We start from the raw sequence: 56,241 nt of genomic DNA, 5'->3' as shown, positions 1-56,241 counted from the left end.
CGGATTAAATCCTTGAACGAGCGTTAACTTTAAATCCTTCGTAAATTTTGTCATACAAAAAACTGCACCTCCAATTGTTAGACTGTGTCTAACAATTGGGGTGCAGTTCATTGCAGAATGGCTTTTTTGTTCATATTCCGTTCATAAACTTTGCGTAAAATGATTGCAGCGAATATGGAAAGTTTACAGCAGGAGGAATATAATGAAGAAATTCTATAATGCGGCATGTAGTTACTTATTGGTTTATGATTTTGCTAAAAAAGTCATTTAAATAGATAGGAGTGGAAAGTATGATAGCACTTTTATCAAGTGTCGTAGCAGTTTGTATGGCTGTTGGGGTAATGTTTCTACGTTTTAAAGCAGCGAAAAAGCCGGTAACGAAAAAGAAAATTATATTACCACCAATTTTTATGAGTACAGGCGCGATGATGTACTTTTTACCAGAGTTTCGATTAACATCGTTAGAAATAGTTGAGGCAATTAGTATAGGGCTTATCTTTTCTATTTTTCTTATTAAAACAACTAAGTTCGAAATAAAAGGCGAACATATATTTATGAAACCGTCAAAAGCATTCATATTTATTTTAGTAGGCTTATTAGCTGTACGCGTGGCATTAAAGTCATATTTAAGCCAATCAATTGATTTGGCAGAGTTAAGCGGAATGTTTTTCTTACTTGCATTTGCGATGATTGTGTCGTGGAGAATTGCGATGTATCGCTCGTTTACTAAATTAGAAAAGACAATAAACAGAGCTGGAATTTCTATATAGGAAATCCAGCTCTGTTTATGTTTTATTAAAATTCTTTAGCGCGGAACTCATTTGCTTAATTTTAAACGTATTTGAGCATCTTGTAATGCGGCTGGTGTAACGTTAAGACCATTTTGATCAACAATTTTTGTGTTTAATAAAATGGAATCTAAGCTTCCACGAAATGTTTCTGTATAGTTTTGACGTAACATTTGTTGTTCTTGTTTTTCATCAACTGTTAATCCAGATGTTCTTTCTTTTTTTGATAATTCATTAATACGGAATAAAATGTTTTTCATTTGATTCACCTCTAGTTAGATTTAATTATATTAGTTACTTACTAATATATAGTTATTGTAACGCTTAATTTTTATTATGTCAACACCATCTAAAAGGTTAAAAATTGACGAAAAATTATAACAATAATAAAATGAATAACAGAGGACAATTAGCTTTACAAGCATACATAGAACACTAGGGGGATTATTATGAAATCAACATTTTTTGCTCAAAATAGAGAAAGACTAACGAAAACATTACCTGATGAATCCGTTACGATTTTATTTGCGGGACAAGCACCGCATATGTCAGCTGATGCACATTATAAATTTGTACCGAATCGTAATTTTTACTACTTAACGGGAATCGATGAACCAAATGTTATTTTAATGCTGAAAAAGTTTGGGAATAGTGTAGAAGAGACACTTTTCATTGAAAAATCAGATCCAGTAATGGAAAAATGGGTTGGGAAGACAGTTTCTAGCGAAGAAGCAGAGGGAATTTCAGGTATAAAGAAAGTTTTATATTTAGATAGCTTTGAAAAAGCAGTATCAAATATACTCTTTACAGAAAATGCGAAGCATCTATATTTAGATATAGAACGTCGCGAGTGGAATGGTACGGAGACAAAAACATTAGCATTTGCTAAACATGTAAGAGAAAAATACCCACACGTAACAATTGGTAATGTATATCCGAACATTTGTGAATTACGAGTATTTAAAACAGAGGAAGAAATTGAAATTATTAAAGAAGCGATTGCTGTAACGAAAGATGGTATTTACAATGTGTTAAAAAATGCAAAAGCAGGCATGATGGAGTATGAATTAGAAGCTCAATTTGATTTTACACTGAAATCATCTGGCATTAAGCACCATGCGTTCAATACAATTTTGGCGAGTGGGAAAAATGCTACAGTTCTTCATTATGAAGATAATGATGCACAAATTCAAAATGGTGACTTAGTATTACTAGATTTAGGTGCTCAAAAAGACTACTATAACGCTGATATTAGTTATACATTCCCGGCAAATGGAACATTCTCTAGTCGTCAAAAACAAATTTATAATATTGTATTAAAAGCATTAAAAGAAACAACAGCGCTTATTAAGCCAGGATTAAAGTTCGCTGCATTAAATGAGCATACAAAAAAGGTACTGGCAGAAGAGTGTAAAGCAATTGGTTTAATTCAAGAAGATGAAGAGTTATCAAAATACTATTATCATGGTGTCAGCCATTTCCTTGGTTTAGATACACATGATGTAGGAACATATAAAGATAGAATGTTAGAAGAAGGTATGGTTATAACAATTGAACCTGGTCTTTATATTGAAGGAGAATCAATTGGAATTCGTATTGAAGATGACATTCTTGTAACGAAAGACGGGTATGAAAACTTGTCAAAAGATATCATTAGGGAAGTTGAAGAAATTGAAGAATTTATGAGTGTAAATAATGAACATGTAAAAGGAAACCAAGCTGTAGTTAAATAATAAAAGAGTCATCACTAATTTATTTGAACTTTATCTCGAATCGTGGACAATTAAAAAATCCATGATTCGGGATAGGGTTCTTTTCTTCGAAATACTAATCTTTAATTATTAATCCTAATAAAGTAGCAAACTGAACAGCTTGATATGTTGATACTTTACATCCTCTTAAATCGTTCACTGAAACTGTAAGTGTATCAAAGGTAGAAGAACTAATATCTATCCCCTTCAGTGATGTCTGATCAAAATTAGCTTCATCAAGACTACATAATTGGAATTCAACTTTTTTAAGTTTACAGTCAAAAAAATCTGCATTATTTAATGAAGTTTCATTAAATATAATTTTTTCTAGTTTGGAATTTCCAAATGCTGCTAAATTCAAAATTGAATTCTCAAATTTAACATTTCCTAGGCTAGATTCTGTGAAATTTACTCCGATTAATTTACTATTTTTAAATTCGACTCTGTGAACAGAAGAATTGCTTAAATTAACATTTGATAAATCACAGTTTTCAAAACAAACATCTGTAATATCAATATTGCTAAAGTCTGTATTAGTGAATTTACAATTCTTTATCACTGCATCATACAATCGCACTCTATCTACACATTCATTTTCGAAAGTGGAGTCTATAATTTCACAGACTTCTAATGTTGGATCTTCTTCATAAAAAATATCTTGAAAATTCTTTGAAGATAACTCTGGTGAAATTTTTGGTCTATCAATTTTCATCGTATATCAATCCTCTTCTATTTGATATATTTGTGTAATTTGAGTCCATTGTCTGTAAAGAACATTAGTTCTTATTATACAAAAATCTAAGTTCTTTTGTGAAGAGCATTTTAGCTACATTTTTCTTATTTAATAATAGCAGTGTTATTGTTTCTTAAGAAATAACGTCAAAACAAATACGAGAACGGCTAATATAGTCGCTACAAGGAAAGCATTATGTATTTCTAAAATATTCGCCTCTTGTAATGTCTCCGCTTTTAGTAATCTTCCAATTAGCTTACGTAAGATCTAATTACATCTCCTTATTTTCTTGAAAATCAACTTCTATAATGATTTTGAAAAAGAAAAAGGGGGGATTTTCCATGAAGCGATTTGTATTAGCAGTCATTACAGTCTCTGCAATATTTTTAATTGCTGCCTGTTCTGTGACGACAAATACAACAAATGATCATAAAAATATGAATGATAAAAAAACACTACAGACTGAAACAGCTATAACACCATTGAAGGTTGAAAAAGGACCAGAAGTTACTTTAATAGCGAAAGAAGAAAAGCAAAAATTAAGTAACGGTGTTGTTGTTCCAGTCTGGACATTTAATGGCTCATCTCCTGGTCCAGAAATTCGGGTGAAAAAAGGTGAAAAGGTGAAAGTGACATTAAAAAATGAATTATCTGCACCAGTATCTATTCATTGGCATGGATATCCTGTCCCAAATAACATGGATGGAATTCCAGGTGTGACACAAGATGCAGTTGAACCAGGAAAAAGTTTCACTTACGAATTTGAAGCGAACGTACCAGGAACGTACTGGTATCACTCGCATCAAGATTCTGTAAATCAATTAGATAGAGGTTTGTATGGAGCGCTCATTGTAGAAGATACAAAGGAAAAATATGATAAAGATTACACATTAATGTTGGATGAATGGGTTACAGATAAAGAAGAAATGAATAAGCAGTTAAAAGAAATGACAAAAGGGCAAATAGGTAATAAATCTAAAGGTAATGAAAATGGGGAAAAGAATGATGATAAGAACGGCATGGATCATTCTGATATGAACATGGGCAGTGATCAAAAAGACTCTAGTAATATGGAAGGAATGGACCATGGAAATATGAAGATGGAAGGTCATGATATGAGTATGTACGATTTATTCACAATCAATGGAAAAAGCGGTGATTTAGTAGCGCCATTAAAAGTGAATAAGGGAGATAACGTTCGTCTTAGACTCGTCAATGCTGGTTATCTATCACATGATATACATGTTCATGGCCATGATATAAAAGTAATTGCGACAGATGGTCAACCAATAAACGATCCAAAAGTTATAGGGGATAAAGTAATTTCAATTGCACCGGGTGAACGTTATGATGTTGAATTTACTGCTAACAATTCGGGGAAATGGTATGTTGAAGACCATTCAGAAAATAAAGGTGCAAAAGGAATGAAAGCTGTTATTGAATATGATGGCAGCAAAGAGATGAAAGATAAAGCAGATGAAAAAGAAAAATTACCGAAATTAGATATGACGAAATATGGTGCTAAAAAATTAGGTAGTTTCACGTTAAATCAGCAGTATACTGCCACATATAATATGGACTTAAATACGCAAATGAATGGAAATGAAATGGTATATACAATTAACGGAAAGGTATTTCCAGATATTGACCCAATTCAAGTAAAAAAGGGTGATTTAGTAAAAGTAGAATTAGTAAATGGTTCTAAAATGGACGATCATCCAATGCATTTACATGGTCACTTCTTCCAGTTATTGAGTAAAGATGGAAAACCGATAGAAGGTTCTCCAATTGTGAAAGATACATTGAACTTAAAACCGGGAGAAGAATATGAAGTAGCCTTTGTAGCAGATAATCCGGGCGATTGGATGTTCCACTGTCATGATTTACACCATGCTTCAGCTGGGATGGTAACAGAAGTAAAATATACAGATTACAAATCGGATTATGTTCCAAACCGAAACATTCCTAATAAGCCAGAGTAATATTAAGCAGTTATCCTATGGATAGCTGCTTATTCATTTTTGTTGCAAGTACTAATGTATATGTTGATTATGCTCAGGTGAAGGTGAAGGAGTATGATCTGGGAATGTCGCGAATACGGCAACGATAATTACTACACTAATTGAAAGGAATAACAAAAAACGACGTTGGATAAAAGTAGAAAAGTTCTCCGATAACAATTGAATCACACAGGACATAGTAATCGTTATAGTAAGTAAAAGGCTAATGAACAATATACTATGAGCTTGTTGAGCGTTTAACATTTCTGTAATCATTGCTCCCATCATACTTGCCATTAATCCAGAGAACATTCCTTCTAAAGCAGTATATAGGTGAAAACGTAGACCCACTAAAAAACCGATAAAACCACTAATTAAAATAGCAAGTAAAGTAGAATATAGTAATTCCCCCTTAAAGAGAATGCCTAAATAAAAACCAATACTTAAACCGATACTCATACTAAAAGACATAATAAATACCATATACTCCATTAGGGTACCCTTACGTTTAGAAATATTGGATGTAATAAGAATTGAGGTACAGCAAAGTGTTAAGGTAGTTAACGTATAAGCAAACATTATGATACCTCCTTGTCCTATCGTTCATTTCATCATATGTGTACTTATGATAATTTATATCTGCATATTATCTGCACAATTTCATAGATGTAAGCAAAGGAACGCTTGATTTTTTAGGGCGTCTTTTTTAATTGTAAGCATGTGAAAGAAATTGTTATATTATGAGTTTCTATTGTGAAGCCATAAAGAATAAGCGTATAATATTATAGGTCTCCCATTTGCGAGACAAACCGCGAATGATAAATAAGATTGTTGTTTTATCATCGCTTCTAAACATATAGACAATGAAAGTAACACTGGAATACAGATAGGGAGTTATAAAATGAAATTAATTATTGCCGAGAAACCAGATCAAGGGTTGGCTCTTGTTTCACAGTTTAAATATCGCCGGAAAGATGGATATTTAGAGGTAGAAGCGAATGAGTTATTTCCAAATGGAGCGTACTGTACATGGGCAATTGGTCATTTGACGCAGTTATGTAATCCAGAGCATTATCACGCAGAGTGGAAAAAATGGTCACTTAATACATTACCGATGATTCCAGAGCGTTTTCAATTTGAAGTAACAAAGTCAAAGTATAAGCAATTTAACGTTGTGAAACAGCTGTTACATAATCCACAGGTAACAGAAATTATTCACGCAGGCGATGCTGGGCGTGAAGGGGAACTAATCGTACGAAATATTATTAATCTTTGTAACGTGCAAAAGCCTATGAAGCGTCTATGGATTTCGTCTTTAACGAAGCAAGCTATTTATCAAGGGTTTAAAAATTTACTTGATGAATCAGATACAATTAATACGTATTACGAAGCATACACGAGATCTTGTGCTGACTGGGTTGTTGGCATGAATGCATCACGTGTGTTTAGTATTTTGTTAAAGAAAAAAGGAATGAATGATGTATTTTCTGCTGGTCGTGTCCAAACACCAACGTTAGCATTGATTGTAAAGCGTGAGAAAGAAATTGAAAACTTTAAGTCAGAGCCTTTCTGGGAAGTGTTTGCAACCTTTAATATAGAAGGAAAGAAATATGACGGGAAATGGGAGAAGGATAATGAATCCCGCTTAAAAGACCCTGATATGGCGAATAAAATTGCGTCATTTTGCCAAGGGAAACCGGCTGTTGTGAAGGAAATGAAAACGGAGCGTAAAGAGTTTCAGCCGCCGCTTTTATTCAACTTATCATCACTGCAAGCAACGGCAAATAAAGCCTTTAAGTTTTCACCGAAAAAGACGCTTGATATAACGCAAGCACTCTATCAAAAAGGGATTGTTTCTTATCCACGTTCAGATTCTAACTATGTTACTCAAGGAGAAGCAGCGACTTTCCCTGATATTTTACAGAAGTTAAGTCAGTTTGATGAATATAAAGGTTTATTACCGGCTCCGGTTGAATCCATTATGAACAATAAGCGTTATGTAAATGAAAAGAAAGTAACAGATCACTACGCGATTATTCCGACAGAGCAAGTTACAAACCCAAGCAGACTATCAGGTGATGAAAAGAAAATATACGATATGATCGTAAGAAGGCTTATTGCAGCTCATTATGAAGTTGCAATCTTTGACTATACAACGATTGTAACGCTTGTAGATGAACGTGCTGAATTCATTTCAAAAGGAAAACAGCAAATTCAAGAAGGTTGGCGTAAAGTTATTTTCCAAGACGATAAAGATGACGAAACCATTCTTCCAATTGTAGCTGAAGGTGAAGAAGGAAAAGTTGTAAAGGTGAAAGTGAAAGAAGGGAAAACACAGCCACCGAAGCGTTATACAGAAGGACAACTTATTACGTTAATGAAAACAGCCGGTAAGTATTTAGAGAATGAAGAGCTAGAGAAGGTATTGAAGAAAACAGAAGGTTTAGGTACGGAAGCGACCCGCGCGGGTATTATTACGATGCTGAAAGACCGTAAATATATAGATGTAAAGAAAAACCAAGTGTATGCGACTGATAAAGGAAAAGTATTAATTACCGCAATTGGTGACAAAATACTAGCTTCACCGGAAATGACTGCGAAATGGGAACAACGTCTTGCGGAAATTGGTGAAGGTACAGCTTCACCAGCTACATTTATGGAACAGACGAAAAAGCTATCAGCTAAAATTATTGAAGACGCAGTGGAAATGTCTGAGAAGTGGGATTTCACGGGACTACATGTTGAATCGATTGAACGAAAAGGATCGAAATTTACAACGGGTAAAAAGGTTGGTAGCTGTAAAAAATGTGATGGCGATGTAATTGATAAGTCAACGTTTTACGGTTGTTCTAACTATAATACAACGCAATGTGATTTCACCATTTCAAAGAAGATATTAAGTAAAACAATTTCGCAAAAGAATATGACAAAGCTCTTAAAAGGTGAAAAGACTGATTTAATTAAAGGCTTTAAAAAGGGCGAGAAAACGTTTGATGCGAAATTAGAGTGGAAAGATAATAAGATTAATTTTGTATTTGAGAATTAATTTGTTAAAAGAGCATGACATAAAACTGTCATGCTCTTTTGTTTTTTCTTTTATATAAAATTTAACAATAAAAAAAATCCTTTAAATAATAATTTTTTATTGTAAAACGATAAATTTTGTATTAAAATCATAATAAATGAGTGACGTGCTTTTGTTAAAAGGTAACAACCTTATTTTTAAAATTAGAGGAGGTATAACTATGAATATTAACAATTTGATTGTTAAACATATGGATAACCCCCATGAGTTGGAGAAGATGTATAGAAAAGATCCGAAAGCTTTTAAAAAAGCATTCTCACAAGCATGGGCCCAAAACCCTGATTCTCAAATTCTAGGTGCTTGGTATGAAAGGTTGCATTTCAAGGAGAAAGTAAATAAAGAAAAAACATCTTTGTTTCAAAAAGGTTTCTTATTCATGGGCCTTTTAGCTATTTTGGCCGGCATAAGCACCAGGATCATTTTCCACTTTGTTGAGCAGGAAGCAATTGCTCCAATAAACTTGGCTTTTGGTGTAATTCCCTTTATTGCTGCTTATTTTGTTTACAATAATAAGCCGAAAAAAAGTATTATTTATTCCCTTATAGCGTTATTCCTAGTTTCCGGGGTGTATCTTAATACATTGCCAATAAATTATAAAGACAGTACCATACTTGCTTATTTACATCTTCCTATATTTTTATGGGTCTTAGTAGGGCTTGCATTTACAGGAAATGAATATTCAAAAGGCAGTACAAGATTAGCCTATATTAAATTTAATTTAGAATATTGTCTTCTCTACGGGAGCATGGCAGTGAGCGGAATGATACTAGCAATATTCACCATGCGTTTATTTAGCTTTGTTGACTTAGATATAGGAGAATTCTATTTTAGTAATGTTGTTTTATTTGGAGCAGCGGCTCTCGCTATTGTGGCTACATACTTAGTATCAATGAATCTTAGGCTTGCTAAAAATATTACACCATACATATCTAAAATTTTTAGTCCTCTCGTCCTGATCACGTTGCTTATCTATCTTATAACGGTAATTTGGGTCGGGAAAAATCCGTTCTTGGATCGCAATTTCCTAATGGCCTTCAACGGAATCCTCCTTGTTGTATTGGCTGTTACCATATTTTCTATCGTTGAAAGTGACTCGGACGAGAAAAAGAATATTTCAGATTATATAAATTTTTCCTTAATTGTTCTGGCGCTTATTATTGACACTGTCGCATTGTCAGCCATAGTATTTAGACTTTCTTCTTACGGGATTACGCCTAATAGACTTGCTGTTTTAGGAGTAAACATACTGATTTGGGCAAATCTCATTTGGATTATGTTTGCCTATATGCGTTTCTTGCAAAATAAATCAGGACTAAAAGCTATCCAAGATGCCGTTACGAAGTATTTGCCAATATACGGACTTTGGGCAGCTTTCGTTATATTTACGTTTCCTATCATTTTTAATTAGAAAGGATCTGTTAATGCGGGAGTGGTGAGGGCTAATAATCATTGGGGGATGAACAAAACCCCCAATGATTAAAGTTTCACTTTATTACAATTGGTATTATTACGTTTGTAGTTTCGGTAATTTCATTTGTATTGATAAATAAGAAGCAAGTGTTGTATGTAATCTTTCCATAATAAAAACCGTCCCAAAATGGGACGGTTTTTATTATGCGTATTGCCGTTTTTTCTTAATAAGCAACAAAACTTGTGAAACAAAAGCTAGTACCGGTAACTCAATCAACGGTCCAATAACGAGTGCAAGTGCGATAAGAGGCTCGTCTGGAAAAGCTGTTACAGCGATAGCGAGTGCAACAGGTGAGTTTCTTGCTAACGTTGTTAAGCTTAGACTTACTGTATCTTTGTAAGATAAATGCATGATGCGCCCGATAAATTGTCCTAGTAAGAAATTAATGATGAAGAACAATAGAACAGGAACGAGTAATAATAAAACGACATTCATATTTTGCAGTAAATATTTACCTTGTGATGCAAACATCGCTACTATTGCTAAACTTAAAAATACAATTTGAGCAGAGCTGAAAAACGGAATGAGTTTATTCTCGAGAGTTTCAGCTTTTTTCATTTTATTCATAATGAACTTTGTAGCGTGTGCAAGTATAAATGGTAAGACGATTACGATAACAATACTTTCTACTAAAACAGAAATCGCTACAGCTTTCATGACACCAGCAAATAAAAATAAATAAATGGGAAGGAGCAGTACTTGCAAAATTAAATTTACAGGTAAAATTGCAGTAGAAAGTGCTACATTACCTTTCGCTATTTCAGTAAAGATTAAGTACCAATCTGTACATGGAGTAACCATTAACATTATAAATCCAACCCAAAGTGCTGGATGATCGGAAAGAAATAGTGCTCCTAACCCCCAAGCGAGTAAAGGTGTCCATAAGAAGTTAATAGTAAGACTTGTTCCAGCAAATTTTAAATTGCGAAATCCGTTTTTTATTTCTTTTAATGGAATGCTGAGGAATAATCCATATAGCATGAAAAATAAGAAGGGGACAATAAATTTGTCTGAATACGTATGTATCATATTAAATTGTCCGAGTACGATGCCGCATGTAACAGCAAAAAGAATAATAAAAGTTTGAATCTTTTCTATAGTGCTCATGAATAAATCCTTTCTATATATGAATTTTCCTCTCAAAGTTTATTATACAAGTAATAAAGATGTATTTGGTGTTCAATTGTATTTTAGTTAATATTTTTAAATTGAGATTTTATTTTTTATTAAAAGTTACTTGACTAAAGTAAGTGACTATATTACAATCACTTACATAAGGTAATTAAATAACAAAAAGTTGTGATAGCGTAACTTAAGGTATCTATTGGAACTTTTTCTTAGAATAAGAATTTTTATGATGATGAATAATGAATATGAAAAGAAAGATTAGGTGAAGAAAATGGGACTATTTAGCTCATTATTTGGTAAAAAAGAAGAAAATACGAATGTAGAGGGGAATAAAAAAATGTCAAAAGTATTATTTGTAAAAGCAAACGATCGTCCAGCGGAGCAAGCAGTTAGTTCAAAAATGTATGAAACATTTGTAAGTACTTATAAAGAAGCAAATCCAAATACAGAAATTACGGAATTAGATTTATTTGCATTAGATCTTCCTTATTACGGAAATATCGCGATTTCAGGTGGATATAAACGTAGCCAAGGCATGGAGTTAACTGCTGAAGAAGAGAAGGCAGTTGCTACAGTAGATCAATATTTAAATCAGTTTTTAGAAGCTGATAAGGTTGTATTTGCATTCCCATTATGGAACTTTACAGTACCAGCGCCATTAATCACATATATTTCATACTTATCTCAAGCTGGAAAAACGTTTAAATATACAGCAAATGGCCCAGAAGGTTTAGTTGGTGGTAAAAAAGTAGTTGTGTTAGGTGCTCGTGGTTCAGATTACTCTTCAGAGCAAATGGCTCCTATGGAAATGGCAGTTAATTACGTAACAACGGTACTTGGATTCTGGGGAATTACAAATCCAGAGACAGTTGTAATTGAAGGACACAATCAATATCCAGATCGTTCACAACAAATTGTTGAAGAAGGTCTAGAAAACGTTAAAAAAGTAGCAGCAAAATTTTAATTCATGATAGTAAATGGAAAAACCAACATGGATGACCATGTTGGTTTTTTAGTCTATTTTTCATGTTAAAAAATGTATATTTATAAAATAAAAGAAAAGTTCGAAAATAGTATTGCAAAATATTATATAGCAAACTATAATGAGTTCAAGAATAGTTGATACTTAAATTAAATATTCAGAAAATTCAATTAGTTAAAATTGGAAAATGAGATAAGGAAACTTGAATGGGGGTTATATTATGGCGAATAAAGTACCGTTTTCGTTCATAGTAGTTATTGGATTAATGTTATTTGCACTATTTTTTGGAGCGGGAAATTTAATTTTCCCAGCGATGCTTGGTCAATCAGCAGGAGAGAATGTATGGATTGCTAACGCTGGATTTTTAGTAACTGGTGTTGGATTACCATTACTAGGTGTGCTAGCATTTGGTTTTTCAGGTAAAGATGATTTGCAGTCGTTAGCTAGTCGTGCTCACCCAGTGTTTGGGATTGTGTTTACAACAGTTTTATACTTAGCGATTGGTCCGTTATTTGCAATACCGAGAACAGGAAATGTTTCTTATGAAATTGGTCTTAAACCGTTTATGCCAGAAGGAGTAGGTTCTACACCTTTAATTCTTTTCACAATTATATTCTTTAGTATCACTTGTTTTTTTTCGCTAAATCCCGCGAAAATTGTCGATATTGTTGGAAAAATCTTAACACCAATTAAGTTGACTTTCATCGGTATTTTAGTAATCGTTGCTTTTATACATCCGATTGGAGATATGCAAGCACCAGTGGAAGCTTATACATCACATGCATTCTTTAAAGGATTCCAAGAAGGATACTTAACGATGGATACGCTTGCATCATTCGTATTCGGGATTATCATTATCAATGCTATTAAAGAAAAAGGTGCGAAAACGAAAACACAAATTATGGTCGTTTGTGCAAAAGCGACAATTATTGCAGCATCTATTTTAGCAATTATCTATACAGCACTTTCTTATATGGGTGCTTCAAGTGTTGCAAAGCTTGGACATTTAGAGAACGGCGGAGAAGTATTAGCGAAAGTTTCTAACTATTATTTCGGATCATATGGCGGAGTATTATTAGGATTAATGATTACAGTAGCTTGTTTAACAACTAGTGTGGGACTTGTATCAGCATGTTCTTCATTCTTCCATAAGTTATTCCCAAATGTTCCTTACAAAGCAATTGCAATCACGCTATGTGTATTTAGTGCAATTGTTGCAAACGTAGGATTAACACAATTGATCGCAGTTTCTGTTCCAGTATTAACAGCAATTTATCCACTAGCAATCGTATTGATTTTCTTAACATTCTTCCATTCATTATTTAAAGGAAGAGCTGAGGTTTATCAAGTGAGCTTAATCGTAACATTTATCATCAGCTTATTCGATGGATTAAGTGCAGCTGGAGTTAACATTGAAGTAGTAAGCCAAGTGTTCACTAAATTCCTTCCGATGCAGGAAGTAGGATTAGGCTGGATCTTCCCAGCCATTATCGGTGGATTTATCGGATATGGACTTAGCATTTTAAAAGTGAAAAACCAAGTTCAACCAGCAACTAGAGCGGATAAGAAAATAGGTTAAATAAAAAAAGTTATAGAACTTTAAAATGTACCCTATAGAATAGACACTTGAAAAAGTCTATCCTATAGGGGATTTCTTGTATAATAAAAGGAAAATTGGGATCGGAGAATGTTAAAAATGACAAAAAAGCTATTTACAGAAAGAGAAATTCAAATTCTATCAAATAACCTATACGTAAAATCTGTAAGTCAGAAAGGTATCACTTATACAGAGGAATTTATGGGAAAAAGCATAACTTTACGTTATGCTTTTTTGCAATTTCAAAAATGGAATTTAAGGGGATTTTGAAGAATTAGTAAAGGTTAGAGTTCTATGGTTACAGAATGATTTTTAATTATTAGGTTAAATATTAAATGGAAATTTGAAGGAGAGTACCAGTTACTAATTTAAGATTTCTTTATTAGATCTTTATATAGAAAATAAAAAAAGAGCCTGTCCCTGAAACAAGCTCTAGCTACAAGAAATAGCGTAATTGAGATGTCTATATATTACCATTTACTGAATGGAAATTCTAGGTGTATTATGTTGAGAAATAAATTATATGTATCTTAATGAAAACTTCATTTGAGATTAAATAAAGTCCCTAAATATAGGGCGTTAAAGTTTTAATTAACTACGTGTGAAGGGAAGTTTTAAAATATTTTTTTATGAGGAAAAACAATGAGGAAAACTATAAACCAGCATCTTTTATGAAAATTAAGTATGTAATTAGTTCATGATAGAAGAAATGGTTCAGTTTATAAAAAATTAATTTAAGTGTATTTTACTTTGCAGCAAATATACTTCTTGGAAAAATAGAGACAAATGTTATATGATAAATTTAAGAGATTGGGGGAATGAAAATTTGAACGAGTCATATACAGCAGAAGAAGCTGCAAAGAAGTTGAAAATATCTAAATTAACTGTTTATGAACTTATCAAAAGAGGAGAACTGCCATCTTATCGAATAGGTAGGCAAGTTCGAATTGATGTAGAAGATCTACAGAAATACATAGAGCAAAGTAAAACAGGGAGCCTAAAAAATTCCGCTCAATTATCTAAAAAACATAATTTAACGAATGTAATTGTAATTAGTGGGCAAGATATGGCATTGGACATACTAGGGAAATATATGGAGAGTAGTATGGGAGAAAGAATGCTAAGAGCTTATGATGGAAGTCTTACAAGTTTAATTCGTTTGTATAAAGGTGAAGGAAGTATAGTCAGTCTACATCTATTTGATGGTGATACTAAAGAATATAACATCCCCTACACTAAAAGAATTTTAACAAATTCTCAGTATATAATTTTTAATTTACTTTTAAGAAATGTAGGGTTTTATGTACAAAAAGGTAATCCAAAGAATATCAAAACTTGGGAAGATTTATGTAGAGAAGATGTAAAGATAGTGAATAGAGAAGTTGGAGCGGGTATACGCGTTTTATTAGATGAACAGTTACGTATTCATAATATACATAGAACAAATATTAAAGGTTATGATTACGAAGAAAATAGCCATTTTAGTATTGCAACTAGCGTAGCTATGAATAAAGCGGATGTGGGAATAGGGATTGAAAATGTAGCCAATATAACAAAGGTTGAATTCGTTCCATTAATAAAGGAACAGTATGATCTTATTATTTTAAAAAATGAAAATAATGTTAAAATTATTAATGAAATTAAAGAAATACTGCAGTCAACAGATTTTAAACAGGAACTAGAGTCTATTGGAGGATACGATTTAACATTGACAGGAAACACGATATATGAATCTTTTTAGGTAGATTTAATAACTTGTTTTTATTTATAATAATAAGATATTAAAAACTTGTTAACTGTTTATAGATGGGCTTTACACACAAAAAAACTGCTTTATAAAGCAGTTTTTTTGTGTTAATAATTACCATTTAATAAGATAGTAGGTAGTTTAATAAGAATAATAGGCCGATAACACAAATGGTTTTGTTTAATTCTTTTCTTTTTCCAGTTAGAAGTTTTATTATTGGATAAAATATAAAACCAAAAGCTATACCGTCAGCTATATTGTAAGTTAATGGGATCATAATAATTGTTAGAAAAGCAGGGAAATATTCAGAGAAATCTTCAAAATCAATCTCTTTTATGCTTTTTAACATTAAACTTCCAATAATAATTAGTATAGGTGCAACGGCTCCATCTGGAATCATTTTTATAAAAGGCATAAAGAAAAATGAGATGAGAAATAATAAGCCAACAAAAATAGAGGATAAACCAGTTTTTGCACCAGCCGCTATTCCCACAGCACTTTCTAAACCAGCTACAGTAGAACTAGTACCAAAAACCCCAGCAAAAATGTTAGACATCCCGGTTGCCTGATAAGCTCGATTGAAACGTTTATTGTCATTTTCAAAACTTTGTATGGTTCCTAGATTTTGAAATAATAGAATCATTGTTAAAGAAAAGGTAGCTGTCCAAAAGGAGGCGTTTTTTACTTGTGCAAAAGAAAAAGCATTAAACACAGCTGGGTAATGCTCATATAAAGACCCCATATTATAGGAAGGATCTAATTTTGTTATGCCACAAAGGGCTGCAACCAATGTGCTAATTCCTATAACGATTAAAAATCCACCTCTGATATTATAAATAAAAAGGATTACAGCTAATGCCAGAGTAAAAATTGTAAGTAATGTATTTGCTTTAAATAGGTTATCCAATCCTATTATTGTTACAGAAGAATCTGTAATAAGTCCACCTTTCTGAAGTCCGATAAAGGTCAAAAATAGTCCAATTCCTACAGTAATAGCATTTTTTAAGGAGTGTGGAATAGAGTTGATTAAAAGTCTAGAAAAAGGTGTAAATGTAATCAGTGTGAAAATAATGCCTGATACTAATACGACGCCTAAAGCTTCCTGCCAATTTAGTCCTAAAGATTGAACAATTGTATAGGAAAAGAATATATTTTCTCCCATTCCAGGGATAATTACGAGAGGGGAATTTGCCCAAAAACCTATTATAAGGCAACCTAAAAAGCATGTTAGAGTAGTGGCTACTACAGATGCCTCTGTACTAATCCCTGCGTCTCTTAATATGGAGGCATTTACAATCACTATATAAGAAACAGTGAAGAAACTTGTTAGAGCAGCTAGTAATTCTTTTTTTATGGTTGTATTGTAGTGTGTCATATTAAAGTGAGTATAAATCCATTCTGTCATGACATAAGTCTCCTCTGTTCAAATTTTTTATACATTAACTGGGTACTTCGTTTTTATTGTGACTTTCAAAGTTGAAATTGTTCTAAATCCAAAAGTATCGTTCCATTCTAAATCGTTGATAATAAGTGACTTATCTTCTATAAAAGGTTGTATGGTATTTAAAAATACTTTTAGTGATTTTCTTGTTAGATTTGCACCGGCGCAGTAATGAGAACCAACTCCAAAACTTAAGATTGGAGGGGTGTTTGATCGTTTTTGGCATTCATTTGGGTTTTCATATTTACTCTGATCTCTATTTCCAGAAGAGATAAACAAAATAATTCTATCACCTTTATTAATGAGTGTATCTCCTAAAGGTATATCTTCATTAGCAACACGTGCACAATAGGGAAAAGGGCATTCCATTCTTAAAGATTCTTCAACTATATTTTCTAATGTTAGTGAACTGTAAGGATTATTATGAGGTAATTTATCATTCTGCGTTTGTATGTAAAGATACATTAATGTTTTTACAGCACTAAGAAATGGTTCATGTCCATCTACTGTTACATTTGCGATTAGGGCTAAACTATCTTCTACTTGATCTACATTTTTCAGTATTAAATCGAATAAACCGTTTTTTTCGTATCTTTGTTGGTCACGAATTTCAGAAATAATACTATAAGTTTTATCAATAGAATGAACAGTTTTTTGTGAGTCTTCGAAACTAGGAACAGGAATCCAAAGGAAATCTACAGCTTTAAAAGCTTCTTGTAGAATTAATTTATAATCGTTTACATCTAGGCCCAATAAACTAGCAAGAGTGTTTTCTGTAAACGGTATAGCTATTTCATTAATAACGTCAATGAATTCAGTATCTTTATTCAGAGAATTCAATACTTTGAGTGTAGAAGATTTAGCTAACTCTTCTATAATAGAGTTTGTTAAATTGATAGGTACTTGTACGTGTTTACGCAATTCTTTATGCTCAGGATTATCCATATACATTAACCATCTAGAGTAAAAATTAGAGAGTTTATCTTTATACTCAACAGGTATATCTAGCTTTTCGATGAATTGTTTTTTTCGATTAGCCTTTAATCGAGAATCTTTTAATAGTTGGGTGATATTGGTGTAATCAAAAACAAGCCACGCATTGAGTTCTTTATCCCAAATAATATTTTCTGTAGCTAAGGCCTCTGTATAAAATTTATATCTATCTTCGATAATTTTTTTTATAGTACTGTTAGTCATTTCGTCACTCCTAGATTCACTTTTATTTGTAATATTAATTTTCTTGTAATTGATATTTCATATTATTGTGAGTAATCTGGTTGCTGGATGAGAAAAGAGAAAAAATGCTTAAAAAATATATATTTATAGATATGGACCTATTTTCCAGTTATAACTAAATTATATTAAACAATAATTTTAGATATAAAACAATACTTATTTTAACAAAACATAACTAAACAAAACGAAACGAAACACAACTGGATATATATTTGTTTAATTAATTCAGAATATTCTTTTTTTATTTATTAAGATGATAGTTTTTATGATTAATGAAGTGAAAATCTTTTATTAAATTGTAAGGCTATCAAGGGTTGTGACTAAGAAATAAAGCTAATAAAAGGTTTTTATCCTGAAAACAAAGAAAAAAATAATTTTGCAATTAATAGAATTGATATGATATGTTTTCTTTGTTAATAATTTGAAAAATCTACATAGTCTATTAAATTTATGTTTGATTTATTTAAAGACATTATAGATCAGCAGAGGGGAAGGTAGATGATAGATCAGCATTAGGTAGAGTGAATAGCTGTGAGTAACTCAAAGTAAAATCACATCGTTTATTTTTGAGTTATTATATAATCTAGGAGAAGTAAGAAGGGAAGTGCAAATTTTGAAATTCGTCTTTGATTTAGATGGTACAATTTGTTTTAAGGGAAAACCAGTTTCAGAAAAAATTCTTGCATGTTTAGATAACATTAGTAAAAATGGTCACGAAGTTATATTTGCTTCTGCAAGACCTATTCGTGATATGCTACCTGTGATACATACACGTTTTCACGAATATACATTGATTGGTGGAAATGGATCTTTAATTTCTCAAAATGGAAAATTAATTTATTCAAAAGAGTTCGAGAAATCCCAACTAAAAAAGATTCTTGCTTTGATAAATGAATTTCAAGCAACTTATTTAATTGATGGTGATTGGGATTATGCATATACTGGTCCGGATAATCATTCTATACTTAATAATCTAGATCCAGCTAAACTTGCTAAATCTGTTAAGGTGACTTCTTTAAATTCTATAGTTAAGATTTTAATCCTTACAGCAAGCAACATGGAAGAACTATCGAAGAGTCTAAGTTTATTAGATGTTGTTGTGCATAAACATAGAAATGAGAATGTAATAGATATTAGTCCAAAAGGTATTCACAAATGGAATGCACTGCAGGTATTAGGTGTCAAAGAAGGGGAATATGTAGCTTTTGGAAATGATGCGAATGATATAAGTATGTTCGAACATGCGGTATATTCAGTAATGGTTGGACATCATCCAGAATTAGCGCCATTCTCTAAAGAAAGCATCCCTATGGACATAGAATACGAAATAGAGATCATAAATAGGTTAGAGAAACTTTCTGAATTATACAGCCTAAGTCATAATTAAATGTTTAAAAATCCATTAATATATTTTAAAAATATTAGATATGGAATGCTTAACTATTGTAAAATGAAAAAATTGACTCTGAATAAAAAATTATTAAATAATTCTATAAAAGAACGATTCAATTAAAAAGAAAAAGAGTGTCTTGATAAAAATCTTTTTTCAAGACACTCTTTTTCTTTTTATTTCTTCAAAGTTTATAGAGCTAATTTCTTATAATAAATGTTAGTATTGATTTAAAATAAAGATTAACTGTTTATAAAAAAGACGCGATGTTTTGAATAAAGTCGCGAAGCTTATAAAAAAGTTGCGATGTTTTGCCCTTTTGGATCTGTTTATCTAAAGGGGTGTTTTTATAGTGAAAAGTGAAAAGAAGATCTGAGCTGAAAGGCGGATTAAGGAACCGTTGAGTAGCAATAAAGTTACTCAACTAAAGGGCCAGTTTGTGGCGGATTTTAACAGGTTTTTTAGAGTTATTATTTAAAAAAGGATTTTGAAGTCTTTTGGTGAAAATTAAATATTAAATCTATAAAAGATAGAGGTTGTTGTGATGTTGAAACTGTTTCAATATAACTGGCAAGTTCGTGATGATTGGTTTACATTGTGCGAAGACATGCCAGATGAAGAACTATTAAAGAAACGGGTCGGTGGGTTCGGCAGTATACTACATACCCTATTTCACATTGTAGATGTGGAATATATGTGGATCTTAGGTTTGCGAGGTGAACCAGTGCCTAAGGAGCCATTGTTTGAGGATTATGCTAGCTTACAAAAATTGAAAAATCTTTCAGCTCAATACCATGAGAAAGTGAAGCCATTTGTGACATCTTGGACAAATGAAATGGATTCTCGGAAACTTTCAGAAATTGATTTTAATGAAGAACCGATTAGCTCTAGAGACGCACCAATCAGACGCCGAGTCATTGAATGTACACACGGAGAGATCATACGTCATGTCATTGTCCACGAAATCCACCATATTGGCCAGTTATCTATATGGGCACGTGAAATAGGAAAGGAGCCTGTTTCCGCAAATCTGAGAGGAAGAGGGCTATTCGATAATTAGACTGCCTTTGCCAATTTCAAAACCGGGCGCGATTGTTGAGCAACATAGGTAGAAATGATCAAGCTTTTTTATAAAAACCAAACTTAAATCTGCTGGGGAAGAATCCATTTTGATCAATCTTTTTCAAAATGGATTCTTTTTATTTATCGTAAAACTTTGGATTGCAAGGTATTTTTGATCAAACTTTATTTCAAATCTACAGTTAGTGTAGTCTTTGAATAAAATTAGATTAAATTAATAACCCTTGATGAAAGAGGAAAGTAGAGAAAGCATATTTTGAAAGAACGATTGATCAAACCGTATTTTTCTATATCCACATGAATCAATATTTTATAAAAAAGGTTGACTGAATCTACTTATCGAATATTCTGAACGTCAAAGTACCACACTTATACTAAATCCATCATATCCTTTGCTTCCTACAGTTTGTATTGCCGTTGAAGATAGTAGCGGTTCAGATGCAAGAGTATCGAAAAAACGGCGAACTCCCTGAACATTAGAATCAGTACTAATAGAATTTACTATCTCTCCATTTCGAACTACATTGTCCCCTATAATTACAGTGCCTTTTCGAGCTAATTTAAGTGCCCATTTCAAATATTCCGCGTTATTTTGTTTATCGGCGTCAATGAAAATCATGTCAAATGGTTCGGCTCCCTCATTATACAAGTTCGACATTGTTTCAAGAGCAGGTCCAGTTCTTACTTCTACTAAATTAGATAGGCCAGCTCTTACGATATTTAATTTTGCAACTTCTGCATGATGATTTTCTAATTCAAGAGTAACTAAGTGCCCATCTTCTGGTAAGGATCGAGCTAACCAAATAGTACTGTAGCCTCCTAGAGTTCCAACTTCTAATATTCTTTTAGCTCCTTGAATTAATGCTAGTAAGTGAAGAAATTTTGCTTGATTGGGAGCAACGTCTATTGCTGGTAAGTCAGCCTCAGCATTCGTTGCCAATATTTCTTCAAAAATTGGGTCTTTGGGTAACAATTGATTTGTAATATATGTATCTACCTGATTCCACTTCTTTAAATTGCTCATTATAAAATCCCCTTTCATCGTTTACCATAATATTAGCAGTCTTGTTGGCACATACATTAATTTACCTCCATATTTAGTATACATTGTTCAAATTAGAATAAAGGGTCAGAAATTAACAATAATTGTCCCCTTTTAATGCAAGTTTTGAGTATATAAAACACACTACTTCAAACCCAGGAATGAAAAATACGCCTTTGGATCATCAACTCCAAAGGCGTATTTTCGCAACTTTATTTAAATTAACTGTTGGATTGTTAGTACAGCCTCATAGCCAAAATAAATACCAAAACAAATTAAAATAACACCTGCTGAAATGGAAATCCATTTCATTACAGTAGCGTTCACAAAGCGTCTACCAAAATGTATGGATGTAGCCATGAATAAATCCCATAGCATAATACCTGCAAAAATAGCTGTACTATACCATAGAGCTTGTTCTTTTCCAATTGTATTTATTGCACTAGTAAGAACAGAACCGTAAATTCCTATCCAAAATACAATGTTTAATGGATTTGAAATTGCAATTGCAAATCCTGCTAAAAAAGATTTTAGAGGATGTTCTTTGTCCCCAGTTAAAGAATGATGTACTTGTTTAGAAGCATCCTTAATACTTTCATATCCTAAGTAAAGCATGGTAATAAAACCAAAAATCCAAATACAAAGTTGGGCAATTGGAGTTGTTAAAAAAGTGGAAACCCCAAAATAAATGAGTAACATCATAATTACATCAGCTGACATAGCGCCTAATCCTACAAACCAAGCACTCCAAAATCCATTTTTAATGCCTTTATTTATTTGAGCCACATTGATTGGACCCACAGGAGCAGAAAGGGAAACACCTAACAATATATAACTAAAGATCATACTAATCATTTTTTTTTACACCTGTAATCGGACATCTCATTACACTTTCTTCATTTGTTTCAGGTAAAATATACTGTTTCCACTCATGTGAATTTTCAGCACCATAATCACCTATATCTGGATGCATTGAAATATTATCGTAGGCTAATAAACGTTTTCTAATAACTTTACGGACTTGTTTTCCTTGTTTGGTATCACCTGTAATATCATCTAAGGTTCCGCGGGGTTGAAGGGTAATTTCAAGACCATTCTCTGTATATCTGCTTTGTCTTTCAGCATAGATAGGTGCTCGGCAAACTACAAATATAGGCTCTCCAGCAAAACAAAATTCCCATTTGGCATGGTAAGGATCTGTTGGGATTTCTGGATTCCATGGTTCAGGATCATTTTCGATTAAAAATTGTAGTACATTCCAAAATTGTTTTTTATATTCTTCTGCTAGTAATTGCTTACTTGAGGGTTTGAAGAATATCACTAGCGTAGTCCGCTTGGCAATTTGCTGATATGTCTTTATATATTCATAAATCCCATCTCTAAGCTTTAGCAGCTCTTTTTGATCATAAGCTGAGTCAATAAAAAGATATCTGGACCAACCATGTTTTTCGGAATCTACTGCAAAATAGCAAGGAAACGGTTTAGAATTATCCATAATACTTTTGTGGAAACTGTTGTAAGCGTGTATTTTCCAGTTTTCTAAGAAGTCATTGTTCTTTTCATCAAGAATTCTATTTTGATTATACAAATAAGATTTGGTTAATTGGATTACCACTGTAATCTCTCCTTCTTGTGAGTATAAAATCATTAATTGTTTTCATAAATTAAAATGTTGTTTTTCACTATATTTAAAATTTTATTGATATCCTCTGTGTGTATCTCAATTGTTAACTCAGGTACGCCTGGAGATAGTAGAAATTTATTATGATTATAGATCTTTTTATCTATAATAAGGGTAACCTCATCCTGATATCCGAAAGGGGCTACACAACCGGGGACACAGGAAGTCTTTTCAATTAACTCTTCAGCTGAACAAATTGAAACCCTCTTGCCAATTAGTTCTTTCATTGATTTTGAATCTAATTTCTCGCCTTCAATCGTAACTAGTACATAATTATGTCCGGTTTTATCTTTTAGAAATAAACTTTTACTTGGAACTCCTTCTAAATTAAATCTTTTTCGTATTTCTCTATCTGTATCATAATCCAAATTGGGTTCATGCTCGTATTGCTGATAAGAAATATTAGCTTGATCTAATAGCTGTATCACATGATTATACATAATTATCCTCCTTTATGATCTATGAAAAGGCACTTATAAAGTAATAGGATTGGGTATCGAAAAAATTCAATATAAGGGTTATACTGGAAGCTTTTTTAATATGTTAAACTTTTTCACTGAAAAAAGGTATTGATAAAATTTCTTTTAAATACAGAAATTCTGATATGATTTTATTTTTGAAAATTAAGGAAAATTATTTAGATATTGAATAAGAGAATTTGTTTTTAAAGATTAAAATGTATCATTTAATGTTTTGCATGTGGTTTTCTTAGGTTTGTTACAACAAGGATTGTCCTCTATATAATTACATATTGCTCTCGGTAGGAGTATTTAGGGCTTGGTTTGCTTCTTTTTTCATTATTAACAAAACAAGTATTATACTAATAATCAGTGAACTAACTCCAACTGATATGAAAGATGAGAATTGAAAAATTTTAACGTCCCAGAACAAGCCGGACAGGTAAGCTCCTAATGCAGCACCTATACCCATGGTAAGAACTGTGTAGGTAGTTTGTCTTTGGCTAATTAAATCTTGGTCTGCATTTAAACTTAAAATGTTCATAGCACAAATGTGATATAAAGCAAAGGTAAAAGCATGCATTAACTGTGAAATTACTAATAAAGTGATGCTTCCGACAAAAAGTTCTATTAATGTCCATCTTAGAATACCTAAAATAGAGCACAATAAGAGAATAGATGAAACATTCATATATTTTAGAAGCCTATGACCATAAGCGAAAGTAACAATTTCGCATATAACTGCAAAAGCAATTAATGAACCTATTGCAAAACCAGTATAATTATTTTCCAACAACTTAATAGAAAAGAATCCATAATAAGGTGCATGTGTTAATTCAAATAAGAAAAATACAGAATAAAAAAGCAAAAGTTTTCTTTCAATAAAAATACTTTTTGATTTTTTTTTCGTAACCTCAATTGGTTCAAGGCGAATTAGTAGAATAGAGGAAATTAACAACATAAATCCTAAAAATATTAATATAAACCAAAAAGATAATGGGCCGAATTTAATAAGGGCATGACTTGCCCAAACTGAAAAGAAAATAAATCCGATGCTTCCCCACATTCTAATGGTTGAGTATCGTTTCATGTCACCATTTAATTTTGATAATGAAATGGTTTCTATGTTGGGTAAAATAGATATCCAAAAAATATTTAGTAAGGAGAGTGCTATAACTATAGCCAAGCTATTTTTAACTTGAGTACCAACAAACAGAACGACTAAAAGGAGAACGCATTGTATAAGGTATATGCTTGCTAAATTTCTATTTAGTTTTGATATCAGTAGGAATACATATGGTCCTAATATTCTGGCTAGAATTGAAATGCCAAGGATTATCCCTATCTCTTTGCTACCAAAGTGTAATTGATTTAAAAAAAGGCCGGTTAGCGGAACTACAATAGCAAATGTTGCAAAGTATGAAAAGAAAGTAAAGGAACAGTACTTATCAAATGTTTTCATTTTTATCCACCTCTTTATTAAGATTGGTATTGTTATAGTAGTGATTGATCTGTATTAAGAACGTTTTTTTATTAGTTTGTAGCAACTTGTACTTAAAATTAATATATTCAGTTCTTAAGTGTATTTTATAATGCGGTTTAAATAATTTTTCTCCCAAGGATTAGTGGTTTGTAAATTGGGAAAATAATATATTTAGTGATCTTCCACATGCTTGAAATAATTCTTAGTGTCTGGCGTATTTTCAACAGTAATATTTTGGAGAGAAGCCTTTTGTGTTTGTTCCTTCATAGATTAGAAAGTTATTTAATATACAAGTAAATGGTTTATGTTTATAGACTGTATTTTTAACTGAAAGGAGGTAGTAGTTCTTATAATGAAACTAGTCCAGTATAAAATTCTACAGGCTATCCAACCAATAAACTTCTTTTAAAAACATACTAATTTGAAGTTATGATCCACATTGAGTATTTCGAATTTATGGTTGGTAAATGTAAGTACTTATTAATATGAAGTCAATTGTAACACCTCCTTTTTTATTATTCTGAAAATACAAAAAGAAGTATACAATACTTTTGATTTAATTGGAATATATTTCTTCGCAGTTTTTAATGTATAACGAATTATAACTAAACATAATTAAATATAACTAGATATAATTAAATTTGATTATTTTCAGTTTTTTTTTTCGCAAAAAATTTCTCTTATGAAATAAAATCGCATATTTCGACATGTGATGTTGTTATTTTATAAACATTTATTACATTGTTTTTAAAAAAATGAGGATCCACAATACTTTATTTGTTTAAATTGAGTGGATATTATTGTACAAATGTTTCTCAAAAATTTATTCTGAAAATATAGAAAAATTAGAATTTAAACTATAGTGAGAATGTTGTGGTATGTTCTGTTTGCGAGAATTAAATTTTGTACAAGTAATGCTTTTGGTAAAAGGAGGAGATACAAGAGTACTTTTTTGTTAGGTAATTTATTTATTGTCTTTTATTAAGAAGGGAGAAAAATTATGAAAACAATTAAATCATTTTTATTATGTGCTGTTTCTGTTTTTATGCTCGCAATTTTTACAGGATTCTCTCCTGCTCTGGCGGAAGAAAATGTTAATAAAACTGAGATAAAAGTATTTGCTGCTGCAAGTTTAAAAGATGTTTTAGAGGAAGTTACAGCTAATTATGAGAAAACTCATGGAAATGTAAAGTTTACTTTCACTTACGGTGGCTCGGGTTCACTTCAACAAATGATTGAGCAAGGTCAATCAGCAGATCTATTTATCTCCGCTGCCGCAAAAAATTTCACTCCTCTAGTTGAAAAGGGGTATATCAATCCGAGCCAAGCTATTAATTTTTTTGGGAATGAATTAGTATTGGCAACACCAATCGAAAATAATATTGTGCATAGTTTTTCAGACTTGAACACAAATAATGTGCAAAAGATAGCTATTGGTAATCCTGCAACAGTACCTGCTGGAATGTATGCAAAACAAGTATTTGAAGGGCTAAACCTGTATGAAGTTTTAAAACCTAAATTTGTATTAGCAACTGACGTAAGACATGTATTGTCGTTGATCGAAACGAAGCAAGTTGATGCTGGGCTTGTATATAAGACAGATGCACTCATTTCACCTCAAGTAAAAATAGTAGATACAGCAGATTCTAGTTTACATGATCCTATTATTTATCCAATGGGTGTTCTTAAAGCGGCACCGTCTCCAGTTGAAACTACAGAATATTATAACTATCTTCAAACGGACCAAGTAAAAGAAACATTTGTAAAATACGGATTTTCAGTGCTAAATCAGAAACAGGGATTAAACAAAGCAGCATAAACATAAATTGTAGATTTTGTACAAACTTAGAGTATCCACCATTAGATAAAAAATATTTAGTGGTGGATACTTTCTTGTTTTGTAAATATCAAATTAAGTATTAACGATAATTAGATAAATAAAGAGGTTTTAATTCTTTTTTAGGAGCCACTTAAAATGAATTCTATGTTTGAAGTTGTCATATGTGATTTAGATGGTACTTTGCTAAACAATAATAAAGAGATTAGTAATAGAACATTAAAGACTATACAATCTTTAAATCAAATGAAAATACCTGTTATTCTGGCAACGGCAAGAGCACCAAGAGATATAGAAACATATCTAAAAGAATTAGCACTTGATACTCCTAGCATTTGTTATAATGGGGCATTAATTTTTGATAATAGAAAAAGTGAAATACTTACGTCTAATATGATTGATATTTCCATAGTGAAAAAATTATTTGAAGTATTAAGAGAAGAAAAAAGCATTGAAAATTTTTTAGCTGAAAAAAATAACGAATTTTGGGTGGATGTAATTGATAAAGATGTACAGTGCTGGATTGATGCGGGTTGTCCACCACATGCAATAGGATATCCATCTACTTTTTTAGATGACCATTTATCTAAATTGATTGTTAGGGGAAATAACGAATTAATTATCAGAATTTTAGAAAAACAATTCGAAGAACACTTAATTTATACATTCTCTGACTCCCGTAAAGTTTGGTTAGAAATTTTGTGTAAAAATGCAGGGAAAGCAGCGGCTGTAAAGTGGATAGCGAATCACTACAGTGTCCCACTTTCAAACATAGTGGCCTTTGGTGATGCAGAAAACGATATTGGAATGTTAGAACTAGTTGGTATGGGGGTTGCTATGGGGAACTCTGGAAAAGATGTGCAATTAAGAGCGAATTGTATTGCACCAACAAATGAAAATGATGGTGTAGCACACACTTTACGTGGGATTTTTTCTATATAAAGACTATAACTTATAAAGGGAAAGGGTAGAATCTAATGACGAAAAACGGTTTGTTATATACATGTGGTAAATCAAAAGCGATGTATCATGGTGAGGAAAATGATTCAATTATCATGCATTTTTTGGATAGTGTATCTTCTTATACACAAAATAAAAATGCTCGAATTATAGGAACTGGAATACTAAGATGTGAATTTTCTTCTCACATATTTGAGTTGCTCCATAAAAAAGGGGTACCTAATCATTATATATCCAATATAGGAATGGGGAGAATGAAAGTTAACAAATTAGATATGATTAAATTGGAGATAATTCCTCGAAATATTGCAGCTGGTTCAATTGTAAGGAATTATCCTATCCAATATGGACAAGTTTTTAATCAGCCTATTTTAAAATTAGACCTCAAATATTCAAACGATCCGATGATGAATTCCGATTACATTGTTGCAATGGGCATTGCTACTAAAAGAGAAATAGAAGTTATAAGAGAGATAGCTTTTGAATTAAATGCTATTTTAAAGGATTTTCTTTTGGAAAGAGGTGTAAAGTTAGTTGATTTTAAGTTCGAAATGGGAAGAAATGCAGCAGGTGATTTGGTAATAGGAGATGAAATTTCTCCAGATGGTATGCGTCTTTGGGATATAGAAACAAATCAATCTCTAGATAAAGATGTATTTCGTTACAACAAAGGGGACTTGGTACATGCTTATGAAGAAATATTGAAACGTATAATGCCAGTAGAGAGTATGAAATAATAAGATGAATAAAGTCGATGTGAATTTTATTGAATACTCAACCGATACAGCTAGTTTTGAGTTATCTCCAGAGAGAGAACCGGTTTTATATGTAAATCCAGGTCAAGAAATCTCAATGGAGATAATGAATGCATTTTCACAAGAGACGGATAATGAAGAGGAATTAAATAATGTAATTAATAAAGGCAAACATCATCCGTTTACAGGGCCAGTTTATATCAATGGAGCTTTGCCAGGAATGACAGTAGCTATAAAAATTAAAAATATTCATTTGGCAAAGCATGCATATACATGTATTTCACGTTCTTCAGGAGTGTTGAAGGGTCAATTCACAGAACGGAATTATAAGAAAATAGAGATTAAAAATAATAGGATAGATTTTGAGGGAATTGATTTACAGGTTAGACCTAGCTTGGGAGGGGTAGGACTAGCTGATCCCTTTAGAACAAGAAATGGTGCAACATGTAAATACGGAGGGAATTTAGATATCCGCTGGTTGATTGAAGGAACAACAATTTATTTACCAGTAGCTGTCGAAGGTGGTTTATTATACGCTGGTGACTTACATGCTTTACAAGGAAATGGAGAACCCTCAGGGATTGCTTTAGAGGCATCAGGCACTTTACAAATAAATGTAAATATATTTGAAAATAATATTCCTACTCCCATTTTACAGGTAGAACAAGGGCTTGTAATAATTGGATTTGGAGAGACATTTGAAGAAGCTGTTAAGATGGGCGTAGATATTTCTACAAAGATAATAGCTCAAGCAAATCATATGAATAAGGCAGATGCCTACATGTTATTGGGATGTACCTCGGACATTGTTATTGGGCACTTAACAGGGAGAATTAAAAGTGTAGGAGTGTTAATTCCATTTGAAATTCTACGTATAGAAGATGTACTGATTAAAAAGTAAATAAAGAAGAAAATGAAAAATTATTAACATTTGATTTTATATTTTCTATGAAGAGAGGAATCACTTTGTCAGTTAATGAAGAGTTTATTACAATTGCTCTTTCAAAGGGACGCTTATTATCAGAAACCTTGCAGATTCTAAGAGCAAGTGGGATTAATATCCCCTTAGATTTAGAAAGTTCGCGTGAACTGTGTTTTGAGTTAAGTGAACAAAATTTGCGCTTTATCTTGGTGAAATCAGTAGATATTTTACTTTTTTTAGAGAAAGGAATTGCTGATTTAGGCGTTGTAGGAAGTGATTTACTAATAGAAAAAGGTGAAGGTTTTGTAGATATACTTGATCTTAAAATTGGCCAATGTGAACTGTGTGTTTGTGCAAAACCTGGAATAAATATAAGAGATGTAAAATCTGTAGCAAGTAAATATCCTGTAATTACAAAGAGATATTTTGATCAGCAATACCATGAAATAGAAGTGATACATTTAAATGGTTCGGTGGAAATTGCTCCAGTGTTGAATATGGCGGATTGTATTGTGGAAATAGTGCAGTCAGGTAAGACACTTGCTGAAAATGGATTAATAATCTATGAAAAAATTGAAGAGATTTCAGCAAAAATAGTTAAAAGAAAAAAATCATTATATGAAAAAGAAAAACAAATTAATGACTTTTTAACAAACTTTAATAATTATTTTTATAACATTAATGTGCCATCTAAGTTATAAAAATAACATTTTGAGAAAATAGGTGGTGTTTTGAAGTGAAAATAATAGTAATAACTGGTGCAAATCGCGGTTTGGGATACGGAATTGCAAAATCATTTGCGGAAAAAGGGCACAAGGTTATTGGATTGAATCGGACTTTGTGTAAAGAAGAATGGTTAGAAGAAATTAAATGTGATCTTTCACAAAAGATAGATATTGAAAAGTCTGTTGCCGAGATAATTAGAAGATATGGGAAAATAGATATATTAATAAATAATGCAGGTATAAGAAGATTTAATAACATTTCAAAGATAACAGAACAAGATTGGCAAGACAGTATAAGTACAAATCTTTCAGCTCCATTATGGTTGATTCAGTTTACTGCCCCTATGCTAAAGCAGAGTAAAGGGCTAATTATATTTATTGGAAGCCATGCGGGTGAATACTACTTTGAGCAAGGTGTTGCATATTCAAGTACAAAATCTGCTTTGCATGCAATGGCAGAGGCAGCAATCCAAGATTTAAGGTATGAAGGAATACGGGTTAGTCACTTATCCTTAGGGGCAATTGCCAATAGGTCCATGGAAAATGATGAATGGAAAATGCGCCCAAGGGATATAGGTCAATTGGCTGTCGCTATCTCAGAATTACCATCCAGCATAATGCCTGCTTTTGTAGAAGTTCGACCTTCTATGCCAAATAGGTCTCCAATCTCTGGATTGGAAAGATTACAGTATATATAAGTATTATGGCGATACTTTATTTTTTAATCCCCCATTTTTTACGGAAATGGGGGAGGTTTTTGTATTAAAAGGAAAAAAACTGAGAAATTCTATGATATATCTACTATCTTAATGTAAGAATAATAGAAAACGTATATATTACAAAAGAGTAGGGGAAAGCATCTAGAAATATTTATGTACTTTTATATATAATGGTACAAGTAATGATATATATCATTAAATTAAGGTAGTATAGTATCATATTGTAATGAAAGAGGAGCTTGTATGATGGAATTACAAGTTAGTCCCATCATACACTGATGTAAGGCTGTGATCCTTAACCTATAGTCCACTTTCTCTGACACACATATGCACTTAAATCAAGATGGTTGGTCCCCATGCCTACCAAGTTAAGGAATGCATTGTCCTTAAAAGCGAAAAAGGTGAATAGAATTCCTAAGGCCAGCTATAAATAAAATTTTTGTTTTGGGGATATTTCAAATTATTAGCTTGATAGGAATGCAAGGTAGTCCTATGTATTTTTTAAAAAAGACACCCTTAAGGTGCCTTCAACAATTTGAATTACTGTATTTGCTAGTTGGCAGGGGATGGAATTCGAGATGCTGCAAAACGTGTGCCGTTACCTGCTAAAAATTGACCAGCTATACTAGGTGTAGCAACTACTTCAACTATATCCTCAGCATTTAATCTTAAGATATCAACTGTTTCCACAATATTATCTCTTGTAATGCCTACTACATTTACTGCGCCATGGCTTTCCTTATCGGGTCCAATAGACACACCATTTACTGAGATAGATACAGTTATCTGATAAGGAGTGGTTGCTACAGTTGGTTGAAAATGAACAGATCCAATAATGTTATATACTCCATCTTTTCTAGGAATAAATCTGGATGTAGTAGTATTATATTCATTTGCCAAATCAAATTGTTCATTCTGATAAAATACCTGAATCGTTGAATGGGCTTCAACTGCTTGGTTAGTAGCACTAGTAGCTCTGAATGCTGATTCCCTTGTATTATCTTTGTTTGAATCGCAACAATCTACATGTACTTTGACATAAGAATCATTACATTTCTTATATGATGAATAATCGTTACAATCCTCAAAATGATACTTTTTGCGCTGTTTATTCCACGAACAATCGTTATATTTCTCGTAATAGTTGTATTTACCCATTCTATTAAAACATCCTCCATTCATTAGTAGGGTTACTACTAATAAATGTGGCTTGTCTTTTATTTGGAACGGCTTTTAAAGTTTTTAGACGCATATAATGATTTGTTAATTTAGTGGTGCTACACCATCGTCATCAAGCTAACAAAACCGAGATACCCCCCAAACCGAAAAAATAGGAGTATCTCGGTTATATATATTTGACCATAATCTCTTATTTATATACTGCTAGTTTTTGTAATAGTTGTTCTTTTATAACCGGCCATTCGCTTGCGATAATACTATAAACAACGGCATCTCTTATATAACCGTAGGGCAATTTTCTTTCATTTCGCAATACACCTTCTTTTACAGCACCCAGTCTTTCAATTGCACGCTGTGCTTTTTCATTTCGTAAATCAGTTTTTATTTGCACACGTAACATTTGTAATTCTTCAAAAGCGTATTGCAATAACATATACTTACACTCAGTATTTATACTTGTACGATGTACACTTGGATGATACCATGTTTGCCCAAGTTCAACCGTTTTATTATCATTCGAAATACTGTACAAACGTGTGCTACCTACAATTTCATTCGTTTTTTGATCTACAACAACAAATGGTAAATCAGTTCCCTCTTCAAAACCTTTTAGTGCTACTTGAACATACTGCTCCATATCTTGATAACTATCCATTGTAGATATTAAATACATCCATATTTCTTTATTTCCTTCCACAATGGTAAATAAACTTGCGACATCATTTACATGCATTAATCGTAACATAGCTCTATCATTTACTATTTTCATAAACTATTCTCCTTTTGTATAGGTGTTTCAGTAGTTAGCATTTCAGAATCATTTTTTGAATGATTCTTTAGGTTAGATATAAGCTGGATGATTGTCTATAATATTAAAATTATTAAGCATTTCCTTCTTATTACCATTTTCATATAATTATATCTATCTCAAAAGGTCCACCATATATATTTTTTCTTTGACTAGTGGAATAGTTCTTCACACCATTCCTGTAACTTTTTTACAAACATCATAATCTTATTTTAAATCTACCTTGATTGCTGTAATCATCAATATCAAGATAATAGAAACAAGTTATCCAAAACACTAAATACGAGAAACATATAAAAATGGGGGTATTATGAAATTTTACGCATCATTGCCTACTGATAACGAAGATTATGTAAATATATAAAGGTAACAGAAATAACTATTAAACGACTATATACGAAACCGCTACAACGCTAAAAAGCTAATTTTTCGAACTATCTATAAAGTGAAAAAGACGTTATCCTTTCTGTAGGACTATAGGAAGGATAACGTCTTTGTATGTCTATTTCTGTATCTGATGAATTACAGCTATTTGCTCAAGAGATTCAACACTTTTTATCTCCAAATATTTTACGAGACCTTGCTAGAGATGTTGTGCTACCCCATCAATATAAAATAGAAAAAGTATGACTTGTTGGAAAGGACAAAGTTTTTTTATTTAATAGCATTAAAGTTTCTTAGGGTGAGGAAATTTTTTTAACGATTTTTAGACAATTTGAGACATTTATTATAATTCAATATTTATAGTATGTATTGAAAAATACGTTGCACTTATTACTTAATGTTGCTATTTTCTACGAACTCAGAGAAATTATGAAGAAACTTTAGAATAAATTGTATTATATCCCATTATGTTTAGTTAGTAGAGAATCTGATTATTTTTGATGAGTGATTTATAATAAAGAATGGTTTATGTAATTATTAAATTACCATATCAAGCCATACCAAACAACACCGAACCCAGCCGGGGGATACCATGCCAAGCCCAACCTGATTAAATGACCTATTTCTTCAGCAATAGGGAGGTCATCTCCTATTGAACAGCTTAAACTGTTTCGACACTGAAAAATAGGGGGTTATATACCTTATGATATATAACTATCTTGAAACAAAACACTTGTTTCTATAGCTTTTTTTGTTACTATTAATAATGAGAAAAAATAAGGTAGTAGGGGAAATAAAATGAAAAAAACAATTGATCATATCGGAATCGCAGTTCGAGATATAGATAGTACGATACGTTTTTATGAAAATGTGTTACTAGGAACTTTAATAGATCGTTACGTAAGTGAAGCTCCTGGTGTGGAAAGTGAAGTAGCCATTCTTGAAGTGGCTGGAGATAGAATTGAATTACTTGCACCGACGAATAATACGACATCTCCAATTGCCCGTTTTATTAAACAAAAAGGTAAAGGTGTTCATCACGTTGCGTATCGTGTCGATGATTTAGATGTGGCTCTAGAAGAGTTAAAAGAACAAGGTATTCGGACATTAGAGCATACACTACGCATTAATAAGCACGGTAGAAGGTTAATTTATCTTAACCCAGCGGATACAGAAGGAACGATTATCGAGTATTGTGATTATCCGGAAGAGAAATAGAAGAGGGATATTTTTTTAAAGGTGTTACGCAATAACGTAACACCTTTTTATTTATGTATTTCACATTTTCTTCACAAATGATTCACGATAACTTTTCTTCTTTGATAACTTACATAAATATATTTTATGATATAATAACAATCAACTTTAAAAATGTAAGTTGTATCTATAGTAATAGTTACTATTATATTAGAAGTTTAGAGGTGGAAGAGAAATAAGAGTTATACTTTATAGAAGTTTATATTTAATCAGGTTAATATTTCGCCCGAGAATCAAACTTCGGAAGTTAAAGTAATGAAAATAGAGCGATGAGGAAGAAAGAAGTGAAATGAGTGTGAAAGTAATGAGAAGATTAGGGACATGGTTATTACTTGCATGTGTGCTTATCATATTGATACCGAAAAGTGCATCTGCTCATGCGTACGTTGTGAAATCAAACCCTATGGAAAATGAAACGTTGAAGAGAGCACCATCTGTTGTGAAAATTGAATTCGATGAGGACATACAAGTTTCACGTTTTAATACATTGTACGTGAGAGATACATCAGGTAAAAGAGTCGATTTAAAAGATGCTCATATTGATAAAAAAAATAAAAAACTATTAGAAGCCGGATTAAAAGACAATCTCAAAAATGGTCTCTACTCTATTCAGTGGAAAGCTATTTCAGCTGATGGACATCCAATTCAAGGGGTTATTCCATTCCGTATTGGATTAGCAGAAGCGGGAACAGACGATGTACAAGTGGAAGCGATGGGGTATGTCCCGCAAATCGATATGATTATGGAACGTGGAATTTTATATGCGAGTTTCTCGCTATTTTTAGGAGTTCTCTTCTTTAATCTTATTATGTATAAAGGGAATGCAACCTCGGTTCGATCAAGGAGTAAGAACATAATATGGATCTCCTTATTTGGGATATTTATTAGCTTGTTATTCAACCTACCATTGCAATCGAAAATAAATGCTGATGTTTCATGGCTAGAAGCATTCAATCCTTTACTATTAAAAGAAACATTACAGCTTTCTGTTTTTGGTTATGTATGGATTACTCAAATGGTTCTCATTAGTACGCTTATAATTGTTACGTATTTTGCGGTGAAGCATGAGAAGTTTTCGTCGTTTAAAGTATGGAGTATTCCAATACTATTGTTTATAGGGTTACTTGTTATGAAAGCCTTTAATAGTCACGCATACGGTTTAAAGTTTAAAGACATTGCTGTCGTTATGGATTTTCTACATTTATTCGCAGCTTCATTATGGGTTGGTGGTTTATCATCTATTATTCTTCTTTTACGTAAAGAGGATAACAAGTGGCATATGTATTGGGATATGATTAAGCGTTTTTCACCGTGGGCAACAGGTGCTGTCATCGTGATTTTAATAACAGGCCTTTTTAACAGTACATTTTTTATTCCAACAATCCACTCGTTATTTGATACGAAGTATGGATTGGCTTTATTAACAAAGATACTTTTATTCATTTTCATGGGGATATTGGGAATTATTCATTATATGAAAGGGAGAATGCGAGCGCAGCAAGGATTAGGAGGTACGGTGAAAGTAGAGTTTGTCATTGGAATTATCATTTTCGTAATCGTAGCTTTTATGACAAACGTACAAACACCACCGATGCCTCCTACTGGACCTTTTACAGAGAGTAAGCAATTAGATAATGGATATGAACTTACGCTAAATGTAAGTCCGAATAAGGTAGGACAAAATAAATTCCATATTACACTAAAGGATGAAAAGGGACAGCCTGTTACTGATATGGAACAAATGATATTGATGACTCAATCATTAGATATGAACATGGGAAAAGGTTCATTTAAAGTTTCAGTAGTTTCACCAGGAGAATATGAAGCAGAAGGTATGTATATTAATATGACAGGAAACTGGAATATACATGTTCATGGATTAACAAAATCTCTTGATAGTTTCGATACAGATTTTAAATTTATTGTCGGTGGCAGATAAAAAGAAGCTATGTATGAAAAGGAGCTAATAGAAAATGAAACGTATAAAAAAATTAGGAACAACAATGATCGCAACAATTATTGCAATGGGAATGTTTTCGTTACCTGTTAGTGCGCACGTCACTGTAAAACCAGCAACTTCTGACGTTGGTTCTTGGGAGACATATACGATAAAAGTACCAGTTGAAAAAAATGTAGCAACAACAAAAGTTACACTGAAAATACCGTCTGGAGTAGAGTTCCAGCAGTATGAACCAGTGTCAGGATGGAAAGTTGAGGAGCAAAAAGATACAGCTGGAAAAGTTAAAACTGTAGTATGGGAAGCAACAGGAGAAGGGATTTTACCCGGTCAGTTCCAGCGATTTACTTTCGTCGCTAAAAATCCGGATAAAGAGCAAAAAATAGCTTGGGACGCATATCAACAATATAAAGATGGAGAAATTGTTGAATGGACAGGCGATGAAAAAGCTGAAAAACCGCATTCACTTACTACAATTGCAAAAGGTACGTCATTAACAGGAGAACATGGTGAAGTGTCTAGTGTAGAAAAGAATGAAGGTACTAGTAATATGCAATTGATAGCAATTGTCTTATCTATTTTTGCGATAGTATCGTCGGTAAGTGCGTGTGTTTTTGTAGTACGTCGTAAAAAGTAAGACGTAAGAAAGAGCCTACAAACAGTAGGCTCTTTCTTACGTTTATTTCAATTCAACTTGCTGCCTTACAGCAAGTGTTTTCGGTTTTATATTTACAAAACAAATACTCACAACAATAAATAATAGTCCGATGAATAAGCTAATGGTAATAGCCTCATGTAAGAAAATTGAACTTACAATAATAGCAATTAGTGGAATGAGGAATGTATAAGCCCCAACTTTACTTGCTTCACCAGCTCCAACAAGTGTGAAGTATGCAAGCCACCCCATTGCAATAACAAAGAATGAAATAAAGAGAAGTACGCTAACAAATGGTATACTCCAAGCGATACTAGACCAGCTTTCAAACTCTGTACCAAATCCAATTAAGCAAAGACCACCAATAATAAGCTGAAGTGTTACCATCCAAATGGCATTAACACGGTGACCAGTCTTCTTAATGAATACTGTGCCAAGTGCCCAGCCAATAGCGCATCCTAACGCGAGAAGAATTCCAATAACAGAAATATGTCCTGTTAAACTGCTTGAGCTAATAACGCCTACACCAATAAATCCGAGAACAAGCCCGAAAATTTTCAAGCCGTACATTGATTCTTCAAGCCATATCCACGAGAAAATACCGAGTAAAACTGGTTGTAGAAATACAATGGCGGAAAATAACCCAGCAGGCATATATTGAAGACCAACAGTTTGTAACCCGTAAAATATAATGATGTTAAGTAAAGAAGAAATAACGTATAAATGCCACGTTTCTTTTAAATGTAATTCTTTATATTTGGGTAGAGCGAAAAGGAGTAAAATGAATCCTCCAATTAAAGTTCGAACGCCTGCAAATAAAACGGGTGGTGTATAATGCAGGGCAAACTTAGATAAAGGCCAATTGATTCCCCACATGAAAACGAGAAAGGTAAGGATTATGGCCGTCTTAGTTCGAGAAAGCTGTGTCACGGTAAGACCTCCTTGTTGTTATTCATTTCACTATGATATGATATCGAATGTAATAAATAAAATGAATCTTTTTTATAAGGAGTATAAGTGATTAGTTATGACTATTACACAACTGCAAGTATTAATAAAAACTATTGAGTTAGGTAGTTTTACGAAGGCTGCCAGGGTGTTGAATATGACGCAACCAGCTGTAAGTCATGCCATTTCAAGTATTGAGTCAGAGTTAGGAGTTACGATTCTTATACGTGATAAACGACAAGGATTACTCGTTACGGATGTAGGAAACAGAATTCTTGTACATATTAGAGAGATTTTGAACGGTGTAGAGAAGATTGAACAAGAAGTTGCGATGGAGAAAGGACACGAAGTGGGGACGATTCGAATTGGGAGTTTTCCGAGTGCTTCTGCACATTTCTTACCGAAAATGATAAACCATTTTAAGGAGAAGTATCCGAGCTTAGAGGTCGTTCTTTGTGAAGGAACAATTAAAGAAGTTGAAGATTGGTTAATATCGAGGGTTGTTGATATAGGAATTGTTATTTTGCCTAATAAAGAGATGGAGATTGTCCCGTTAACGAAGGGAAAAATGGTTGCTATCTTAAGAGAGGATCATCCTCTTTGTAAGAAGGACTCTATTACAATTCGTGATTTGGAGAATGAACCGATCATATTATGTAAGGGCGGATACGAACCACCCATCATTGATATGTTTAAACAAGCCAACGTACCACTTCGGGCTGAGTATGTAATTTCTACCGTTACTACAGCTTTAAATATGATTCAAGAAGGATTAGGCATTGCAATATTAGCTGAATTATCTTTAACGAATTTACCACAGAATGTGCAAACGAGAGAATTGGAACCGCAAGTATGGAGAGAAATTGCTTTAGCTGTTCCTTCATTAAAGGATTCTTCAATCGCTGTACAGCTATTTATTGAAGAATTTCAAGCGCTATTTGCAGAATAAAAAGGGGTGTCTCATATATCATAATGGGGCACTTTTTAATTTGCTTATAAAAAATCTATGAAAAGGATTGACTTATTTTTTAGTTGTAACTATAATGATTACATCGAGGTGGTGATTACGATGAAAATTAGTAGCCGCTTTTCCATAGCTGTTCATATTTTATCTATTTTGAAAAACAATCCATCTTCACTTTGTACTTCAGACTATATGGCTGAGAGTGTCAATACAAATCCAGTAGTCATTCGTAAAATCATGTCGTACTTGAAACAAGCTGGCTTTGTTTACGTAAATCGTGGACCGGGTGGCGCGGGATTACTAAAGGATTTACATGAAATCACATTGTTAGATGTGTATCATGCAGTGAACGTAGTCGAAGAAGACAAGCTATTTCATATTCACGAGCAACCGAATCCAGATTGTCCAATTGGGGCGAATATTCAAGCGGTGTTAGAAATTATTTTAATTCAAGCACAATCCGCGATGGAAGAAGTTTTGAGAAATATTACGATGGGGCAGTTGTTTGAAACTTTGCAAGAAAAAATGAATGCTTAAATAATATTTATATTTTTTTATCATCAATGTAACTGTTTCGGTTACAACAATAAGGTAAGGTGTAAAAGTTATGACTGTAAAAATGAAAGTATACTCAGATTTTATATGTCCGTTTTGTTTTTTAGCAAAAGGTCCATTAGATGAGGTAGCGAAAGAGAAAGATGTAGAGATTGAATGGATGCCATTTGAATTACGTCCAAGTCCATATTCAAAAATAGATCCATGGAATGAACCAGAAAAATTAGGTTCATGGGATGCTTTCATTCTTCCGACAGCGAAGAAGTTAGGAATTGATATGCGCTTGCCACGTGTTTCACCACATCCATATACACATTTAGCTTTCGAAGGATGTCAATTTGCAAAAGAACGTGGACTAGGTAATGAGTATCATCACCGCGTATTCACAGCATTTTTCCAAGAAGAGCAAAACATTGAAGATATTGATGTGTTAACAAAATTAGCGGTAGAAATAGGACTTCCTGAGGCGGAATTTAAAGATGCTTTAGTAACTCGTAAATATAAAGAAAAGCATCAAGAAGCAATTCAACACGCATATGATGAAGCGAATATTATGGCTGTTCCAACTGTCATGATTGGAGATGAAGTCATTCAAGGGCTTGCTAGTAAAGAAACACTAGAAAGGGTCATTGATAAAGAAATTGAAAAGGATAAAACAAATTCATTTGAAGGTATGCAATGTAATACCGATGGATATTGCTAATTCGCTTGTTATGAAATAACAAAATAAATTATAAAACAAACATTTGGAGGAATTAAAATGTCAGCAACTACAACAAACTTAAAAGAAGCAATCGTGAACCGCCGTTCAATTCGTAAAGTAACAAAAAACGATGCAATTACGAAAGAAAGAATTGAAGAAGTGTTAAAAACAGCTTTACACGCACCAACATCTTTCAATATGCAAAGTGGTCGTATGGTTGTATTAATGGATGGAGAGCATGAAAAGTTTTGGGATATCGTTAAAGAAACACTAAGAGCACGCGTACCAGCAGAAAACTTTGAAGCGACTGTAGAAAGACTAAAAGGCTTCCATGCAGGTGTAGGAACAGTTCTATTCTTTGAAGATCAAGCAACTGTAGAAAAAATGCAAGAAAATGCCCCATTATACAAAGATCAGTTCCCATTCTGGTCTCATCAAGGAAATGCGATGTTACAACATACTGTGTGGATGCTATTATCTGCTGAAGGAATTGGAGCGTCATTACAACATTACAACCCAATCGTAGATGCTGAAGTGAAAGAAACTTGGAACATTCCGGCAGAGTGGAGCTTAGTAGGTCAAATGCCATTTGGTGAACCAAACGAACAACCAGCAGAAAGAACGTTCTTACCTACTGAAGATGTAGTGAAATTTTATTAAGAAATACAATATGTAACGAGAAGGAAGCTGTGCTTAAAAACAGCTTCCTTTTTTGTAGTGGTGTTAATTTATGCGTATTTAGGGAAGAAATATAAGAAATAATACGGTGAGAAGGGAATTAGAAAAATGAATGATGAGAAAAAATATACAGTGGTAGGTACTGATGTTGAGGAAGTAAAGCGTTTAAATAAAAATTCAGGGTTAACGTATAATCAAGTGAAAGAAATGTTAGCAAAGCAAATGCAAAAAAAGAAGTAATTAGATTGAAATCTTTCATTTTTTCATTTAGCATTTTGATTGGAGAGAGTTAAGTAAAAGGTAACTCTCTTTTTTGTATAGCTAAGCATCTTATAGAGTGGAGGAAGCAACATGAAGAAATGGGTAAAGGTAACGCTGTCTATCACTGGAGGCATTGTCTTATTAGCGTGTGCTGGTGGATATTACGTGTATAAAAATTATTTTCCAAAGGAACCTGAGCGTATTGTATATGATAAAGAAAGAGTGCTACAACCGATACATAATCAGCTTAAAGGAATCAATATAGAAAATGTAAAGATAAAAGAAAAAGAAGTCGTAAATGCGACTGTAGATGAGCTTCAAAAAATGATTGATGATGGAAAGTTGTCATATGAAGAATTAACGAGTATTTATCTCTTTAGAATACAAGAACATGATCAAAATGGAATAACATTAAATTCTGTTACAGAGATAAATCCTAATGCGATGGAAGAAGCAAGAAAGTTAGATCAAGAGCGGGGTAGAAACAAAAATTCGAATTTATATGGTATTCCTGTCGTTGTAAAAGATAATGTACAGACGGAAAAAGTGATGCCGACTAGTGCAGGAACTTATGTATTAAAAGATTGGATTGCAGATCAAGACGCAACAATTGTGAAGCAGTTGAAAGAAGAAGGAGCATTTGTTTTAGGAAAAGCGAATATGTCTGAGTGGGCGAACTATTTATCTTTTACAATGCCAAGTGGGTATAGCGGGAAGAAAGGACAAAATTTAAACCCGTACGGTCCGATTACATTCGATACTTCAGGATCAAGTTCAGGATCTGCTACAGTAGTTGCAGCAGATTTTGCACCGCTTGCAATTGGAACAGAAACGACGGGATCGATTGTTGCACCAGCGGCGCAGCAATCAGTAGTTGGGTTACGTCCATCTTTAGGTATGGTAAGTAGAACAGGAATTATTCCGTTAGTTGAAACTCTTGATACAGCAGGACCTATGGCAAGAACGGTAAAAGATGCAGCAACGTTATTTAATGCAATGATAGGTTATGACGAAAAAGATGTTATGACAGAAAAAATGAAAGATAAAGAAAGAATTGATTATACAAAGGATTTATCGATAGATGGATTAAAAGGGAAAAAGATAGGGCTTCTTTTTTCTGTAGACCAACAAGATGAAAATAGAAAAGCAGTAGCAGAAAAAATTAGAAAAGACCTTCAAGATGCAGGTGCGATATTAACTGATAATATCCAGTTAAGTGCTGAGGGTGTAGATAATTTGCAAACATTAGAATATGAGTTCAAGCATAATGTAAACGACTATCTTTCACAGCAAAAGAATGTACCGGTAAAATCGTTAGAAGAGATTATAGCGTTTAATAAAAAGGATAGTAAAAGACGAATAAAATACGGACAAACATTAATTGAAGGGTCTGAAAAATCTGTTATAACGAAAGAAGAGTTTGAAAACGTAGTGTAAACGAGTCAAGAAAATGCAAGAAAAGAGCTAGATAGGTATTTAGTAGAAAAAGGTTTGGATGCTCTAGTTATGATTAATAACGATGAAGTTCTTCTATCAGCTGTAGCTGGTTATCCGGAATTAGCGGTTCCTGCTGGATATGATAAAAATGGAGAACCAATCGGTGTAGTGTTTGTAGGGAAACAGTTTGGTGAAAAAGAGCTTTTCAATATTGGATATGCGTATGAACAGCAGTCTAAAAATAGAAAATTACCTAGTTTATAAAAGATTATATGAAAAATAACTGGAATCCACCGAAATATGTTGGTGGATTCCAGTTAAACGAATCTAACAATATGAAAAGAAAAAAAGGATTCTTCTCAATTAGTAAGAAAGATTGTCTATAGGAGTTCATAAAATGTAATATATTCAATTTCCATCCATTGAAGGGGGAGGTTAATTCTTAATGAATGAAGTAAAGAGTTTTTTTCGAAGTAGAGGGTTTCAACGGTTTCTCGTTTTAATAATAGTAGCGCTTGTATTATACGCATTAAAAAGTATGATTAATTTAATATTAATTACGTTTATACTGACGTTTTTAATGGATCGATTTCAACGTTTTATTTCAAGAAAATTGAAAGTAAACCGGAAAATTGTTATTGCATGTTTATATATAATACTAGTTTCCTTTATAGGCACAACGTTATATAAATATTTACCTGTGCTGACGATACAAATTTCACAATTAATTTATCAGTTTAAACTATTTTTTCAAAATCCACCTGATAATGAAATCGTTAAATATGCACTTTCGACAATTAATGGGATGGAAGTATCAAAATATATAGAACAAGGTGTAGACGTCATATATCAATCAATAGCAAATATAGGGAAGGTAAGTTTACAAATATTATTATCTCTAATTTTAAGCTTATTTTTCTTATTAGAAAAAGAGCGTATTATTACATTTACATCAAAGTTTAAAGATAGTAAGTTAAAAATCTTTTATGAAGAAATTGCATATTTTGGTGAAAGATTTGCAAGATCGTTCGGCAAAGTAATTGAGGCTCAGTTTTTAATTGCCGTTGTAAATTGTATTCTTACTGTCATTGCATTAATCGTTTTAGGATTTCCACAGCTACTTGTATTAGCTGTTATGATTTTCTTACTAGGGTTGATTCCTGTTGCAGGTGTGATTATTTCTTTGTTTCCACTTTGTATCATTGCTTACAACGTAGGCGGAGTTATGTACGTAGTATACATACTCGTATTCATAACAGTAATCCATGCTCTTGAAAGTTATTTTTTAAATCCGAAGTTTATGTCTGCAAAAACAAATTTACCAATATTCTACACATTTATGATTCTTATCTTCTCAGAGCATTTCCTCGGAATATGGGGGCTTATTATCGGGATACCAATCTTTATCTTTTTATTAGATGTACTTGATATAAATAATGAGGATGCGACTAAAAAATAAGAAATGATAGAAAATCACTAAAAAGTCATAGGAGATAATGAAAATAAAAAGCAATCCAAAATAAATTGGATTGCTTTTTATCTTAATTAAAGAACCGGAGCCATTGTTTCTTTCAATACTTGAACAGAGTGGTCGAATTTTAATTCTTCATCTTCACTTAATTCAACCTCTAAAATTTCACGAACACCGCCGCGATTTAAAACAGCAGGTACCCCGATATAAACATCTTTTTGACCGTATTGACCTTCTAAGTAAGCTGATACAGTTAATACACTATTTTCGTCGTTTAAAATTGCTTTTGTAACACGTAGAAGTGACATACCGATACCATAATAAGTTGCGCCTTTACGCTCAATAATATGGTAAGCTGCATCACGGACGTTTATGAAAATTTTGTCTAAATCTTCTTGATTATACGTGTTGTCTTTTTCAAGCAGTGTTTGTAGTTTTTGGATACCAACGGAAACATGGCTCCAAACTGGAAGTTCAGTATCGCCGTGTTCTCCGATAATATAAGCGTGAATGTTGTGTGGACCAATATCGAAGTACTCACCTAACATATAACGGAAACGAGCAGAATCAAGCGTTGTACCAGAACCGATTACACGTTCTTTCGGTAAACCAGATTCTTTCCAAGTTACGTAAGTTAAAATATCTACAGGGTTTGTTGCGATTAAGAAGATGCCATCAAATCCGCTATCCATAATACTGCGAACGATTTGTTTGAAGATTTTAGCGTTTTTCTCAACTAAATCTAAACGTGTTTCGCCTGGTTTTTGTGGTAATCCAGCTGTAATAACTACAAGGTCAGCATCTTTACAATCTTCGTAGCTGCCTTTCCATACTCTAGTTGGAGCTGGTGCGAATGGAACAGCATGACTTAAGTCCATTGCTTCCCCTTCAGCTTTTGCCTCATTTACATCGACTAAAACAAATTCTTCAGCTACAGCCTGGTTAATCATGCAGTAAGCATAACTACATCCAACTGCTCCTGTTCCTACTAATACAACACGGTTAATACCTTTTTTCATTTCAAAATTCCTCGCAATTTCATTGATTTTATTATGTAAGATAATATGTCTTACTTCTATAGGGTCATATCTAGTTTATTACATTTTATAAAAGATATTCAAGTATTTGAAAATGTATCCGTGCAAATCCGCGAACAAAACATAGGAATTCAGTGAACCGAATATAATTCAGTAAAATCCTTTGTAAAAGGGGAAATGGCATGGGGAATCCATTAGCAATGGAAGAAATGCTTCATATTATTCATGCAGGGCTTGTTAAAAAGAATAACCCAAAACGGATTACGATTGCAGGTGCAGGGATTTCTGGATTAGTTGCAGGTTCTTTATTAAAAGAGGCTGGGCACGAAGTAACGATTATAGAAGCAAATAACAGAATAGGTGGCAGAGTGTATACGATTCGGGAACCATTTAGTGTGGGTTTATATTTTAATGCGGGACCGATGAGAATCCCTGACACCCATAAGTTAACCTTAGCGTATATTCATAAATTTAAACTACCTTTAAACCTTTTTATAAATAAAACTTTTGCAGATATCATTTATACGAATAACATTCAAACGAGATTGAATGTGTTTGAAAATGATCCAAGTGTACTTGAATATCCGGTTTTGGATAAAGAAAGAGGAAAAACGGCAGAAGAGCTAATGATTGAAGTATTAGAACCAATACTAAATTACATTAAGAAGGATCCTGATAAAAACTGGCTTATCGTTGAAAAAAAGTATAAAACGTATTCGCTTGGTTCATTTTTAATGGAGTATTATTCAGATGGTGCGATAGATATGATTGGGGTACTTCTTGATATGGAAGCTTATATGGGAATGTCCTTAATTGAAGTATTACGTGAAATGATTTTCTTTACTTCAACAACGAAATATTATGAAATAACTGGTGGAATGGATAAGTTATCGAATGCATTCTTACCACAATTAAGGGAACATATTTTAATGCCGTATAAGGTTGATAAAATTATACAAGAAGATAATAAAGTAATGTTACAAGGAAATCATGAACAAACGTTAGAGCAATTTACAATAACAAGTGATTTTGCTATTATTACAATTCCATTTTCAGCGTTAAGATTTGTAGAAGTTCAGCCATACTATTTATTCTCTTATTTTAAAAAAAGAGCAATTCGTGAATTAAATTATATTGCTGCAACTAAAATTGCAATAGAGTTTAAAAGTAGATTTTGGGAGAAAGCGGGACAGTGTGGCGGTAAATCTATTACTGATTTACCGATACGGTTTACATACTATCCGAGTTATAGCATTCATACTCCAGGACCAGCTATCGTTATAGCAAGTTATACGTGGGCAGATGAGGCGTTAACATGGGATAGTCTCCCGCAAAGAGATCGTATTCGTTACGCATTAAAAAATTTAGCGGAAATATACGGTGACATCGTCTATAGTGAGTTTGTCACTGGAACATCTTTTAGCTGGAGTGAAAATCCGTATTCTTGCGGTGCATTTACAGCTTTCGAACCAGGCCAAGAGCTCGAGTTATTTCCGTATATTACACCACCATCTGGAAAAGTACACTTTGCAGGAGAGCATACGACATTAACACATGGATGGATGCAAGGGGCAATTGAGTCTGGAGTTAGAGTTGCATATGAAGTAAATGAACAGTGAATCTCTTATATTTACAAATGGTCATTCTTTTAATAAAATGATAAATATAAATCGTAATTATTACGCTTTGAATACATTTGAAGTAAAGAAATGGATGGTCGGTTGAATGAATAAAGTGGAGATTCATATATTAGGTGGTTTTTTAGGTAGTGGAAAATCAACATTATTACAAAATTTATTGTTAGCAGAGAAAAAGAAGAATAGAAAAGTTGCAGTATTAATGAATGAAATTGGTGAATACTCAGTAGATACAGATATTATTGGAAAAGAGAATGTTTTAAGAGAACTTCTTAAAGGATGTATTTGTTGTACGTTAAAAGAAGAGCTTGAAATACAATTACATTCGTTATACCAACAAGAAAGACCAGATGTAATTTATATAGAAACGACAGGTGTTGCGCATCCAATTGAAGTGTTAGACGCGTGTGTCTCGCCAATTTTAGCTCCTTTTCTGGAAGTGAAATCAATTGTAGTCGTTTTAGATGCAGTAAGGTGGTTAAATCGAAGTATATTAAGTGCAAATGTACAACAGCTATTGCATGAGCAACTGAAATTTGGTAGTCACATTCTTGTTAATAAAGCAGATTTACTAACAGATGAAGATAAGAATACAGTATTTGAAGAAGTAAAGGCAATAAATGATCATGCGAAAATGTATGAGACAAAGTATTGTAATATATCTTTAAAAGATATAGAAGAAGCAGAATTTCCAAATGATGAGGAACACGAGACACTACATGTCAAACAGCATTTACATATACAAACGATGACATATCAATTTACGAAACCGATTGATCAAGACAAATTATATGAATGGCTTTCGAATTTACCAGATAGTATTTATCGAGTGAAAGGTTTTGTGAAATTCCATGGAGATAAATACCCTCACCTATTCCAATATTCGTTCGGAGTACCAACTTTATTAGAACAAGACTTCGGTTTCCCGACAAACTTAGTAGTAATAGGAGAAGGACTAGATAAGAAACAATTGGCTGAAGGGTTAGAGAAAGTAGAACTTAACTCTAATTAAGGGGAAAAGACTAACTTAAAAATAAGTTAGTCTTTTTGTATGGTCATTACTGAAATGAAACAGTATTTTCAATTGGATTGCAGAATATATATTGATTGTATGTCCGTTTCCATTACATAGGAAGGTGATTATATATTTGTGCCGAATGTAGAGGGTACTACAAGAGTTTTCCATTATCTATCGAATTAGTTAGTCATGATTACGGCCAGGGGATTTTGGCGTGTTTGATTCTATCAGAAAGTAAAGTATGGGGAGGATCACAATGTCGATGAAAAAACGTAAGTGGCTAAAGACAATGTTTACTGGTTGTGTTTTAGGTTCGTTATTAATAACGGCAGCTTGTTCAGGAAAGAAAACAAGTACAGAGGATGAAAAAACGATTAAGGTAGGAGTCCTTGCTTCTTTAACAGGACCGCTAGAATCGTATGGAAAACAAACAGTGAACGGATTTGAATTAGGGTTAGATTATGCAACTGGTGGAACTGGGAAAGTAGATGGGAAAAAGATTAAGTTTGTTGTAGAAGATACAGAAACGAAAGCGGATGTAGCAGTTAAAAAAGCTACGAAGTTATTAGAAGAAGAGAAAGTTGATTTTTTAGTTGGATCGTCTAGTTCAAGTGATACGTTAGCGGTTTTACCACTGGCTGGGGAATATGAAAAGATTATGGTTGTAGAACCGGCAGTTGCGGATAGTATTACCGGGAAGAACTGGAATAAATATATTTTTAGAACTGGAAGAAGTTCCTCACAAGATGCGATTGCAGGAGCAGCAGCAATTGCGAAAAAAGATGTAAAGATTGCGACATTTGCCCCAGATAACGCTTTTGGTCGTGAAGGGATTGCTGCATTTAAAGCGGGTGCGAAAAAATTAGGTGCAAACATTGTGAATGAGCAATACGCGGATACAAATTCAACAGATTTTACAGCGAATATTCAAAATATCATTAGTTCAAAACCAGATTATTTATTTATCGTTTGGGCAGGGGCAAATTCACCTTGGAAACAGTTGAAAGATATGAATGTGGAAGCGCAAGGTATTAAAATTTCTACAGGTGCGCCAGATATACCAGCATTAAAAACAATGGATGCATTAGTAGGTATGCAAGGTTTTTCTGTATATTATCACACACTTCCAAAAAATAAAGTGAATGATTGGCTAGTTGAAGAGCATAAAAAACGTTTTAATGGTGCAGTGCCAGATTTGTTTACAGCGGGAGGAATGTCGGCAGCAATTTCTATTGTAGAAGCCTTAAAGAAAACAAAAGGTGATACAGATGTAGATACCTTGATTAAGAAAATGGAAGGAATGGAATTTGATACACCGAAAGGAAAGATGAAGTTTAGAGAGAAGGACCACCAAGCGATGCAGACACTGTATTCTATCACATTGAAAAAGCAAGACGGTGTTGATTATCCGGTGCCAGTGTTAGAGCGAGAATTAACGATGAAAGAAACAGAACCACCAGTTCAAAATAAATAGACTGAATTTTCTGTTGTTTTTGTATAAAGAGGGGGGACCCTCTTTATACATATTTCTTTCATACTCACGGCTTTAAAGGGAGGGATTTCGTGACACATTTGCTAGAGACGAAAAATCTTAGTGTATCTTTTGGTGAACATCAAGTTATTAAAGATGTAAATTTAACTGTCCAAAAAGGAAAGCTCATTTCTATTATTGGGCCAAATGGTGCGGGGAAGACAACGTTATTTAATTTACTAAGTGGACAGATTTCACCGACAACAGGTGAAGTGTATTTTAAAGGGCAAGATATTACAAAACTATCGATTTCAGATCGAACACGCTTAGGAATCGGTCGCTCTTTTCAGCTTACAAACATATTCCCAGAATTAACGGTACTTGAAAATGTCCGTTTAAGTGTTCAATCATTCGTACAAGATTACTATAGTTTTTTCCCGAGTTCAGCAAAATTAAAGCAACAAGTTGGAGAGGCGAGACGTTTCTTAAAAACAGTATTACTTCATGAGAAAGAGAACGTATTAGCGAAAGATTTGGCACATGGAGAGAAAAGGAAGCTAGAACTTGCGATGTTATTAGCTTTAAAAACGGATGTGTTATTACTTGATGAGCCGACGGCAGGTATTTCGGTTGAGGAAGTCCCTGCTATATTACAAGTGATTGAAAATATTAAGAAACATCCAGAGAGCACAATTGTACTTATCGAACACAAAATGGATATGATACTAGGTTTGTCAGATCATCTTATCGTTTTATTTCATGGAGAGTTATTGGCTAAAGGATTGCCAGAAGAAATTATGAAGGATGAGCGTGTACAAAGTGCTTATTTAGGGGGATTATATAGTGGCACTATTACAAGTGAATAATATAGAAACGTATTTAGATCAGTTTCATATTTTGCAAGGAGTATCTCTTGCTGTTGAGAAAGGGACGATTACTGTACTGTTTGGTAGAAATGGGGCAGGGAAAACAACGACATTACGTTCAGTGATGGGGTTTCACCGCATTGCAGATGGTGAAATTTATTATGATAGTGCAAAAGTGAGTGGATTACCTACACATTTAATTTCAAGGAAAGGAATAGGGTATGTACCAGAAAATCAAGGTATTTTTCATGATTTGACAGTAGAAGAAACTTTCGCTCTTGCTAGGGGAAAAGGTGAGGAAGTAGAAGGGAAAATAGAGTGGATGCTGGAACTATTTCCGGATTTAAAGCAGTTTTGGAATAAGAAAAGTGGGCTCTTGAGCGGAGGGCAAAAGCAAATGTTGGCTATTTCAAGAGCGTTTATTAATAGTGATGGATTATTACTTATTGATGAACCGAGCAAAGGGCTATCCCCGATAATGGTGGAGAAATTAATGGTAGCTATTTTGAAGATGAAAGAGAAAACAACAGTTTTACTTGTTGAGCAAAATTTTATGATGGCCAGTCAAATTGGCGATTATTTTTACATTATGGATAACGGACGAATTGTTCATAACGGTTTTATGAATGAATTAAAAAAGGATAAGGAAATGTGTCATAAATATTTAGGAATCTCTTAACATGAATCCGAGGTGAAAAGGATGGATGTGTTAATCAATTTATTTGTAAATGGGATTTCAACAGGGATGCTCATTTTTTTGTTAGCATCAGGTCTTTCACTTATTTTCGGTTTAATGAGCGTTTTAAACTTTGCACACGGTGGTTTATTTGCATGGGGAGCATTTACAGGTGTTTGGTTATTTAATATGACAGGAAGTTATATATTAGCTTTAGTTGGAGCAGTAGCCATGGGAATGTTCCTAGGATTTATTTTAGAAAGGTTTCTTATTAGACCGGTATATGGAAATCATGTTCGACAGCTGCTCGTTACGCTTGGAGGAATGCTCGTTCTTAGTGAGTGTATTAAAATATTTTGGGGGCCAAACCCTATTAGTGCAAAATTACCGTTATGGTTACAAGGAAGTTTTACATTCGGAGGTATTATATTAATTAAATATCGTCTATTCGTTATTTTAATTGGGATAATTATTTACATTGCACTACTACTTTTACTCAAAAAGACGAAGATAGGTCTTATGATCCGTGCAGGTGTAATGGATAAAGAAATGGTTCAAGCGCTTGGTATTAATGTAAAAGCGATATTTTCTTTCGTCTTTTTATTAGGGGCAGGGATGGCAGCTTTGGGAGGATTCTTATTAGCACCGTATTCGGGCGTTATTTTCGCCGAGATGGGCATGCAGTATGCAATTTTAGCTTTTATAGTAGTAATTATCGGTGGATTAGGAAGCGTACAAGGTTCAGCTATTGCTTCTTTAATTGTCGGATTAGCTGGTGCTTTTACAGCGTATTTTATACCAGATTTATCACTTGCAATTAATATGTTAATGTTACTATTTTTCTTAATAGTTAAGCCAACTGGACTTGTTGGTGAAAAGGGGTGAAATGGTGAACAACACATCGGACCGAATTAAAGTATACTTCGGAGTATGTATGCTAATTTGTTTAAGTGTATTTCCGTTCGTAAATGATTCACGGAGCCTGTTAATTTTGTTCACTCAAATCTTCATCTTTGCTATTTTTGCAATGAGTTTTGATGTATTGCTTGGGTATACAGGAATTGTATCGTTCGGTCATTGTATGTTCTTTGGGATAGGAGCATATGGGGTAGCGCTTTTATTTGATCGACAAGGCGTATCAATAACGAACTTTTTAATTGGAATAGTAGCTGCAATTATCGTTTCAGCAATCGTTAGTTATATAATTGGTTTGCTTTCTTTACGATTGAAAAGTCATTTTTATGCAATGTTAACACTTGCTATTTCACAGTTGTTTTTCGTACTTGCTGAAAAATGGCGTGGGCTCACTCACGGAGGAGATGGTTTTACATTTGGGGTACCAGACGTATTCCGTGATCGTTTTACGTTTTATTATGTAACACTTATATGTTTACTTATCATTTTTGTTCTGTTACGTCTTTTCACCAAATCTTCTATTGGAAAAGTATTAAAGGCAATTTCCCAAAATGAGCAACGTGTTGAAGCACTAGGATATAAAGTGCTTCATTATAAAATTATTGCTAGCATTGTTGCAGGAGTAGTAGCTACGATTAGCGGTGGTTTATTTGTTATCACATTGCGTTTTGTTAATACGACTGTATTTTCAATTGAAATGACATTAAATGCATTATTGATGACGATGATTGGTGGGGTTGGAACGTTAATTGGAGCAATTGCAGGAGCTGGAATTATTGAATCTCTAAAATATTATTTATCAGAACTAGCTACAGAGTATCCGATCTTTGAACGATGGACGATTATTCTTGGTTTATTGTACATTATCGTATTGCTAGTTTTCCCGAAAGGATTAGTTGGCACGGTTAAGGGACTGGAGAATATGAAACGGAATAAGAAGGAGAAAAGTGCAGAAGTGGAGCAAAATGTGTGAAAAATCAATTGTATAGAATATGAAAATCCCTCTTTTAGATTCATAAAGGAGGGATTTTTTATTAACCAAATAGTTCATCAGGGATTTGTTTGAAAGAGTTTTGATTTGTAAAAAAATGAACAGCTAATTTCTCAACTGGAACATCTTCAATTGGTACCAATTTATCATTTTTAATCGGCAAAAAGGCTATCCCTTTTCCGTCCTGAATAAACTCTTCCATAAGCGAATAAGAATCTAATTGTTGAAGTTGACGCTGAGATAAATTATTTTCTTTTAGAAATTGTATCGTCTTATTTCTAAAAGGGCACTTTTTGTCATTACTAACGAAGAAGAGTTCCTTTGAATAGTCAATGATACATTTTTCTTGATCTTTTAGTAAGCCTATAGAAATTGAAGTAGTAAATACTTTTTTAAAACCTGCACCAGAATCATCCTCATAAGTGATGACCATATCAACTTTTTGTTGCTGCAGTAATTTTGGCAAATGACTACTATTTTCTACATATATTTGATAATTCATGAAATTTTCTTTAATACGCTTACTTAAATAATTAGTCAAAATCGATTGTGACGTCGCGATTATATAAGAAGACCCACTTGTTTTAATTTTATCTTTCGCTTCTTCTAATAGAGTTAATATTTGATTCGTGTAATCTAATAAAATGTCACCAGAAGGTAATAAGGAAACACCTTTGTTATCTCTATGTAGTAAAGGCGTTTCTAATTCTTGTTCTAATTTTTTGATTCGCTCAGTTACGTTCGGTTGAACATAACCTAACTCTTTAGCAGCTTTACTAATAGAACCCTCACTGGCTACAGTTTTGAATATAATAAGATCATTTATTTCCATATATCTCAGCCCCTTATGCACTATCATTATAAATGATACCAAACATAATTTATACCTATTTTACGTTAGCTACTTATCGATTTATCATAATGTATATAAGATTGAAAGCGAGTGATAAACATGATTGGAATGCAATATAAGGTCATTTTGCCAAAGGATTATGACATGGAAATTATTAAGAAAAGGGTAAAGGATAATGGTTATAAAACTGATGGTTTCCAAGCACTAAATTTTAAAGCTTATTTAATTACGGAAACGGAGAAAGACGGGAATTTTTATAACTGCTATGCACCTTTATATATTTGGGATGGTCATGAAGGGATGAATAAATTTATCTTTGAAGGGTATTACGATAACATTTTACAATCTTTTGGATGGCAACAAATAAATATAGGTGTTCCATTAGTGGTTAATCTAAGTGATGGATTTAAGAAATGTAAGTATGTTGTTGAATACGTGGGGAGTATTTCTCAAAAGAATTCATTGATTGAAACTCAATTTAACTTTTTTAATAAGAATGTCCAGAATACAGAAAATTGTAAAGGGAATGTAATAGTGTATAACCCAGATAAGTGGGGATATAGTCAGTTTGAATTTTATGAAGTAAAGCCTGAAATTGAAGAGATAGAGGATATTACATTATATGAGGTTTTACACATTTCACAGTAGATGCGGAATTGAAATAGAAATAAATTATTTATAAAAAATCCATTTTGATTCAAGTAATAATGTTCAAAATGGACTTTTCTTAATTATCTTATGTATATTCAAAACAAATTACTGCTTTTCTTAATTCTTTATTAAAGAATAAGTAAATACGATCGGCACCATAAGCTTGAAAATAATATCCTGTAACAAATCCAACATATGTAAAGGGATGTCCATATTCATCTTTTGGTACATATAGAAGATTCGTAAAGTCAAAAATTTCGTCTTCGTTATCGCAGTCTTCTAATAATTCTTCACCTTCTTCTGTCATAAAACGAACATCATCTAGGATACCATTTACCACAGGATAATTTAATCCCCAGCCATTTGTTTGTTTTTCAACAAACTCTTGTTCTAATACTTCTACAGATGTTATTTCTTTTCCTAAGCTAGAATAAGGATAAATTTTTTGATTACGTTGAAAATACTCTTTACGGATTTGATAATCTCTTTTATTACTCTCATAGGCTTGTTCTATTATGTCAGAATTATTTTGTTCGATTTCGAAATAATTCCAATCCGCTTCAAATTTATATTTTCCATTAATGACATCGAATCCTAATGTATCTGCTTTCGTAAAATTTGTGTGAAATGGTTTGGTGAAATCACCCACGCAACCATCATGGATTTCTTTTGCTGACACAATATGTACCCATTCGTCCAATTCCGGTTCAATACATTGTAAGTTTATAGAACAAATGGGTAAAAAGTGCTTTTTATGTTGTTCCAAATCATCATAAAATATGTCTTCATATTCAGGGAATGGTTTTATAAATTGTTTAGAAATATGCATGTTCTGCCCACCTTTACATTAGTGATTTGTTTAATTTTATCATTTTATTTTAATTTTTTCTTATTTAAAAATTTATGATACACATAGTTATGGGAATAAAGAGTTCGTAAGTAAGGTGGATGTCTTATTGTTAAAATTTTATCATATGTCGAACAGTTGAGAGATGAAGCAAAGTAAGACTTCATACTTATACATAGGCTTATTACATTCGACACATAACGACAATATGCTGTTCATTTATCTGTTAGTATAATATATAGTTTTTGGGGATTTTTATCATTTTTACATTGGGGGAAGGGAATTTATGTTTAAAAAAATCGCGACAGTCACTTTAGCAGGGACGTTAGCTTTCAGTTTATCGGCATGTGATGAGAAGAAAGAAGTAGCTAAAACTGTATCAAATAATAAGAAGGAAGAGCAAAGTAGTGCCAAAAAAGAAAATACGAAGAATGAAGATACAAGAGAATATAATGTTGAAAAAACTACTCAAATTAGAAATCAAAAATTAACAGTCCATAAAGTACAAATAGCACAAGTGGCAGAATATGATAAGCTGGAAAAAGGTAATGAGTTTGTTATTGTTCATGTTACAGTAGAGAATATTGGTAATCAAAAAGTTAGAATTAATCCATTAGATTTTTACCTTGAAAGAGGAGATGGAAGTATCGTGGACCATACATTTTCAACTAGTAATAAAAACGTTTTTAAAATTAAAGATGTAGATCCAAACGGTAAGATAACAGGAGCCATAACGTTTGAAGCGAAAAAAGGTGATTCTAATCTTGAATTAATTTATAGACCTGATGTTATGTCTAAAGAGGAAGTAAAGGTAGAACTTAAATGATATATCCTGTAAAAGTCCAATTGGTGTATGAAGTGAACCCGAATAGTGGTACATGAAAAAACACCTCCTGAATGCGCATACTAAGTATGCAAATTTAATGGAGGTGTTTTTCGTTTGAAGACAAGAGTTCATTACCCAGAAGAAACAAAGTGGAAAGTCATTGAAATGAAGAAAGAAGGTTATTC

Annotated in this window: 52 protein-coding genes and 1 pseudogene; 36 read left to right on the top strand and 17 right to left on the bottom strand. The window is 32.9% G+C overall.

The window, feature by feature from the left end; genetic code table 11:
- The first annotated feature begins 290 nt into the window (after positions 1–290).
- Entirely contained in the window at positions 291–770 is a 480-nt protein-coding gene (locus ACTFSL_RS27365) for a CcdC family protein (protein WP_000561074.1), read from the top strand.
- A 47-nt stretch (positions 771–817) separates the two neighbouring features.
- Here ACTFSL_RS27365 and ACTFSL_RS27360 read toward each other — a convergent pair whose 3' ends face one another.
- Positions 818–1,048 (bottom strand): DUF896 domain-containing protein, encoded by a 231-nt coding sequence (locus ACTFSL_RS27360; RefSeq protein WP_061457044.1) that lies wholly within the window; start codon positions 1,046–1,048, stop codon positions 818–820.
- 189 nt (positions 1,049–1,237) lie between these two features.
- Between ACTFSL_RS27360 and ACTFSL_RS27355 the strand changes: the two genes are divergently transcribed.
- Positions 1,238–2,521 (top strand): aminopeptidase P family protein, encoded by a 1,284-nt coding sequence (locus tag ACTFSL_RS27355; protein ID WP_440042698.1) that lies wholly within the window; start codon positions 1,238–1,240, stop codon positions 2,519–2,521.
- Positions 2,522–2,615: 94 nt separating this feature from the next.
- Here the strand turns inward: ACTFSL_RS27355 and ACTFSL_RS27350 are convergent, their stop codons facing one another.
- Positions 2,616–3,251: a pentapeptide repeat-containing protein gene (locus ACTFSL_RS27350; RefSeq protein WP_000687265.1), complete on the bottom strand. Its 636-nt coding sequence runs from the start codon at positions 3,249–3,251 to the stop codon at positions 2,616–2,618.
- Positions 3,252–3,613: 362 nt separating this feature from the next.
- On the opposite strand from ACTFSL_RS27350, the gene ACTFSL_RS27345 reads away from it, so the two are divergent.
- Positions 3,614–5,254 (top strand): multicopper oxidase family protein, encoded by a 1,641-nt coding sequence (locus ACTFSL_RS27345; RefSeq protein ID WP_440042697.1) that lies wholly within the window; start codon positions 3,614–3,616, stop codon positions 5,252–5,254.
- Between the two features lie 51 nt (positions 5,255–5,305).
- Here the strand turns inward: ACTFSL_RS27345 and ACTFSL_RS27340 are convergent, their stop codons facing one another.
- On the bottom strand, positions 5,306–5,851 hold the full coding sequence (locus ACTFSL_RS27340; RefSeq protein ID WP_440042695.1) for a hypothetical protein: 546 nt from the start codon (positions 5,849–5,851) through the stop codon (positions 5,306–5,308).
- A 322-nt stretch (positions 5,852–6,173) separates the two neighbouring features.
- On the opposite strand from ACTFSL_RS27340, the gene topB reads away from it, so the two are divergent.
- Positions 6,174–8,318 carry a DNA topoisomerase III gene (gene topB, locus ACTFSL_RS27335; protein WP_440042694.1) on the top strand — a complete coding sequence of 715 codons (2,145 nt, stop codon included), beginning with the start codon at positions 6,174–6,176 and terminating at the stop codon, positions 8,316–8,318.
- Between the two features lie 199 nt (positions 8,319–8,517).
- Positions 8,518–9,765 (top strand): DUF4153 domain-containing protein, encoded by a 1,248-nt coding sequence (locus tag ACTFSL_RS27330; protein ID WP_440042692.1) that lies wholly within the window; start codon positions 8,518–8,520, stop codon positions 9,763–9,765.
- A gap of 204 nt (positions 9,766–9,969) precedes the next feature.
- Here the strand turns inward: ACTFSL_RS27330 and ACTFSL_RS27325 are convergent, their stop codons facing one another.
- Positions 9,970–10,935: an arsenic resistance protein gene (locus ACTFSL_RS27325; protein ID WP_061457049.1), complete on the bottom strand. Its 966-nt coding sequence runs from the start codon at positions 10,933–10,935 to the stop codon at positions 9,970–9,972.
- Between the two features lie 292 nt (positions 10,936–11,227).
- Here ACTFSL_RS27325 and ACTFSL_RS27320 point away from each other — a divergent pair, with 292 nt between their 5' ends.
- The 4 genes from ACTFSL_RS27320 (at position 11,228) to ACTFSL_RS27305 (ending at position 15,276) form a co-directional block, all read left to right on the top strand.
- Positions 11,228–11,920: an FMN-dependent NADH-azoreductase gene (locus ACTFSL_RS27320; protein WP_000522528.1), complete on the top strand. Its 693-nt coding sequence runs from the start codon at positions 11,228–11,230 to the stop codon at positions 11,918–11,920.
- Positions 11,921–12,158: 238 nt separating this feature from the next.
- The gene (gene brnQ, locus ACTFSL_RS27315; RefSeq protein ID WP_001284786.1) at positions 12,159–13,517 is read left to right on the top strand and encodes a branched-chain amino acid transport system II carrier protein; all 1,359 of its coding nucleotides are present in this window, start codon (positions 12,159–12,161) and stop codon (positions 13,515–13,517) included.
- Between the two features lie 117 nt (positions 13,518–13,634).
- On the top strand, positions 13,635–13,805 hold the full coding sequence (locus tag ACTFSL_RS27310; protein ID WP_162900575.1) for a hypothetical protein: 171 nt from the start codon (positions 13,635–13,637) through the stop codon (positions 13,803–13,805).
- A gap of 523 nt (positions 13,806–14,328) precedes the next feature.
- Positions 14,329–15,276, top strand: a complete 948-nt coding sequence (locus ACTFSL_RS27305; RefSeq protein ID WP_061457050.1) for a substrate-binding domain-containing protein — start codon at positions 14,329–14,331, stop codon at positions 15,274–15,276.
- Between the two features lie 127 nt (positions 15,277–15,403).
- Here the strand turns inward: ACTFSL_RS27305 and ACTFSL_RS27300 are convergent, their stop codons facing one another.
- Positions 15,404–16,687: an NCS2 family permease gene (locus ACTFSL_RS27300; RefSeq protein ID WP_061457053.1), complete on the bottom strand. Its 1,284-nt coding sequence runs from the start codon at positions 16,685–16,687 to the stop codon at positions 15,404–15,406.
- 27 nt (positions 16,688–16,714) lie between these two features.
- Positions 16,715–17,920 carry a cytochrome P450 gene (locus ACTFSL_RS27295; RefSeq protein ID WP_061457054.1) on the bottom strand — a complete coding sequence of 402 codons (1,206 nt, stop codon included), beginning with the start codon at positions 17,918–17,920 and terminating at the stop codon, positions 16,715–16,717.
- Positions 17,921–18,572: 652 nt separating this feature from the next.
- Between ACTFSL_RS27295 and ACTFSL_RS27290 the strand changes: the two genes are divergently transcribed.
- Positions 18,573–19,346, top strand: coding sequence for an HAD-IIB family hydrolase (locus ACTFSL_RS27290; protein WP_061457070.1), 774 nt, complete (start codon positions 18,573–18,575; stop codon positions 19,344–19,346).
- Positions 19,347–19,893: 547 nt separating this feature from the next.
- The gene (locus ACTFSL_RS27285; protein WP_061457055.1) at positions 19,894–20,409 is read left to right on the top strand and encodes a DinB family protein; all 516 of its coding nucleotides are present in this window, start codon (positions 19,894–19,896) and stop codon (positions 20,407–20,409) included.
- A 375-nt stretch (positions 20,410–20,784) separates the two neighbouring features.
- Here ACTFSL_RS27285 and ACTFSL_RS27280 read toward each other — a convergent pair whose 3' ends face one another.
- From ACTFSL_RS27280 to ACTFSL_RS27260, 5 genes are all read right to left on the bottom strand, one after another.
- Positions 20,785–21,453: an O-methyltransferase gene (locus ACTFSL_RS27280; RefSeq protein WP_000067297.1), complete on the bottom strand. Its 669-nt coding sequence runs from the start codon at positions 21,451–21,453 to the stop codon at positions 20,785–20,787.
- 234 nt (positions 21,454–21,687) lie between these two features.
- Positions 21,688–22,326 carry a LysE family transporter gene (locus ACTFSL_RS27275; RefSeq protein ID WP_000624910.1) on the bottom strand — a complete coding sequence of 213 codons (639 nt, stop codon included), beginning with the start codon at positions 22,324–22,326 and terminating at the stop codon, positions 21,688–21,690.
- On the bottom strand, positions 22,319–23,086 hold the full coding sequence (locus tag ACTFSL_RS27270; protein WP_076876324.1) for a YqcI/YcgG family protein: 768 nt from the start codon (positions 23,084–23,086) through the stop codon (positions 22,319–22,321). Before ACTFSL_RS27270 ends, ACTFSL_RS27275 begins: the two co-directional genes overlap by 8 nt.
- Before the next feature lie 32 nt (positions 23,087–23,118).
- Positions 23,119–23,592: a YbaK/EbsC family protein gene (locus ACTFSL_RS27265; RefSeq protein WP_061457057.1), complete on the bottom strand. Its 474-nt coding sequence runs from the start codon at positions 23,590–23,592 to the stop codon at positions 23,119–23,121.
- 304 nt (positions 23,593–23,896) lie between these two features.
- Positions 23,897–25,072, bottom strand: coding sequence for an MFS transporter (locus tag ACTFSL_RS27260; RefSeq protein WP_000846434.1), 1,176 nt, complete (start codon positions 25,070–25,072; stop codon positions 23,897–23,899).
- A 1,021-nt stretch (positions 25,073–26,093) separates the two neighbouring features.
- Between ACTFSL_RS27260 and modA the strand changes: the two genes are divergently transcribed.
- From modA to ACTFSL_RS27230, 6 genes are all read left to right on the top strand, one after another.
- Entirely contained in the window at positions 26,094–26,912 is an 819-nt protein-coding gene (gene modA, locus ACTFSL_RS27255; protein ID WP_440042688.1) for a molybdate ABC transporter substrate-binding protein, read from the top strand.
- A 156-nt stretch (positions 26,913–27,068) separates the two neighbouring features.
- Positions 27,069–27,872, top strand: coding sequence for a Cof-type HAD-IIB family hydrolase (locus ACTFSL_RS27250; protein ID WP_061457059.1), 804 nt, complete (start codon positions 27,069–27,071; stop codon positions 27,870–27,872).
- A 35-nt stretch (positions 27,873–27,907) separates the two neighbouring features.
- Positions 27,908–28,627 carry a phosphoribosylaminoimidazolesuccinocarboxamide synthase gene (locus ACTFSL_RS27245; RefSeq protein WP_061457060.1) on the top strand — a complete coding sequence of 240 codons (720 nt, stop codon included), beginning with the start codon at positions 27,908–27,910 and terminating at the stop codon, positions 28,625–28,627.
- Positions 28,628–28,631: 4 nt separating this feature from the next.
- A complete protein-coding gene (locus tag ACTFSL_RS27240; protein WP_061457061.1) occupies positions 28,632–29,546 on the top strand; it encodes an acetamidase/formamidase family protein in 915 nt (304 codons plus the stop codon).
- Positions 29,547–29,611: 65 nt separating this feature from the next.
- Entirely contained in the window at positions 29,612–30,268 is a 657-nt protein-coding gene (hisG, locus tag ACTFSL_RS27235; RefSeq protein ID WP_061457062.1) for an ATP phosphoribosyltransferase, read from the top strand.
- Positions 30,269–30,303: 35 nt separating this feature from the next.
- Entirely contained in the window at positions 30,304–30,990 is a 687-nt protein-coding gene (locus tag ACTFSL_RS27230; RefSeq protein ID WP_061457063.1) for an SDR family NAD(P)-dependent oxidoreductase, read from the top strand.
- Positions 30,991–31,563: 573 nt separating this feature from the next.
- On the opposite strand, the gene ACTFSL_RS27225 is transcribed toward ACTFSL_RS27230, so the two are convergent.
- Together ACTFSL_RS27225 and ACTFSL_RS27220 are read right to left on the bottom strand one after the other, a co-directional pair.
- The gene (locus ACTFSL_RS27225; protein ID WP_240440583.1) at positions 31,564–32,169 is read right to left on the bottom strand and encodes a hypothetical protein; all 606 of its coding nucleotides are present in this window, start codon (positions 32,167–32,169) and stop codon (positions 31,564–31,566) included.
- Between the two features lie 211 nt (positions 32,170–32,380).
- A complete protein-coding gene (locus ACTFSL_RS27220) occupies positions 32,381–32,959 on the bottom strand; it encodes a GNAT family N-acetyltransferase (RefSeq protein ID WP_088339101.1) in 579 nt (192 codons plus the stop codon).
- Positions 32,960–34,180: 1,221 nt separating this feature from the next.
- On the opposite strand from ACTFSL_RS27220, the gene ACTFSL_RS27215 reads away from it, so the two are divergent.
- The 3 genes from ACTFSL_RS27215 to ACTFSL_RS27205 all read left to right on the top strand — a co-directional run bounded on the left by ACTFSL_RS27215 (position 34,181) and on the right by ACTFSL_RS27205 (position 37,233).
- On the top strand, positions 34,181–34,600 hold the full coding sequence (locus ACTFSL_RS27215) for a VOC family protein (protein ID WP_000750846.1): 420 nt from the start codon (positions 34,181–34,183) through the stop codon (positions 34,598–34,600).
- A gap of 328 nt (positions 34,601–34,928) precedes the next feature.
- On the top strand, positions 34,929–36,578 hold the full coding sequence (locus ACTFSL_RS27210; protein ID WP_119683189.1) for a copper resistance CopC/CopD family protein: 1,650 nt from the start codon (positions 34,929–34,931) through the stop codon (positions 36,576–36,578).
- A 34-nt stretch (positions 36,579–36,612) separates the two neighbouring features.
- Positions 36,613–37,233, top strand: a complete 621-nt coding sequence (locus ACTFSL_RS27205; protein ID WP_440042686.1) for a YcnI family copper-binding membrane protein — start codon at positions 36,613–36,615, stop codon at positions 37,231–37,233.
- Between the two features lie 42 nt (positions 37,234–37,275).
- Here the strand turns inward: ACTFSL_RS27205 and ACTFSL_RS27200 are convergent, their stop codons facing one another.
- Complete coding sequence (locus ACTFSL_RS27200) at positions 37,276–38,181, bottom strand: DMT family transporter (RefSeq protein WP_088339102.1); 906 nt, start codon at positions 38,179–38,181, stop codon at positions 37,276–37,278.
- 97 nt (positions 38,182–38,278) lie between these two features.
- On the opposite strand from ACTFSL_RS27200, the gene ACTFSL_RS27195 reads away from it, so the two are divergent.
- The 7 genes and pseudogenes from ACTFSL_RS27195 (at position 38,279) to ACTFSL_RS27165 (ending at position 44,256) form a co-directional block, all read left to right on the top strand.
- The gene (locus tag ACTFSL_RS27195) at positions 38,279–39,148 is read left to right on the top strand and encodes a LysR family transcriptional regulator (RefSeq protein WP_000156743.1); all 870 of its coding nucleotides are present in this window, start codon (positions 38,279–38,281) and stop codon (positions 39,146–39,148) included.
- A gap of 120 nt (positions 39,149–39,268) precedes the next feature.
- Positions 39,269–39,700 carry an Rrf2 family transcriptional regulator gene (locus tag ACTFSL_RS27190; protein WP_000704073.1) on the top strand — a complete coding sequence of 144 codons (432 nt, stop codon included), beginning with the start codon at positions 39,269–39,271 and terminating at the stop codon, positions 39,698–39,700.
- A gap of 70 nt (positions 39,701–39,770) precedes the next feature.
- Positions 39,771–40,421 carry a DsbA family oxidoreductase gene (locus ACTFSL_RS27185; RefSeq protein ID WP_006922059.1) on the top strand — a complete coding sequence of 217 codons (651 nt, stop codon included), beginning with the start codon at positions 39,771–39,773 and terminating at the stop codon, positions 40,419–40,421.
- 57 nt (positions 40,422–40,478) lie between these two features.
- Positions 40,479–41,081, top strand: a complete 603-nt coding sequence (locus ACTFSL_RS27180; RefSeq protein WP_001277021.1) for a nitroreductase family protein — start codon at positions 40,479–40,481, stop codon at positions 41,079–41,081.
- Positions 41,082–41,207: 126 nt separating this feature from the next.
- Entirely contained in the window at positions 41,208–41,339 is a 132-nt protein-coding gene (locus tag ACTFSL_RS27175; RefSeq protein WP_000997344.1) for a hypothetical protein, read from the top strand.
- 111 nt (positions 41,340–41,450) lie between these two features.
- Positions 41,451–43,061, top strand: a pseudogene (locus ACTFSL_RS27170) (amidase family protein).
- A 181-nt stretch (positions 43,062–43,242) separates the two neighbouring features.
- Positions 43,243–44,256 (top strand): AI-2E family transporter, encoded by a 1,014-nt coding sequence (locus tag ACTFSL_RS27165; protein ID WP_001006597.1) that lies wholly within the window; start codon positions 43,243–43,245, stop codon positions 44,254–44,256.
- A gap of 86 nt (positions 44,257–44,342) precedes the next feature.
- On the opposite strand, the gene ACTFSL_RS27160 is transcribed toward ACTFSL_RS27165, so the two are convergent.
- Complete coding sequence (locus tag ACTFSL_RS27160) at positions 44,343–45,287, bottom strand: L-lactate dehydrogenase (RefSeq protein WP_000715321.1); 945 nt, start codon at positions 45,285–45,287, stop codon at positions 44,343–44,345.
- 200 nt (positions 45,288–45,487) lie between these two features.
- On the opposite strand from ACTFSL_RS27160, the gene ACTFSL_RS27155 reads away from it, so the two are divergent.
- From ACTFSL_RS27155 to ACTFSL_RS27125, 7 genes are all read left to right on the top strand, one after another.
- Complete coding sequence (locus ACTFSL_RS27155) at positions 45,488–46,924, top strand: flavin monoamine oxidase family protein (protein WP_088339103.1); 1,437 nt, start codon at positions 45,488–45,490, stop codon at positions 46,922–46,924.
- Between the two features lie 106 nt (positions 46,925–47,030).
- Entirely contained in the window at positions 47,031–47,954 is a 924-nt protein-coding gene (locus ACTFSL_RS27150; protein ID WP_001044939.1) for a CobW family GTP-binding protein, read from the top strand.
- Positions 47,955–48,216: 262 nt separating this feature from the next.
- Complete coding sequence (locus tag ACTFSL_RS27145) at positions 48,217–49,434, top strand: substrate-binding domain-containing protein (RefSeq protein WP_000062000.1); 1,218 nt, start codon at positions 48,217–48,219, stop codon at positions 49,432–49,434.
- 89 nt (positions 49,435–49,523) lie between these two features.
- Positions 49,524–50,297, top strand: coding sequence for an ABC transporter ATP-binding protein (locus tag ACTFSL_RS27140; RefSeq protein ID WP_088339104.1), 774 nt, complete (start codon positions 49,524–49,526; stop codon positions 50,295–50,297).
- Positions 50,275–50,976, top strand: coding sequence for an ABC transporter ATP-binding protein (locus tag ACTFSL_RS27135; RefSeq protein WP_001196696.1), 702 nt, complete (start codon positions 50,275–50,277; stop codon positions 50,974–50,976). The genes ACTFSL_RS27140 and ACTFSL_RS27135 overlap by 23 nt, the downstream gene beginning before the upstream one ends.
- Positions 50,977–50,997: 21 nt before the next feature.
- Positions 50,998–51,858, top strand: a complete 861-nt coding sequence (locus ACTFSL_RS27130) for a branched-chain amino acid ABC transporter permease (RefSeq protein WP_000382787.1) — start codon at positions 50,998–51,000, stop codon at positions 51,856–51,858.
- Positions 51,859–51,907: 49 nt separating this feature from the next.
- Positions 51,908–52,861: a branched-chain amino acid ABC transporter permease gene (locus tag ACTFSL_RS27125; RefSeq protein ID WP_119684181.1), complete on the top strand. Its 954-nt coding sequence runs from the start codon at positions 51,908–51,910 to the stop codon at positions 52,859–52,861.
- Between the two features lie 61 nt (positions 52,862–52,922).
- Here the strand turns inward: ACTFSL_RS27125 and ACTFSL_RS27120 are convergent, their stop codons facing one another.
- A complete protein-coding gene (locus ACTFSL_RS27120; protein ID WP_000405005.1) occupies positions 52,923–53,711 on the bottom strand; it encodes a LysR family transcriptional regulator in 789 nt (262 codons plus the stop codon).
- 120 nt (positions 53,712–53,831) lie between these two features.
- On the opposite strand from ACTFSL_RS27120, the gene ACTFSL_RS27115 reads away from it, so the two are divergent.
- Positions 53,832–54,380: a DUF4865 family protein gene (locus ACTFSL_RS27115; protein ID WP_088339106.1), complete on the top strand. Its 549-nt coding sequence runs from the start codon at positions 53,832–53,834 to the stop codon at positions 54,378–54,380.
- 88 nt (positions 54,381–54,468) lie between these two features.
- On the opposite strand, the gene ACTFSL_RS27110 is transcribed toward ACTFSL_RS27115, so the two are convergent.
- Positions 54,469–55,212, bottom strand: a complete 744-nt coding sequence (locus ACTFSL_RS27110; protein ID WP_000548215.1) for a hypothetical protein — start codon at positions 55,210–55,212, stop codon at positions 54,469–54,471.
- 304 nt (positions 55,213–55,516) lie between these two features.
- Here ACTFSL_RS27110 and ACTFSL_RS27105 point away from each other — a divergent pair, with 304 nt between their 5' ends.
- Entirely contained in the window at positions 55,517–56,056 is a 540-nt protein-coding gene (locus ACTFSL_RS27105) for a DUF4352 domain-containing protein (protein ID WP_000473156.1), read from the top strand.
- Positions 56,057–56,241: the final 185 nt, after the last annotated feature.

The sequence above is a fragment of the Bacillus cereus group sp. MYBK108-1 genome (assembly GCF_051917185.1).
Classification (GTDB): Bacteria; Bacillota; Bacilli; order Bacillales; family Bacillaceae_G; genus Bacillus_A; species Bacillus_A cereus.
Note: the sequence above shows the minus strand (reverse complement) of the source record. Positions and strands in the feature narration are given on the sequence as shown.

Bases quoted from the DNA above. Each gene is read 5' to 3' on its own strand.
- ACTFSL_RS27365 (WP_000561074.1), top strand. From the start codon at position 291: ATGATAGCACTTTTATCAAGTGTCGTAGCAGTTTGTATGGCTGTTGGG.
- ACTFSL_RS27360 (WP_061457044.1), bottom strand. From the start codon at position 1,048: ATGAAAAACATTTTATTCCGTATTAATGAATTATCAAAAAAAGAAAGA.
- ACTFSL_RS27355 (WP_440042698.1), top strand. From the start codon at position 1,238: ATGAAATCAACATTTTTTGCTCAAAATAGAGAAAGACTAACGAAAACA.
- ACTFSL_RS27350 (WP_000687265.1), bottom strand. From the start codon at position 3,251: ATGAAAATTGATAGACCAAAAATTTCACCAGAGTTATCTTCAAAGAAT.
- ACTFSL_RS27345 (WP_440042697.1), top strand. From the start codon at position 3,614: ATGAAGCGATTTGTATTAGCAGTCATTACAGTCTCTGCAATATTTTTA.
- ACTFSL_RS27340 (WP_440042695.1), bottom strand. From the start codon at position 5,851: ATGTTTGCTTATACGTTAACTACCTTAACACTTTGCTGTACCTCAATT.
- topB (WP_440042694.1), top strand. From the start codon at position 6,174: ATGAAATTAATTATTGCCGAGAAACCAGATCAAGGGTTGGCTCTTGTT.
- ACTFSL_RS27330 (WP_440042692.1), top strand. From the start codon at position 8,518: ATGAATATTAACAATTTGATTGTTAAACATATGGATAACCCCCATGAG.
- ACTFSL_RS27325 (WP_061457049.1), bottom strand. From the start codon at position 10,935: ATGAGCACTATAGAAAAGATTCAAACTTTTATTATTCTTTTTGCTGTT.
- ACTFSL_RS27320 (WP_000522528.1), top strand. From the start codon at position 11,228: ATGGGACTATTTAGCTCATTATTTGGTAAAAAAGAAGAAAATACGAAT.
- brnQ (WP_001284786.1), top strand. From the start codon at position 12,159: ATGGCGAATAAAGTACCGTTTTCGTTCATAGTAGTTATTGGATTAATG.
- ACTFSL_RS27310 (WP_162900575.1), top strand. From the start codon at position 13,635: ATGACAAAAAAGCTATTTACAGAAAGAGAAATTCAAATTCTATCAAAT.
- ACTFSL_RS27305 (WP_061457050.1), top strand. From the start codon at position 14,329: ATGATAAATTTAAGAGATTGGGGGAATGAAAATTTGAACGAGTCATAT.
- ACTFSL_RS27300 (WP_061457053.1), bottom strand. From the start codon at position 16,687: ATGACAGAATGGATTTATACTCACTTTAATATGACACACTACAATACA.
- ACTFSL_RS27295 (WP_061457054.1), bottom strand. From the start codon at position 17,920: ATGACTAACAGTACTATAAAAAAAATTATCGAAGATAGATATAAATTT.
- ACTFSL_RS27285 (WP_061457055.1), top strand. From the start codon at position 19,894: ATGTTGAAACTGTTTCAATATAACTGGCAAGTTCGTGATGATTGGTTT.
- ACTFSL_RS27280 (WP_000067297.1), bottom strand. From the start codon at position 21,453: ATGAGCAATTTAAAGAAGTGGAATCAGGTAGATACATATATTACAAAT.
- ACTFSL_RS27275 (WP_000624910.1), bottom strand. From the start codon at position 22,326: ATGATTAGTATGATCTTTAGTTATATATTGTTAGGTGTTTCCCTTTCT.
- ACTFSL_RS27265 (WP_061457057.1), bottom strand. From the start codon at position 23,592: ATGTATAATCATGTGATACAGCTATTAGATCAAGCTAATATTTCTTAT.
- ACTFSL_RS27260 (WP_000846434.1), bottom strand. From the start codon at position 25,072: ATGAAAACATTTGATAAGTACTGTTCCTTTACTTTCTTTTCATACTTT.
- modA (WP_440042688.1), top strand. From the start codon at position 26,094: ATGAAAACAATTAAATCATTTTTATTATGTGCTGTTTCTGTTTTTATG.
- ACTFSL_RS27250 (WP_061457059.1), top strand. From the start codon at position 27,069: ATGAATTCTATGTTTGAAGTTGTCATATGTGATTTAGATGGTACTTTG.
- ACTFSL_RS27245 (WP_061457060.1), top strand. From the start codon at position 27,908: ATGACGAAAAACGGTTTGTTATATACATGTGGTAAATCAAAAGCGATG.
- ACTFSL_RS27240 (WP_061457061.1), top strand. From the start codon at position 28,632: ATGAATAAAGTCGATGTGAATTTTATTGAATACTCAACCGATACAGCT.
- ACTFSL_RS27225 (WP_240440583.1), bottom strand. From the start codon at position 32,169: ATGGGTAAATACAACTATTACGAGAAATATAACGATTGTTCGTGGAAT.
- ACTFSL_RS27220 (WP_088339101.1), bottom strand. From the start codon at position 32,959: ATGAAAATAGTAAATGATAGAGCTATGTTACGATTAATGCATGTAAAT.
- ACTFSL_RS27215 (WP_000750846.1), top strand. From the start codon at position 34,181: ATGAAAAAAACAATTGATCATATCGGAATCGCAGTTCGAGATATAGAT.
- ACTFSL_RS27210 (WP_119683189.1), top strand. From the start codon at position 34,929: ATGAGTGTGAAAGTAATGAGAAGATTAGGGACATGGTTATTACTTGCA.
- ACTFSL_RS27205 (WP_440042686.1), top strand. From the start codon at position 36,613: ATGAAACGTATAAAAAAATTAGGAACAACAATGATCGCAACAATTATT.
- ACTFSL_RS27195 (WP_000156743.1), top strand. From the start codon at position 38,279: ATGACTATTACACAACTGCAAGTATTAATAAAAACTATTGAGTTAGGT.
- ACTFSL_RS27190 (WP_000704073.1), top strand. From the start codon at position 39,269: ATGAAAATTAGTAGCCGCTTTTCCATAGCTGTTCATATTTTATCTATT.
- ACTFSL_RS27185 (WP_006922059.1), top strand. From the start codon at position 39,771: ATGACTGTAAAAATGAAAGTATACTCAGATTTTATATGTCCGTTTTGT.
- ACTFSL_RS27180 (WP_001277021.1), top strand. From the start codon at position 40,479: ATGTCAGCAACTACAACAAACTTAAAAGAAGCAATCGTGAACCGCCGT.
- ACTFSL_RS27175 (WP_000997344.1), top strand. From the start codon at position 41,208: ATGAATGATGAGAAAAAATATACAGTGGTAGGTACTGATGTTGAGGAA.
- ACTFSL_RS27165 (WP_001006597.1), top strand. From the start codon at position 43,243: ATGAATGAAGTAAAGAGTTTTTTTCGAAGTAGAGGGTTTCAACGGTTT.
- ACTFSL_RS27160 (WP_000715321.1), bottom strand. From the start codon at position 45,287: ATGAAAAAAGGTATTAACCGTGTTGTATTAGTAGGAACAGGAGCAGTT.
- ACTFSL_RS27155 (WP_088339103.1), top strand. From the start codon at position 45,488: ATGGGGAATCCATTAGCAATGGAAGAAATGCTTCATATTATTCATGCA.
- ACTFSL_RS27150 (WP_001044939.1), top strand. From the start codon at position 47,031: ATGAATAAAGTGGAGATTCATATATTAGGTGGTTTTTTAGGTAGTGGA.
- ACTFSL_RS27145 (WP_000062000.1), top strand. From the start codon at position 48,217: ATGTCGATGAAAAAACGTAAGTGGCTAAAGACAATGTTTACTGGTTGT.
- ACTFSL_RS27130 (WP_000382787.1), top strand. From the start codon at position 50,998: ATGGATGTGTTAATCAATTTATTTGTAAATGGGATTTCAACAGGGATG.
- ACTFSL_RS27125 (WP_119684181.1), top strand. From the start codon at position 51,908: ATGCTAATTTGTTTAAGTGTATTTCCGTTCGTAAATGATTCACGGAGC.
- ACTFSL_RS27120 (WP_000405005.1), bottom strand. From the start codon at position 53,711: ATGGAAATAAATGATCTTATTATATTCAAAACTGTAGCCAGTGAGGGT.
- ACTFSL_RS27115 (WP_088339106.1), top strand. From the start codon at position 53,832: ATGATTGGAATGCAATATAAGGTCATTTTGCCAAAGGATTATGACATG.
- ACTFSL_RS27110 (WP_000548215.1), bottom strand. From the start codon at position 55,212: ATGCATATTTCTAAACAATTTATAAAACCATTCCCTGAATATGAAGAC.
- ACTFSL_RS27105 (WP_000473156.1), top strand. From the start codon at position 55,517: ATGTTTAAAAAAATCGCGACAGTCACTTTAGCAGGGACGTTAGCTTTC.